We start from the raw sequence: 55024 nt of genomic DNA, 5'->3' as shown, positions 1-55024 counted from the left end.
AGCTGGTTGACGTCGCGGGTCAGCACCTCGACGTTGCCGAACCCGCGCGCCTCGCACTGCGCCAGGATATGGTCGCGCTGGCTATGCGAGTTGGACACGGCGGTGATGCGCGCGTTCGGGTAGCGTTCTGCCATCCACAGCGTCAGCGAGCCCCAGCCGCAGCCCAGTTCCAGGATGTGCTGGCCGTCGGCCAACCCGGCGCGCTGTCCGTACAGCTCCAGCATCGCATCCTCGGCCTGGTCCAGCGTCTCGCTGCCGGTGCGGTAATAGCAGCTGCTGTACTTCAGGCGATGCCCCAGGCAGCCCTGGAAGAAGGCGGCGGGAACCTCATAGTGTTGGCGGTTGGCCGCATCCACATGCAGGGCCAGCGGGCTGCTGGTCAGTTCGGCGATGCGGCGGCTGAAGCGCTGCGACTGCTCCTCCATGCTGCCGGCCGACTCTTCGGCCAGGCGTTGTGCGCACAGGCGACGGATGCCCGCGCGCAGGGCTGCATCAGGCAGCCAGCCACGCTCGGCCCAGCCGGTGAGTCCGCCCTCGGTATCGGCAACCGGAGCAAGGGACGGGGTGCTGTTCATCGCAATCACTCCTTGGGGCTGCGCGGAAACCAGGGGAAGAACATCGAGGTGCTGCGCTGGTAGTCGCGATAGTCGTCACCGCGACTGCGCAGCGCCTGTTTCTCGGTGAAGGGAACACCACTGAGGTAGCGCAGGAACACGTACATCAGCACTGGCCCGGTCCAGGCCAGCCACCACAGCGGCGACCCCGCTGCGAGCACTACATAGGTGAACCAGTGCAGCCACTCGAAGAAGTAGTTGGGGTGGCGCGTATACCGCCACAGCCCTTCGCGGCAGGTGCGGCCCTTGTTGGCCGGGTCGGCACGGAAACGAGCCAGCTGGCGGTCGGCGAGTGCTTCGCCACCTACACTGAGCAGCCACACCACGACCGCCGCTGCGATCCATGCAGACATGTCGCTGCGCGGGTTGCTGGCCACGGCCACGAACGGCAGCGCAAACATCACCACCAGCGCGGCCTGTGCCATGAAGAAGCCGAAGATCTTTCCTTGGTGCCCGTGCCAATGCTCGCGCAGGTAACGGTAGCGGCCGTCTTCCGCTTCGCTGCGCACGCGGCGCCACAGGTGCAGGGCAAGTCGACCTCCCCACAGGCCACCCAGCGCCGCCGCCGCGATGCGGGGCTGCAGCGCACCATCACCCAGCCATGCCAGCAGCAGTGCGCCTGCCGCCACACCCTTTGCCCACAGCACGTCGACGATGCCGATGTTCTGGTGCATGCGCTGCCATGCCCAGCCCCAGGCCATGATCAGCACGGCGTACAGCAGTACCCACCACAAGCTGCTCATCAAGTTGCTCCGATCAATGGGGTGTCCTGCTTGCCGGGCGTTCCGCGACGGGCCACCGCGCACAGCAGCGACAGCGCCACGCACCAGCCCAGCGCCAGTGTCGCCACGCCCTGCCAGGCCGGGGCAGTGAAGTTCACCGCCTGGAATCCGCGCGCCGCAGACAGATACGCCAGCGGCGCCAGCAGGCCGAGGGCCACCGGCAGCAACCAGTGCCGCTGCAGGAACGCCATCGATGCAGTCAGCGTCATCGCAAAAGCAGCCCACAGGGCGAAAATCCACGGAGGCGGCACCCAACCCAGAGGCGCAGCGGCGTAGTGCACGCCACCGCTGGCGGCCGCGCTGCCATCGACCAGCCAAGCACAGGCCAGCGCGAGCAGCAGCAAGCGCAGATCCAGACGGGGCCGCGATGAGGTGAGCAGCTGGCTGCCGATGTACACAGTGGCTGACAGCACCGCCGGCCATTGCCAGCCTCGGCCGGCGCCGGCAACGGCGCACAGCCATACCAGCTGGTTGCCGATTACGTTGACCCAGGTGCGGCGCATGTCAGCCGGTCCGCTCGCCATGGGCATCCGCTACGGGGCGGTAGCCAGGGCGTGCCAGCAGCAGATGGGAAACGCCGATGGAGCGCTCCAGGAAGCCACCTTCGCAGTAGGCCAGGTAGAACTCCCACAGCCTGCAGAAGCGCTCATCGAATCCTTGCGCGCGTACCGCCGGCAACTGCGCCAGGAAGCGCTGCCGCCAGGCGCGCAGGGTCAATGCATAGGAGTGGCCGAAGTCCTGCTGGGCGATCAGCTGCAGGTCACTGGCCCGGGTCTTGGCGGCCAGGATGGCATTGATCGAGGGAATGAAGCTGCCCGGAAACACGAAGCGCTTGATGTAGTCCACGCTGCGCCGCGCCTGTTCGTAGCGGTGGTCCTCGATGGTGATGGCCTGCAGCAGCGCCACCCCATCAGGCTTCAACAGCCGCTGCAGGGTGGCCATGTAGGTGTCCAGGTATTCGGCACCGATGGCCTCGATCATCTCGATGGACACCAGTTTGTCGAACCGTCCCTGCAGATCGCGATAGTCCTGCATCAGCAACGTCACCCGATCCTGCAGGCCCGCATCGGCCACCCGCTGTGCGGCCAAGGCATGCTGTTCGGCGGAGATGGTGGTGGTGGTGACATGGCAGCCGTAGTGCTGCGCGGCGTGCACGGCGAAGCCACCCCAGCCGGTGCCTATCTCGACCACGCGATCACCCGGCTGCAGTCGCAGCTGCTGGCAGATGCGGTCCAGCTTGCGTCGCGATGCGCTCTCCAGCGAGTCAGCGGCATCGGCGAACAGCGCCGAGGAGTACATCAGGTCCGGCGACAGGAACAGGGCGAAGAAATCATTGCCCAGGTCATAGTGGGCGGCGATGTTGCGACGGCTGCCTTCGCGGCTGTTGCGCCGCAGCCGGTTCCAGCCGCGCAGCAACCAGCCACCGATGCGCGCCGGCCCGCGTTCCATGCCATCCAGCAGGTCGCGGTTGCGTACCAGCAGCTGCACCAGCGCCACCAGGTCGTCGCAGCGCCAATCACCGTTGATGTAGCTCTCGCCGGCGCCAACGCTGCCGTTCGCCGCCACCTTGCGGTAGAACCCCGGGTCATCGATGGTCACGGTGACCTGAAGGTCGCTTCCTGCGTTGCCCAGCTGCACCTCGCCAAACGCATCACGCACGCACAGACGCCCGTTGTGCAGCGGCGCAAGCTGGGCCAGAAGGCGTCGGCGCAGGAACGCGTCCACGGTGCCGGGCTGGGGCAGGGTGGCCGAGGGGGTCATTTCGTTCATCGCGGTTTCTCGGCTAGGGAAGGATGGTCGTGCACTGGGTTGCGCTTGAGCCAGAGGCGCAATGCCTGCCAGTGGATGGCGGTGACCACCTGCGCGCTCATCAGCGGGTAGCAGGCCAATACCCGGGCAAGCCCACGGCTATCGATGGGCCGCCGCTGCATGCTCTGTGTGGCATCGAACTGGCGCTGGCCGTTGCGCCATACCTGCATGTGCACGCGCAGGTCGTCCGCGGGCGCGGTGAAGCGCCAGTCATACGCGCAATCCATGGGCATGAAGGGTGAAACGTGGAAGGTCTTGTCGAACTGCCAGCGCAGGGCGCGGCCCTGCCGTATCGCAGTTTCGACCGGAAGCACGTAGGCGTGTCGCTCCTTCCAGGGCGTATTGGTGATCTCGGCGACGATGCAGTCCAGGGTCTCCCGGTCAGCTTGGTAGCAGTAGTAGAAGCTGACCGGGTTGAACACGTGGCCACCGAAGCGCAGGTGGGTCAGCAGCCGCACCGGGCCGTCGGGGCGCCGCCCGAGCACCGTCGCGGCATGATCACGCACGGCGTCGGCCAGGGAGGTCGCGGGATCACCGAAGTAGTCGCTGCGGCGGAACTCTGCCAGGTTGCGGCGCCCGACCGACCACAGCCAGCGTCCGGCAAATACCTGGTCCAGCTCGTCCAGATCCAGCAGCAGCTGCGCGATCGGGTAGCGGAACGCGTGGGCATGCGGGTGGTGGCGACGATGCTCGACGTGGCCGAAGTAGATGGCGCTGGCGCTCACGCGGGCACCTCCGCTTGCTGCGCGCTGTGGCTGCGGAATGAGCGTGCCTGCAGCGCGTCGACCACGCGGCGGGCACTGCGGATGCCGTCCTCGTGGAAACCCCAGCCCCAGTACGCACCCGCGAACCAGGTATGGCGATGTCCCTGCACCTCGCCCCAGCGCTGTTGTGCCTGTACCGCAACATGGTCATGTATCGGATGTGCGTACTTCAGGCGGCGCAGCACCTTGGCCGGATCGATCGCCTCGCTGCGGTTTAGGGTCACCACCAACGGAGTGTCGCCGGGCAGGCCTTGCAGCAGGTTCATGCAGTAGCTGACCGTGCAGGGCGCGGAAGGATCGCGCGGCACATGCGCATTCCAGGCCGCCCAGGCCTTGCGGTTGGCAGGCAGCAGCGAGGCATCGGTGTGCAGCACGGCCTCGTTGGGCTGGTAGCGGATGGCACCCAGCACCGCCTGCTCAACCGGATCCGCGTCTGGCAGCAGGGCCAGGGCCTGGTCGCTGTGGCAGGCCAGGATCACTTCATCGAAGCCTTCAACGCCGGTCGCGGTGTGCACGCGCGCGCCCCAGGGCATGCGCTCGACCGCGTGCACTGGGCATTCCAGCCGCTCGTGTACCCGCCAGCGCGCACGAAGGGCATCCACATAGCGGGCCGAACCGCCCTTGACCACGCGCCAGGACGCACGCCCGGTCATCTGCAGCATCTGGTGGTTGGCCATGAACTGCACCAGGTAGCGCGCTGGGAAGTCCAGCACCTGTGCGGTCGGTGATGACCACAGTGCCGAGGCCATCGGCAGCAGATGCTCCTGCACGAACGCCTCGCCATAGTGCTGGCTGTGCAGGTATTGGCCCAGCGTAGGCCCCTTCTCCTCGCCGAGCAGCAGGGGGGCGTCACGATAGAAGCGCCGCAGGTCGGCCAGCATCCCCCAGAAGCGCGGTGAGAGCAGATTGCGGCGCTGACAGAAAAGTCCATCCAGCGACGTGGCGTTGTATTCCACGCCGCTGCGCTCGCTGTGCATCGAAAAACTCATCGTGGTCGGCTGCGAGGCCACGCCAAGTTCATCGAACAGGGCCGACAACAGCGGGTAGTGGTGCGGATTGAAGACGATGAACCCACTGTCGACCGCCATCCTGCGTCCGTCCACCGTCACGTCGTGGGTGTGGGTGTGGCCGCCCAGGTAGTCGTTGGCCTCGAACAGGGTGACGTCATGCTCGCCGTCCAGCCACCATGCGCTGGCCAGGCCGGCGATGCCGGAACCGATGATTGCGATGCGCATGTCAGTGCCTCGCCTTGGCCAGCACCCAGGCCGGGATCGGCTTGAGCCCCTTCACCAGGCCCAGCGCGGCCATGACGCGCAGGCCATACCAGCTGATGTCGATCTCCCACCAGTGGAAGCCCTGGCGCGCGGTGCCGGGGAAGAAATGATGGTTGTTGTGCCAGCCCTCGCCGAAGGTCAGCAGGGCAAGCCACAGGTTGTTGCGGCTGTCATCGCGGGTCTCGAAGCGGCGCCGGCCGAAGCGGTGCGCCAGCGAATTGATGGTGACCGTGGCATGGAACAGCACGACGGTGGAGATGAAGAAGCCCCACACCAATAGCTGCGGGCCGGAGGTATGCAAGGCCGGGGCCACGCGCTCGAGTACCGCACCGAGGCCGTACAGCGCAGCGGCCAGCAACACGGGCACCACGGTGTCGAACCGGTCCAGCCAGCGCAGCTCGGGGTACCGGGCCAGATCGGGAATGCGCTGCAGCTCGGTGGCAAAGGCACTGCGGGTCAGAAACCACCCCATGTGACTGCGCCAGAATCCACCCTGGCGCGGGGAGTGTGGGTCCTGCGGTTGATCCGCGTGGCGGTGGTGATGGCGGTGGTGGGCTGCCCACCAGAGGGGGCCACGCTGCACGCTGGCAGCACCGATGACCGCGAACACGAACTGCACGGTGCGCGATGCCTCGAAGGTGCGGTGAGAGAAGTAGCGGTGATAGAACGCAGTGATGGCGAACATCCTGATCGCGTACAGGAACACGGCGACTGCAACCGCCGTCCAGGACACGCCTACCCAGATCACCCCGAGGCAGGCCACATGCAACAGCGCGAAGGGCAGGGCGCGCAGCCAGTCGATGCGGTCACCCTGACCGCCGTCCGCCGCCGCTTCGCCTCCGGCATCGGTATCGAACCAGCGCTTGAAGGTGCGCAACAGGCGCGAACGTCTGCGGAGTGGAGGCGCTGCGGATGCCATGGACGGGAGCCCGAGGAAGTCGATTGCCTACCTCTACGTGTAGCAGTGCAGGTTGGATGCAGTGGATCGCATCCGTCTGTGTTTTCACTTGGTTGTAACAACGCAGCTCGATACCAGCGGTCGTTGCAGTTCATCGCGCCAGCGTTGCTCCGGTTGTTCCGTTGCGGGTGCCGAGAAGCGCACGGTCACCTGCGGATAATCGCCGCGCGCATCGCGCAGATTGCTGGTGCCGCGGAACTCCAGCAGACGGCGATCGGCGTCGGCGTAGACCAGCGAAAGACGCGGCGCCACCGCCCCGAACCAGGTATCAAGGCGGACCTCCATCGCATGGGCGGCAAGCCCTTGCCAGCGCACCGGGCCGCGGAACTGCACCTGCACGGGATAGAAGCGCTGCCGCCCGGGCACCAGAAAGGGCAGGCTGACCGGCGTACCACCCAACAGCGTCTGCCAGTGGGCCCGCACGGCGGCATCGAAACCGGCATCGATCACGGCATCCGCGGGTAGAGGCAGCTGCTTCGTTCGTGAAGGCGCGGACGTGTCTTCCTTCCAGTCGACCTGCACCCCGTCGCGGCCGACCACCACGCGGGCCGCTTGACCATTGCGGGCGTCCTGCAGCACATAGCCCCGCGCCTGGGCCCGCACGGCGGCGGGCATCTGCTTGCGGGCGAAAGGCTGCCCAGCAGGGCACAGGTATTCCACCCAGCGCTCGCTGCCATCACCGGCCCCGCGCCGCCAATGCACCTCGCGGTAGGCGGTGGTTCCATTGGGCAGGGTGGCAACGCCTTCCGAACGCAACAGCGGCGCGGCGCCGGCAGCGCAGGGGGTGAGAAGCAGCAACCAGACAAGGCGCATCGGGGCGATCCATGGGGGATTGCCCTGCTGTACGTACGTCGGTGCAGGCTGGATGCACGCTGGCGCCCATCCGGGGTGCATCCAACCGGCGCTGCTGTGCGTAGAGGGAAGGACTCCTCTTCACTCAACGGCTGCCCCCGCCGATGTACCGTCCTCCCGCCAGCCCCTCTCTTTCCTTTGACACCGCGCGGATCGTGTCCAGTTCACAGCAGCCCAGCAACGAGCCGACGAACTGGAACGGCGAGATGGACGGCGTCGCCCGGCTGCGCGACCGTGACTGCTTCATGCGCATCTACGACCATTTCATGCCGCGCCTGTGCATCTACCTGCGCGGCCTTGGCGCACCTGCGGCGGTGGCCGAAGAACTGGCCCAGGAGTGCCTGCTGCGCCTGTGGCTGCGCGCGGCCGAATTCGATCCTGCGCAGGGCGCGCTGAGCACTTGGCTGTATCGCATCGGCCGCAACCTGCACATCGACCGGGTGCGCCGTGAGCGCAGCTGGATGCAGGTGCAGGAAGCGGTTGAGGACGCTGCTGCCGGTGACATCAGCGAGCGCAGCAGCGCCGAGCAGTTTGCCGACCATGCCCGCCTGCGCCAACGCATCAACGAGCTGCCGGCCACGCAGGCGCGCCTGGTACGGATGTCCTACTTCGAGGCCAAGAGCCACAGCGAGATCGCGCAGGCGCTGGGCATGCCGCTGGGCACGGTCAAATCGCACCTGCGACGAGCGTTCCTGCAGTTGCAGTCGAAGGTCGGGGGTGCACCATGAATCCGCACCACCATCTGCATGAGTCGACGCTGATGAGCTACGCCGCCGGCGCCCTGCCGACGCCCCTGAGCATCGTCGCCGGCACCCATCTTGAACAGTGCCCGCACTGCCGCCAGCGCCTGCGCGAAGCCGAGGCCATCGGCGCCGCACTGCTGGAGCAGACCCAGCCGTCGGCGGCTGAGGCGCGGCGAGCGGGGCTGCGCGAGGCAATGCTTGCGCAGCTCGTTGAGGACCACGCCGGCATCGTGCCGAGCCCGCTGCGGTCGATGCCGCCGGAACGGCCCGAGGCCGACCCGGACCATCTGCCGAGGTCACTGCATCCTTACTTTGGTGATTCGCTGGGTCGGCTGCACTGGCGCTGGATGGCCCCTGGCGTGCATTGCATCCGCGCCGAGCAGATGCCATCGCTGATCATGCTGAAGATCGCGCCGGGCAAATGCCTGCCGATGCACAGCCATGGCCGCAGCGAACTGACCCAGATCCTGCGAGGCTCCTACAATGATGCGCTTGGGCTGTTCGCGCCGGGCGATGTTGCAGACCTGGACGAGGATGTCGAGCACCAGCCGGTAACGGCGCCTGGCGTACCGTGCATCTGCGTGTCCGCGCTGGACGCGCCGCTGGTGTTCAGTGGTTGGCTGGCACGGAAGATCCAGCGCTTCGTGAAACTCTAGGCTTCTTCAAGGTCAACGCATGCACCAGACACGTCCGCTGCGGATTCTTCTGACCGGTGCGACCGGATTGGTCGGGCAGGGCGTTGCCCGTGCCTGCCTCGCTTCGCCACAGGTGGTGCGGACCGCGGCCCTGGTCCGCAGCCAAGCCGGGCTGGACGCGCGGATCGAGCAGATCGTGCTGGCGGATTTTCAGCAGGCCCGCAACGTGAGCCCGCAGTTGGCCGGATTCGATGCCTGTTTCTACTGCGCCGGCGCGCCGCCGGTCGGCACCGCCGAGGATGAGTATCGGAAGGTCACGCTCGATGCCACCCTGGCTGTCGCTGCGGCATGGGCCGAGGCGAATCCAGACGGCCGGTTCCTGTATGTCTCCGGTGCCCACGCCAATCCACACAGCCGGATCATGCCGCTGCGCATCAAGGGTGAGACCGAGGCCGCGCTGGCGCAGCTCGCTATGCGTGCCGTCATGCTGCGTCCTGCCGGGGTGCGCCCCGTGGAGGGAACCGGCACCCGCCATGCGGCGCTGAAGCCGCTGTACCGCTTCGGTGGTCCCGTCATGGCCGCCGCCGGTCGCATCATGCCTTCACTGGTGACCAGCAACGAGGCCATCGGCCGCGCGATGATCGTGCTGGCGACGATGCCTGACCCACCGCAGGTGCTGGAATGCGCGCAGATCAATCGGCTGGGTGCAGCGTCCGCAGATTGAACAGCGTGGTGCACATCTGCTGCACATCGAGGCAACTACAGTCGAGGTTCCTTATTCTGTGATGCATCGACGTGAACCTGCAGCCATCGTCCTCTCCGCTTCGCCCGGCGCTCCCCGCACCTGACAACGGTCGTTTTGACCTGCTGAATGTCGATGCACTTCAGGATCCCGGCAGTGGCCGCATCGTCCATCTCTATTCTCTGGTGGCGCGCTGCCTGTCCTGCGAGCTGGTGTTCAAGGCGCAGGAAGGCGATGGGCTTGTGAGCACCTCTGCCGCACGGGTGCTGCGCTGCCCGACCGGCTGCGGTGAGCAGGCCTTCAGGGGCAGCGCGCTGCGTCAGTGGCGGCAGGCGCCACACGCTCTGTAAGCCGTGTCCGGCTAGAGCACAGTCGAGTTGGCCTGCCACACCGCGTAGTTGAGCGCGCTGGCGAAGGCCACCCATGCCAGGTAAGGCAGCAGCAGCCACGCCGCTGCCGGGCGCACGCGATGGAAGGCGACCACCGTGGCCACGATCAGCACCAGCAACAGCAGAATGTCAGCAAACGCCAGCGCCCCCTGTTTCCAGCCGAAGAACAGCCAGCTCCACAGCACATTGAGCGCCAACTGCAGCAGGTAGAGCACCAGCGCAGTCTTGGCCACACGCCATCCGCTCTGGCGCCAGACCAGCCACGCGGCCAATGCCATCAGCGCGTATAGCACCGTCCACACCGGGCCAAACACGCTGGCAGGCGGTGCCCATGCAGGCAAGGTGAGGCCTGCGTAGAAGTCGGCTGCCGAGATCGAGGCGCGGGCGCCCAGCGCAGCGGCGAGGAAAGTGATGAAGAACCAGCCGATAAGGCCAACTGCCTGCCTGCGGACATTCATGGTGTATCTCCTTCAGCACTGCCACCGGTTGTGACAGCGCGTTGTACGCAGATGCGTCTTGACTGGATGCAGGCGCCCGTTCAGTCGGCCGTGCCACCGGCGCTGGACTGCGCAGGGGCTGGCAACAACGCAGGCCGACCCTCGAACCACTCGCGCGCGCCGGCCAGATGCCATTGCCGGCGCTGGCCATCCAGCTCGATGCCGGCGCCCAGCAGGCCCCAGCGCAGGTAGAGGTCGCCACGCTTGCGCTGGTCCAGCAGATCCAGCCGCGCACGCAGCGAAAGACGCTCGTTTTCCGCTTGCAGCCCATCCAGCACCAGATGCCCGGCCCGCCAGCGCAGTCGGGTGTGCGCATCCACCTGGCCGGAATCGAGCAGGGACAATGCCCAGCGCGGATAATCGCTGCGCTCTGCAAACAGCGCCAGTAGTGGTCCGGCGTCGCGCATGGCGAGGTCCGCACGTGCGTCCACTTGGAACGGTGACTGCGCATCGATGTCGCCGCGGGCGATGGTGACCCGGCCCCACCACGGTTGTGGTCGCTGCTGGTCACCCACCTGCACATTGCGCAGCTCGATCACACTTCCGCCCAGATCGAACCGGCGCTGGCTGAAGTCGCCGCGCCGCAGCCTGCCATCCACGCGCGCATCGCCCTGCAGGTCGAGCCCGGCCACCTGAAGGCGTGCGCGTTGACTGCGCAGGCGGACACTGCCGTTGCCGACCCGGCCCTGGGTATCAAGCTGAGCATCGCCGCTCACCTGGCCGGCGCCTCCCAGCAGCCGCACTTGGCCGCTGCCCAGGTAGCGGTTGTAGGCGGTGAGGTCTGGAATGGTCGCGTCATCGAAGCGCAGCTGCGCACGCACACCCTTGCGCAGCTCGCGCAGGCGGCCGTCACCGGTCAGTGTCAGCGCCAGGTCGCGCCCATCGAACAGCGTGGCACCTTTGGCGTTGCCCGCACGGGCATTGAACGTGGGAAGCTTCACTGCCAGCACGGCGCGAGTCGGCGTGCCGGCCTGCAGTTGCCCATGCGCGCTGGCCGTTCCCTGCATGTGCACGCCGGCGACCTCGGCCACCGCCCGCGCCGCGGGAATATCGACTCTGCTGCCGGCGGCCAGCTCGCCGTTCTGCAGGCGCAGGTCCGCGCGCAGCACGCCGCCGCCCTGCAGCTGGAACCAGGGCTTCTGCACGAACAGTGCGGGAATCCAGTTGAGCGAGGTGAAGGTCCATTCGCCCTTGACCGTGCCGGAGGTGCGCCCCAGCACCTCGCTGGGATCGTCAAATGGAAGGTGTCGCCCGGCAATGATCAGATCCGCGTCCAGTGCAGCACCGGTGCCATCGCGCTGCGGCAATCGCGCCTGCAGACGGATATCGCGAGCGGCATCCAGCTGTATCGCCAGCGTTCCACGGTCCGGTGCGCCGGCCCCTACCTGCAACGGAACCCGCCAGACGGCATGGCTGCCCGGCTGCAGGGCGCCCTGGTCAAGGGTAAGCGAGGCCTGCAGCTGCCCCGGTACGGCGGCGCTGGCAACGGCGGGTCGTTGCGTGTCCGTATCCAGGCGCAACCCCTGGCTGCGCGCCTGTACCTCCAGCACTGCGTGCAGCAGGCCCAGCTTTTCCAGGCCCGGCGCTTGGTCACGGTAGTGCCGTGGATAGGAGAACTGCGACTTCAACTGCATGTCGCCGAGCAGCTGGGTGCCATCAATGCTCACATCGGCATCCGCGAAAGCCACCTCCGAGTCCAGCAGCTCCGATGGCCCGCCGCGCAGCTGCTTGACGAAGCCGACCGTACCGCTGCCTTCGCCGACGATCAACAATTTGCCGGCGCGGAAGCTGCGGATGCTGTCGCTGTGAATGGCATCGAATCGCAACGTCCAGCCGCGATCGCCGCGCGGAGGTGAGGGGATCGCCTCATCCACCCGCGCGATCTCGGCGGCTACGCCGGTCGCGTGCAGCGAGGGCACGCGCACCTCGCGCTGGAACAGTGGCAACAGCGCCAGACGCGCACTGGCCCGGTCTGCGCGCAGCACATACACCGTGTGATTGACGTGGCCGCGCATCTGCACGTTCCAGGCGATCACATGGCCCGGCAGCAGCGTGATCGCGGGCCCGGTGGTCATCACGAACTTGTGCGGCTTGCGATTGGTGACCTGATCGAACAGCGGCGTGTTGAGAAAGACATTGCCCGCGAGCAGGTACAGCAGATACAGGCCCAGCAGATAAGGCAGGAGCTTGCGGGCAGGGTGGAGCCATCGCTGCGGGCGGGCGAGGGAGCGGGGCATGGACCCTCGGCAGGGAATGGGATGGCCATCACCATTGTGGATGGTGCTGCGGCGTGATGTGAACGTGCTGCGCACGCTGCGCCCTATAATCAGCGCGTGTCTGTTCAAGGAGGTCACGGCATGAATGCCCAGACCAGCAAGGAAGGCGCAACCCCGGATGCGCCGCGCGATGCCGCCACGGCGTCGTTCGATCCGACCTATACCTCGGCCAACAGCGAGGTCCGGGCTGCTGCCGGCGGATACTCGGTCACGTTGAACGAAGGCGACGGCGCCTTGAAAGTGGGCGCCGAGCAGAAGCGCGCAGCGTCCGGTCTTGCATCGCAGTTCCAGGGCACGTCGCTGAACATGGCCGGCAGCCCGACACCCGATGGCGGCAGGGATTACCTGCTCACGATGGAGTCGGTGGTCGGTGCAAGCGTGAAGGGCGCCGGCTTCCAGGACACCAGCAGCACGGGCGTACGCGGGCGCTACAGGGTCAGCCTGCCCAGCGACGCCGTGGACCTCGATCCCACCCGCATCAATCCGTTTGATCCGCAGACCCTTCCCAAGGGGGGCAGCGTCACCCTGGATGGCCAGCAGTTCACCGGCACCGCACTGGAAGGTAGTTTCCGCAACATCGCCATGCAGAGCCAGACAACCGAGGCCAGCGGTGCCAGTTACCGCGTGGATCGCCTGGATGATGGCCGCGTGCGCGTCACCACCGGGCCGAATGAAGCGGTCGAAGCCTTCAACGGTATGGGATTCAATGCAGGCAGGTTCAGCGCGATTGCCGGCCGCCAGGACGCGCTCGGTCATTCGGCCGTCCGCACTGCGACCTTCGACATCGATCAACCCGAAGGTCGCCAGGCCTATGAACAGTTCATCGACAACGGCACGCTGAACAGCCAGACCCCGGGCGTGCAGGATCTGGCCACGGTCGAGCGGCTGGGCATGAGTTCGCAGGCGCGGCTGAAGGTCGGCTACGGCGACACGTTTGGCGTCGACCTGGCCGGTGCACGCAACAGCGGCGATGTGGTGCAGGTCAGTCGCGAAGATGGCAGCCGCACCGAGCTGCGCAGCGTGCAGTACAACGGCAACCTGCCGGCAACCCGGGTCAGCGCTTACGGCGCCGACGGACAGGAAGACATGGCGCAGCGCCGCTACGAATTCACCTTCGACCTGCGCGGGCATGCCCAGGGCGAACAGATTGCCGGGATGGTCAACGCGGCGTTGTCCGGCGACCCCACCGGCAATCGCGGGCCGATGAAGGCCGGCGAGCTGAACACGCTGAGCTTCAGCGAGGCCCAGATGCGCACGCTGATGGAGCGCACCCAGTCGATGGTCAAGCACAACCCGATGCTGGGGCCATCGTGGCAGGTGCTTGCAGAGGACGGCAGCGGCAAGCCGCAGCAGGATGTGGATGCTTTTGCCCTGGGGCTGGCGCGCAACCAGGGGCAATCCACCTACGGCATGGCCGAGCGCATGTTCCACATTGCCGCGGCCGGCGGCAAGGATCTGCAGAAGATCGACGCGGCGGTGCAGGGCGAGCACCTGCAGTCACCGGCGCCACCGACACCCCTGCTGCCGCGGCAGGATCCACGGCACACCGCCAGCCCGGACCATGGCCTGTGGTTGCAGAGCCAAGGGGCGGTGAGCAGCCTCGACCAGGCGATGGGGCGACAGCCGGATGAAATGAGCGAACGCCTTGGCATGGCACTGCTGGTAGCGGCCAAGGACAAGGGCATGCAGCGGATTGACCAGGCCGTGCTCAGTGACGACGGCAGGTATGCATTCGCGGTGCAGGGCCAGCCGCACGCTGCGGATCGACAGATCGCCCGCACCGAGACCGCGCAGGCGGTGGCGACGCCAGTCAGCGAGCACGTGCGGGAGCTGCAGCAGGGCGCAGCGCTGGCGGCAAGCTCAGAGCAGGTGAGCCAGCAGCAGGAGCGGGAGCAGACGTCCCAGGAACACGCTGCACGGGCCATGGCGCGTTGAGTCGGGCGCGCCAGCCCAACGGCTGGCGCAGCGGGTCAGGCACTCCAAAGCGCCCGGGCCTCATCGGCAAGCAGCGTAGGCTGTTCCTCCGGCCAGAACAGGCGTCCGCCATCCACCCAGCGGATGCCGCGTGACGCCGGCAGGGTCTGGTGCAGCCACTCGGCCCAGCGTCCCGGAAACAGCGTATCGGCCGTTCCCCACACCATTCGCGTGGGGATCATGCTTCGCTTCAGTGCAGCCTCGATGGCCAGCAGCGGATTCGGTTCAAAGGCTGCCAGATGGCGATTCAGCTGCTGCTGGCGCAGGGGCGATGACACCAGTGGCCGGAAGCTGTATTCGATGGCCTCATCGCTGAAATGTGCCGGATCGACATAGGCAGAGCCACCGATGCCTGCCGCTGACCGCGCATATTGACGATCCTGCAGATGCCGCGCGATCTTCAGGTGATAGGTGCCTGCACGTGCGGCGGCCAGTGAGTTCTTCATCTGCGGGGGTGGGCTGTTCTCGTGCACGTCGCAGTTGCTCAGCAGCATCGTGCGAACGCGCTGCGGGTGCTGCACGGCGAACAGCTGGGCCACGGTGCCGCCGCTGTCATTGGCGACCAGATCGACCACAGCAACTGACAGCGCATCAAGCAAAGCAGCGAGCATGTCGCTCTGCGCCTGCGGGGACAGGTCCTGTGTCGCGGCTACCTGGCTGTGGCCCAGTCCCATGAAATCCGGTGCAATGCAGCGGCGAGACGGGGATAGCTGCGCGATTGCATGCCGCCACTGGAAGCCACTCAACGGGAAGCCGTGCAGGAACAGTACGACGGGACCTTTCCCTTGTTGCACGCAGGCGATACGTCCGAACGGTGTGCGGATCCAACGCCGGCGGGCGGCGAACGCTGCGGCATCCATGGGGTCGGGCGAGTCTGCGTTGGCGCCCCGCGCGGTTGGCAGCCAGGCCGTGGCCAGCAACAGCCCAGCACCGATCAGCAGTGACCTGCGCGAAGGCGAAGGCGCAGCGTTTGGGGGACTTGTCATGGCGTCTCCGCGGTTCGACCAACGGCCACGTGCTTGAACAACCGCACGGGCTTGCCAGCGGCGCGTTCGATCACGCCCTTGGCTTCCAGATCCAGCTGCACCGCCTTCAGCCACCAGCCTGCCGTCGCACCACCGGGGAACAGGTCTGCAGGCAGCGCTGGCAGCAGTGACTGCTTGGCATCGGCAACAGAAACCCCGGGTGGCGTTCGCGGCAGTACGCCGAGCAGGGCCGTGCGCATGGCCCTGTACTTGGCCCGATCGACACGCTGGGTCTTGCCCGGCGAGGTGATGCTCTCGATCTCGATCTTGTCTGGCTCAGGCATGGATCTCTCCTTCGATGCGGATATCCGGGCTGCGCAGGCCCATCGCAATCCAGGCCTTCATCAACCGGGCGTGGAAGCGCAGCGAGTGTTGCTTGAGGTTGGGTACATCGGCGGGCAGCACGGAGGGATCGGGCAGATCGCCCACCATGGTGCGCATCTGCAGTGGCGGCCGCGCATCCTCCGGCCACAGCGCGCCATACAGGCTCAGCCAGTGGCCGCCCTTCAGTTCCAGAAACAGCGGCGTGTTGCAGCAGGTAGCCAGCACACGGCGGCTGCCTGCATCGGCGCAAAGGCGGAACGAGGCCAGACGCTCGAATCCCACCGGGAACTCGACACGGTCCTTGCGATACATGACGAACCGGGTGGTTGCATGCGGCCCAAGCAGCCGCTGCGCACCGGGCAGGCGCTGCAGGCGCAGGCCCGCAGCACGGCAGCTGTTGCAGCAGCAGTCGACGCAGGCGATGGGCGCGCCGGCCACGTTCAATCCCACTTCGCCACAGCGGCAGGCAATCTGTTGTGCGGAAGGCATGTGTAGGTTCTCTTCGGCGGCTTTTCCTATCGACGAACCGGGGGTCCGGGAATCGACAGGGCCGGCATTAATTGATAACGCACCCGGTACACGTCCAGCCCAGCCCCTTCCACGCGTCGCCCCGAGTAGGTCAGCGTGGCCGGGCGGGACCAGTCGAGCATCGCCCCGTAGCTGTCTCCCGAGGCATCGTTGAAGGGGGGTGGCAAGCGCGTACCGGCCTCGTAGCGGCCGCCGAAGGCGCGGGCTGCGAACTGCTCGACCCTGGCACTGCCGAAATCCTCCGCGCGCGCAAAGACGATCGTCCTGCCATCGGCCAGAAACGTGGCGTCGAACTCCTGCGCGCCCGTGTTGACCTCACCCGTCAGGGCGCGCGCAGGATGCAGTCCCTCATCGCCCATCGAGGCCGCATACAGATCGTGGCCGCCAGCCCCGCCTGCGCGGTCGCTGGAAAACAGCAGTCTGGTGCCATCCGCTGCGAGCATCGGCGCGAACTCATTGGCGGAACTGTTGACGGCGGACCCGAGATTCTCGGCGCCCCCGAACTGCAGACCCTGCACCGGCGCCCTGTACAGGTCATCGCCGCCCAACCCGCCCGGGCGATCAGAGCAGAACAGCACGAAGCGACCATCCGCAGTGAACGCCGGATCGAAGTCGCGACCGGGCGTATTGAAGGGCGCCGGCTGCGCCGCGCTCCAGCGCCCATGCTGCAGTCTCGAGATCCAGATGTCATATCCCCCAGCGCCACCTGGCCGGTCACGGCTGAACCACAGTGCGGTGCGCCCGTCCGGGCTCAGCGTCAGGCGAATTTCGCTGTATCGGGTGGATGCAATGCCGGGTGCGAAACGCTCGGCGCGGCCCTCGGCCGAAATCAGGGGGTGACCACCGTCGCCGGCCAGAAGGGCCGCCATCGCAAGTGATACCCGGATGAGGAATGGGTTCATGCCTGTCGCTCGAAATCGCTGATCCAGTTGGTCTCCCAGGTCGCTCCTCCATCTGCGGATGCCGCCTGTTCCCAGCGTGCGGAACGCGAGGTGATCCGCGACCAGATCACCCGCGTTCTGATCGGTTGTCCTCGCAGCTGGTCGTCGCCCATGAACGTGCCGATGCCATCGACAAAACCGCCGCAGACCGGCGCGCCGATCCGCGTGGGATCGCGGCCATCCAACCACCAGCTCGACCACTGGCCACTGCTGGCATCCCACGCGCGGATGCCCATGCCGCGTACGGTCGCAGCGGGGAAGTTCATGACGTTGTCGCCAACATTGCCGAAGCCGCCCAGCACCGGCCAATTGTGCAACGTGCCATCGAAGTGGTCCCAGCTGTTGCTGCCAGACAGGCGTTCGCGCAGTCGCCGGTGCTGCACGGTCCAACGGCCGACAAGAAAGTCGAAGTCGCGAGGCGCATCCGCCTGCAGTGGCAACGGCGAGGGTATCGCTGCCGTGCGGGTGAACCAGTTGCGCCAGTTCACCTCCCAATGCACGCCATCAGCGGAGAAGGCTTGTTCCCACCACGGCTGCGCAGCGTGGATGTCGTGCCAGCGGAACCGGACCTGGATGTGCTGGCCCTTGAAGGTATCCGTGCCGCGGAAGCTGCCGCCGGTGCCGGTGAAGCCGCCGCGCACCGGTGCTTCGAATCGGTTGGGAGCGCGGCCATCCAGCCACCAGATTGCCCAGGTACCGGAAGTCGGATCGAAGGCACGAACACCCAGGCCACGGTAGGGGCCGCCGGGCAGTTGCATCAGGTTGTCATCGATGGTGCCCAGCCCGCCCAGGGTCAGCCAGACCGCGCTGGTGCCGGCGAAGTCCTCCCAGCGCGTGTCGGCGGCCAACCGCTCCTTCAAGCGGCGATGACGCACGTCCCAGTTGCCCTCAAGCCAGCGCCAGTCGTCCGCGTGGCGCATGGAAGGGTGGGGCGGGGCGGCGCGCAACGGCAGCCCCAGGCCGAGGGCGCCGGCACCGTACACAGCGGCAAGCCCGCCCAGAAATCCACGTCGCTGCATGTCTGATCCCCCTGTCCGAGGTCCCCATCCTCCCTGCCGCGCGGGGGATTGACCACGCGGATATCCAGGCTCAGGCTAAGCCACACTTATGGTCGCCCACCGTCACCTGCCGTCGCTCGTTGCCATCCGTGCCTTCGAGGCCGCGGCGCGGCTGGGCAGCTTTGCGCGTGCAGCGGAAGAACTGGACACCACGGCGGCATCGGTCAGTTATCACGTCCGGCGCCTGGAGGAGCAGACCGGTGCACGGCTGTTCCTGCGCCACGCCCAGCACGTCGAACTGACCGAGGCCGGTGCCAGCGTCGCAAAGGAGGCTACCCGCGCCTTCGATGCCCTGCGTGCCAGCTTCATGCGTGCCGCCGACATGGATGCCACCCGCCTGCGCCTGACCGCGCTGCCCACGCTGGGCACCAGTTGGCTCACGCCGCGGCTGGGTGGCTTCCGGGCCCGCCATCCGCAGCAGGTGCTGGAGCTGGACCTTTCCGCAGAGCCGCAGGACCTGGCAGGCGGGCGCTTCGATGCGGCCATCCGCAACGGTCACGGCGACTGGCCGGGGCTGCACGCAGTGGAGCTGTTCCCCAGCGTGTTCACTCCGCTGTGCTCGCCCGCGTTGAGTGAGGCCGTCACCGGCCTGGGCGGTGCCCGGCTGCCGGACGTGCCATTGCTGGGTCGTCCGGACTGGTGGGCGCTATGGTTCCAGGCATTCGGGCAGATGCCGGCACCCGGCGCGGAGAGCTTCGCCACCAACTTCGCCGCCGAGCATCTGGACGTGGCCGCGGCGATCGCCGGCCAAGGCATCGCCATCGGCTCGCCGATCCTGTTCCAGGCCGAACTGGATGCGGGGCGTCTGGTGCAGGCCCATGAAGGCGTGGCCAGTGACGGTCGCAGCTTCTGGTTTGCCAGCCCGGCGGCACGCAGCAATGCCCCGAAAGTCGCGCACTTCCGTGAGTGGCTGTGCACCGAGGCGGACGCGGCCAGGCATGCTGCACGATCCTTGCTGCGCAGGGTGGCCACGCCATGACCCAGAGCCCGGAACTGCTGCGCCGCCTGCTGCGTGCAAAAGACCACATGGACCGGGCCAGCCATGAAGACTGGCCGGTGGCGCGGCTGGCCGGAATCTGTGCGGTTTCCGCGGCCCATTTCGCGCGCTCCTTCAAGGACGCCTTCGGGGTGCCGCCGCACCGCTATCTGCTCAGTCGCCGCATCGAGCGCGCTGTCGCTCTGCTGCGCGATACCGACCTGCCGATCACCGAGATCGCACTGCAGACTGGCTGGACCAGCCTGGGCACCTTCGGCCGCATCTTTCGTGACATCACCGGCGACAGCCCCGGCGTCCTCCGCGACCGCGAGCGGGCCGATGCCCCGGCGCAGGGCCCGGTGCCGGAGTGCCATGCGCGTGCCGCGCGGCGCCCGGACCTGAAGATCGCAGTTTTGGAGAAGCGCCGCCGCACCGGCCTTGATAGCGTAGATCCCAGCTAAGGGAGGATCCTATGACTGGCATGGTGAATGTGGTCGGCCTGTATGTGCACGACCAGGATGCGGCACTCGATTTCTACGTCAACACGCTCGGCTTCCAGGTGCACACCGATGTCGGCAACGGCGACTATCGCTGGCTCACGGTGCATTCGGGCGACGACGATGGCTTCCAGTTGGGGTTGTTCAAGCCGGGGCCGCCCGTGCATGACGCAGCCACCGCGCTGACCCTGCAGCAGATGGTGGCCAAGGGTGCGATGCCGCCGCTGGTGCTGGCGGTGGAAGATTGCCGTGCCAGCTACAGACAACTGCTGGCCCGTGGCGTGGAATTCACCCAGGAGCCAGTGGAGCGCTTCGGTGCGGTGGATGCCGGATTCCGTGATCCGTCCGGCAATGGCTGGAAGATGATCGAGCGCCGCGCGAGGAACGCATCGAGCAAGCCGCAATGAGCACCGGTGGCTGGGCACGTCCGGTACACCGCTGGACCTCGATCGTCTTCACGCTGACAGTGATCGCCAACTTCATGGCGCGCTGGCTGGGGCAGGGCGAGCCGCCGCTCTGGCTCACGTACTCGCCGCTGCCGCCGTTGTTCCTGCAGTTGTTCACCGGGCTGTATCTGTTTGCGTTGCATTACCGCCGCAGGCCTGGTGGCGCGCACGCCAGCGCTGCACCCTGATGCGGGCCGCCAGCGGCCAACCGGGCTGCGTTCCCAAGCAGTGCAGGCCCGGCGGAAAAACTCTGCCGGGCCATCCCGGGCGCTCAGCTCAGGTCGCAACCGCTGGGCAACGGCCAACTGGCGCTGGGCAGCATGTTCTTCAGCGACGCCGGCGCGTTGATCGCCACGTAGCTGGCACCCAGCAACTCTTCCAGATCCGCGATGGTGACCAGATAACTGTCCAGGCTGTCCAGGCCCGTTTCATTGGGAATGATCCAGCTGATGGCCTTGGCGGTGCCGGTGTTCGGATCCTTTGTGATGATCGTCTTCCAGAAGAATTCCGGGGTCGGAATGCCATGGCTGGCCAGGAAATGGTCATTGGACGCATCGCCATAGACGACGCCGCCATAGACATCCACCGGGGCGATGTCCCGATAGCATTCGGCCACGTTCTCGGCCTTGACCCAGATGCCCTGGTTGAAGCTGGAAACCTGCGGCACGATGTTGGTCATGTAGTTGGCGCGACGGATGTAAGTGGCGTCGTAGTCCATGTGATTGGACGTCACCAGATGGCCGCGGTCATAGCCGGACTGCACGCTGGCATAGGACGTCGTGCTGGTCTGGCCGAGGCAGCCTGCCGGCAGGTCCGGATCCCTGTAGAAGCTGGACGGGCGGGCGACTGAGCCGGTGTCCGCCACCAGCGTGTATTCGTATCGGGTCGCGCTGTGGATGCTGCAGTCATAGGTCAATACGAACCCGCTCTTGTTGAGGGTCACGACCTGGGCATGTGCGGCCGCGGCAAAGGTGCTCAATACAAGGGCAAGGAAGAACGTGGCAAGGCGCATTGCGGATCTCCATGGGTATGGGCAGGGCGCAGTCGTCCACCACGGCAGGCCAAGCCTTTCCGTGTGAAGGACGATGCGGTGACAGGTACTGGGGACGCGACCCGGCCATGGCCGGCATCGCACGGGATCTCGACCGCGCGCAGGCATTACGAAAGTAGTCGCGGTGTCGTTAGCGTCATTTTTTGTCGTCAACAGGTCAACGACCAAAGTGCCAAGGTGTGACTGCGCGCAAGCACTGGGCCTCTGTCAGATCAGGACAGCCCTGCATGAAAGGAAGAACTGCTAGTGGCGTGACCGCCGCTTGCACGTCGCCAAGCCAGGCGAGACCTGCACACAACGCCCATGGATTCTTGACGGCGCCTTGGCATCGGGCGTGGATACTTCCGCCGTCGTTTGCCAAGGAGGATTGACAATGGGTAACGCTGTGACCGTCAAGACGCCACGCATCCTGCGCGTGGAAGTGTTGCCGCTGGACTGTGGGGAAACCGCGGTGGTGATGGAGCTGGCATCGGCTCCGGCCAGGGCATGGGTGAAGGCACTGAAACGCGTGCTTTCCGAAACGGAGGGGCTCGAATCGGCGCAGTCACGCTGTGACGGCCGCTTTGTCTACATCATCGGCATCGAACCCGGTGGCCGTGGCATGATTCATCGGGTGAACCAGGTCCTGGCCGCCACCCACGATCGGGTTGCACCGCGCAACGGCCAACCGGTGCCGATGAGACAGCCGGCGGCAGGCGCCATGGTCACAGCCAGCCTCTGAGTGACCTGTGGGATCCCAGGCTCGCACGCCGTCGTCTGAAGTCGATGCCCGATGTCCTGCTCTGTGACGCTCTGCTGGATCAGAGGCTGTTCTCCGGCGTGGGCAACATCATCAAGAACGAGGTGCTGTTTCGCATCCGTGCCCATCCGGCCAACCACATTTGCGACCTTCCGCCGCGCAAGCTTACCGAACTGATCAAGCAGGCCCGTGAGTACAGTTTCGACTTCCTGCGCTGGAAGCGCGAGTCTGAACTGAAGAAACACTGGCTGGTACACACCCGGCGGACATGCCCCAGCTGTGGTGGTCCGGTCAGCAAGGTCTACATGGGCACCACGCATCGACGGACCTTCTTCTGCCCGGAGTGCCAGGTCGACTATCGGGTTGCGTCGGGGGCGCCGGGAACGAAGAAGCGCAACCGTCGCTGACGGGAGTGACCGGGGCATCCGGGGCGGGGCAGTTCTTCATGGTCGTGCTGCATGTACACCTCCATCTCGTGGCCCGCGTTGCGAAGGGCAGGCAACGGCAGGTACAACCGTGTGAGCAGCCCCATCCAGCCCGCGTTGACACGATGTCCATTCCTCACCCAGGTGGCGGCAAAGTCGCTGTGCGCTTGCGGCGCCATGCCAACAGCTGCCCGATCAGCGCTGTCACCAGCAACAGGAGGTTGGTAACCACGAACACCGTGGCACCCAGCAGTGCGCTGTAGATCGTAAACAGTGTCGAGGCCGTCATCTGCCCGATGAAGAGCCACCTGGAGACGGTTTCCGGGTGAGGCGACTGCCACTGCTTGATCATCTGCCGGACCAGGGTGGCCATCAGCACGGTGGTGGCGGCCCATCCGAGAGCATCAGGATGCACGGCTCACCCCTTCGAAGAAGCGCGCCGCCCCTGGGGAGCGGCGCGTGGGCCCGATATGGGATACACCCTCGCTTACGCGGCCTGGGCGGCCTTGGCGTTGCCGCCGCCCTTGGCCAGCAGGGTCAGCTTCTCGTCGGTGGCTTTTTCTTCTTCCAGCGTTTCCAGCAGCAATGGCAAGGCGTCCTTGTATCCCAGCTGCTTGGCCAGCGCGGCGATGGTGCCGTAGGAGGCGATTTCGTAGTGTTCAACCTTCTGCGCGCCGCCGATCAGTGCCGCATCGCGGACCGGGCCTTTCTCGATGCTGTCGATGACATCCTTGCCCTCTTCCACCAGACCTTCCATCGCCGCGCACTTGATTCGCTTGAGGCGGATGCCCAGCACATCGACGATCTGGTCGATGCGCTCGATCTGGCCTTGGGTCTCTTCCAGATGCGTCTCGAATGCAGTGGCGAGCTGCGGGTTTTCGGCAGCCCGGGCCAGACGCGGCAGTGCCTTGGTGAGCTGCTTCTCCGCGCTGTAGATGTCAGACAGTTCATGGATGAAGAGGTCTTCAGCGGTCTTGATGGCCATGATTCACTCCGGTTGGAACTGGAAAGGAGCGATGAGGCTATCCCGGTCGGTGTTGGGGTGCGGCGTAGACGCAGTGAACGGCGGATGCGCATCGGGCACGCAGATGCATGCATGTCCCTCACGTCACCCATGCCGCGCGCTCGGGGAGCCGGCTTCCGGGTTGTTTCGTCCGGGTCCATTTTTCACATTCCACTGAATCACTGTATTTCCAGCTGCCGCGACAGAGGCGCCTGAACCGGCCATCTAATACGGTCGTGCGCCCATACCAGGGAGGTCGAGCGTGCCCATCAGAACCGCCGTGTATACCAGCGAAGCCGCCGCTGACATCGCTGCCGGCCGGACCAGGCCGGGGGAAAGCCGTGCGAAATCGTCGATGACGCTTCGTTTCAACCGGAATGCTGGCGTTACCGGCGTACTGCTGTTCGATGGTGAGCGCTTTGTGCAATACATGGAAGGTCCGGACGATGGCCTTCGCGGGTACTGGGTGCCACCAGCCACTGCGGTCTGATTGAACTGCAGCGTGGCAGGGTCGGGCAGAGACGCATGCCTTCCTGGCCCATGCGTTGGCTGCAAATGGAACCGGCAGAGTTGAAGCGATTGGTCAGCGCGGACCGGACCGGTTTTACCCAGCGCGAGGACACCAGTGAGTCCACCGCTGCCACGGGCATGGATCTGCTGCGCGCGGCTGCGGAGCCCTATCGGCATGCTGTTCTTCGCCCGCTGCTGAAAACCGCACTCGGTGATTGCGGTCATTCGCCAGCACGGCTCTATCGACTTCACCCGCTATGAGATGGCCATGACACACGACAGTCCATAGCGAGCACCACCACTGGCTGGACGTTCTTGCCGGAGCGTGGGAGACGAGACGCCCCTCATCGCGCTGCAACCTGACGGCAGCAACAGGGGGCGTATCGTTTGCATCGGACATCTACACGTGGATGCCCAATAGTTACTCCCTGTCGGCGTTGACTGGATGCCCTTCGTCCGCATCGTGCTTGCCAGGGCCGGGCAGTTTCGATTGTTCAGCGGCGCCCCGATGGGAGGAGCACCCGGCAGGGCCTAGCGCTTCGGCGGTGGCTGTGGCGGCGCCTCTGTGCCGCTGGCAGTGCCTGCTCCCGAGCCCTGTTCTTCGGAGGCGGCAGTGCCACTTCCACCGCCGGGTACGTTGCGTGCCGGCTCGCCGGCCGCTGGCGGGGTTTGCCGAACCGTGTCGGCATGCTGTGCCTGATCGGCCCGTTCGCTTTGGTCGCAGGCTGACAGCGCCAGCGCTCCCACGGCACAGAGCAGCAATACCCGCATGGCCAACCTCCAGAGTGGAATTCCCCTTGTTTCTAACGCTGAGCGCGTCTGCCAAGCGTGACGAAAGGGCGGCGCAAGCGGCTGCGACATCTCGCCCGCACCCTGAAAAGCCGCACTGATGCAGCTACCGGCGGCCGCTTTCGCTCACCCCGCGACGACGAGCAGGTGCGTTAAAGTTGCCCCTGTAGGTGCCCCCCGCGTCGCGGTCAGGGGCAGCCGAAGAAGTGACGCATCAGGAGTCCACATCATGAGTTTTCCCGAGGGATTGGAAGGGGGTGGGCACGGCCTGACGCGCAGAACGTTCCTGCTGGCTGTCGGCTCTGCTTCGCTGCTGGTGGCCTGCAACGGCAAGGCGCCTGCAACCGCTGCCAGCGCCGCGCCTGTGGAGCGGGGGGATGGGCGCTTTCTGCAGCTCTCGCAGGCGCTGACGGGCAAGGCCGATCTCGATCCGGCGACCGCCGGGCGCATCGAAGCCGCATTCGCCAAACTGCATCCCGAGATGCACGCCCAGTTCCCGGCACTCGCGGCGAAGGCGCAACAGGTACAAGGCCCTGAAGCACTGCTGGCGTCGGCAGGCGATGCACGCCCGACAGCACTGGCCATCATCACCGCTTGGTACACCGGCAGCGTCGGCAAGGGTCCGCAGGCCATCACCGTTTCCTATCGCGACGCGCTGATGCAGCGCCCCGTGGACGATGGGCTGTTCCCGCCGACCTACGCACAAGGCGGCCCTGCGTGGTGGACGGCCGATCCACCGTCAGCGGTACGTGCGCACGGCTGAGCCTGCGCTTCCACCTTTTTCCTGCAATTGATATGGATTCCCCTCATGAAAGCTCCGGTTTTCCGTGATGGCGATGCCGATGCCGATGTTGTGATCGTCGGTTCGGGCGTCGTCGGCGCATTGATCGCCCACCAGTTGGTTCGTGCCGGAAAATCGGTTCTGGTCCTTGAGGCCGGCCCCCGCCTGCATCGATCCGACGTCGTCGAAAACTGGCGCAACGTCAGCTTCGAGCGACGCATCGGCAGCGATTTCCAGGGACCGTATCCGCAGTCACCGCTCGCCACCGCGCCGCTGTACTTCCCGGCCAACGACTACGTCGGCCTGACCGGCCCCGATGCCAACAGCTTCCATCAAGGCTTCATCAAGGCCGTGGGCGGTACCACCTGGCACTGGGCCGCCTCCTGCTGGCGCCACCTGCCGGTGGATTTCAAGATGCAGTCCACCTATGGGGTAGGGCGCGACTGGCCGATCAGCTACGACGACATCGAGCCCTACTACTGCCGCGCGGAAGAGGCCATGGGCGTCTCCGGGCCGAACGACCCGGGCAAGCAGAGCCCCGCCGAGCGATCCAAACCCTACCTGGCCGACATGATCCCCTGGGGGAACGGTGACAAGGTGTTCGCCGAGGTGGTCAATCCGCACGGCTACAACCTGGTGCCCATTCCGCAGGGTCGCATGGTCACGCCGTGGAATGATCGGCCGGCCTGCTGCGGCAACAACAACTGCCAGCCGATCTGCCCGATCGGCGCGATGTACAACGGCATCCACACCATCGAAGCGGCCGAGAAACTGGGTGCGCAGGTGCTGGCCGAAGCGGTGGCCTACAAGATCGACACCGACGCGCAGAACCGGGTGACGGCCATCCACTGGTACGACAACAACAAAGTCAGCCACAAGGCCACCGGCCGCAGTTTCGTGATCGCCTGCAACGCGCTGGAGACGCCACGCCTGCTGCTGCTTGCCGCCAACGAGCAGAACCCCAACGGCATCGCCAACAGTTCCGACCAGGTGGGGCGCAACATGCTCGACCATTCCGGCTTCCACTGCTCGTTCATCGCCGATCGCCCGATCTGGCTGGGACGCGGACCGGCACAGTCCAGCTGCATGGTCGGTCCGCGTGACGGCGCCTTCCGCTCGCAGTACTCGGCCACCAAGATCATCCTCAACAACATCAGCCGGGTGGCGGTCGCCACCGACCAGGCCCTGAAGAAGGGCCTGGTCGGCGACGCGCTGGATGCGGAGATCCGCCGCCGCGCGATCTTCGGTGTCGATCTTTCGATCAGCCTGGAGCCGCTGCCGGACCCGAGCAATCGACTGACGCTGTCGAAGACACGGGTCGATGGCCATGGTCTGGCCTGCCCGGATATCCACTACTCACTGGGCGACTACGCCCGCAAGGGCTATGACGAGTCCTGCAAACAGCTGCGCCACATCGGCTCGCTGTTCAACGCCGAGGAATTCGTCATCACCACTGCGCTCAACGCCAACAACCACATCATGGGCTCGACCATCATGGGCGCGGACCCGCGCGATTCGGTGGTCAATGGCGATTGTCGCGCGCACGATCACCCGAACCTGTGGCTTCCCGGCGGCGGCCCGATGGTGTCGGCCAGCGTGGTCAACAGCACCCTGACCATGGCCGCACTGGCATTGCGCGCTGCAGATGCCATCGAGCGTGCCGCATGAAGACCTTGGCCGCGGTCCTCCTGGTGATGCTGGCGGCAGTCAGCCAGTCCGTGCACGCGGACGAGGTCGTCGAACGCGGGCGTTACCTTTCTGTCGCCGCCGATTGCGTGGCATGCCACACCAGCCCCAGGCAGGGAAAGCCCTATGCCGGCGGCTACGCGATTGCGTCCCCGCTGGGTGAGATCTGGGCCAGCAACATCACGCCCTCCAAGAGCCATGGCATCGGCCTCTACAGCGAAGTTGACTTCGCCAAAGCAGTGCGCGCAGGCGTGCGCAAGGATGGCGCCCACCTGTATCCGGCGATGCCCTATACCTCGTATGCCAAGCTGACCGACGAGGACATCCACGCGCTGTATACCTACTTCATGAAGGGCGTGGCGCCGGTCGACGAGGAAGCACACGCGACCGAGCTGCCGTTCCCCTTCAGCATCCGCCAGTCCATGGCGGTGTGGAACCTGCTGTTCCTGGACAAGGAAACGTTCAAGCCCGATGCGGGCAGGAGCGCGCAATGGAATCGCGGCGCCTATCTGGTGGAAGGCCTGGCGCATTGCTCCAGCTGCCACAGCCCGCGCGGGCTGATGATGCAGGAAGTGGGCGGCAAGGCGTTTGCGGGCGGTTCGCTGGGTGACTGGTACGCGCCCAACATCACCTCCCATCCCATCAGCGGTATCGGTGGATGGAGCGATGCCGAGCTGGCCCAGTACCTGAAGACCGGCCGCGTCGCCGGCAAGGCGCAGGCCGGTGGCGGCATGGCCGAAGCGGTGAGCAACAGCCTGTCCAAGCTGCAGGACGAGGACATCGCCGCCATCGTCGCCTATCTGCGCACGGTACCAGCCGTGGCCGACCCTGACGCCACGCGGGCCGCCTTCGCCTGGGGCGATGCAGCCGCGACGCCGGGGGAGCAACCGGTACGCGGCACGGATGCGGCACTGGCATCGGGCGGGGTGCTGTATTCGGGCCTGTGCGCTAGCTGCCATGGATCGCGGGGCGAGGGCAGCAAAGATGGGTACTACCCCTCCCTGGTGCACAACACCACCGTCGGCATGACCCGCCCGCAGAACCTGATCGCCACCATCATCGGCGGCATCGACCGCGATGTGCATGGCGACCATGCGTTGATGCCGCATTTCTCGCAGGGCTCGTTCGTGCAGGACCTGAGTGACGCCGATATCGCAGCGGTGGCGAGCTACGTCCGCACGCAGTTCGGGCCGGGTGACCAGGTCACCGAGGCCCAGGTGGCGCTGACCCGCGCCGGCGGCGAGAAGCCGCTGCTGGCAAAGATCGCGCGACTGTGGCTGCCGATGCTGATCGTTGCCGTGCTGGCACTGGTCGGCGTCGTGCTGCTGGTGCGGCGCGCCTGGAAGAAGCGCAGGAACAGGAGGGCTGCGGCATGAAGCTGCTCTCCTTGAACGGCATCGGGCTGCTCCTGCTCGCGGTCAGCGGGACGGTCTCGGCCGCCGAATCGAGCACCGCTGGCAAACCCAAGCCGGTCGACAGCATCGTACAGACGCCGCTGAGTGCCGATTGGGCCGCGCGCCTCTGGCTGCAGGACCGTGGTGTAACCCCCAGCGCACGCATCGTGATCGGCAGCGGCGTCAACAGCGACGGTTACAAGGGCAGTGGTTGGTCCACCGCCGAACACATCGACCTGGGCGCGACGATCGATACCGGCAAGGCTTTCGGCTTTGACGGCACGCTGCGCGTGGTGTTCTCCGACCGCTTCGGCAACGCCATCAACGAGCGGTCCACCGGTTCCTATATCCAGAATCAAGCCTTCTATGGCCAGGGCCAGAACCTGCGCTTCAACGAGCTTTCCTACGAGCGGCTGCTGCTGGACAAGCGGCTGAGCCTGAAGGGGGGCTTCTACTCGATGGGCAACGATTTCGGCGGCTTGCCCTACACCTGCAACTTCAACAACAACGGCCAATGCGGGCATCCGCTGGGCCCGATCTACAGCTCCGGGTGGCTGGACAACCCGACGGGGCAGTGGGGCCTGCGGGTGAAGTGGAACGATCCTTCAGGCTGGTACGCGCAGACCGGCATCTACGACGTCAACCCGACACGCAAGCAGGCCAACAGTGGCTTCCGTGTTTCGACAAAGGGAAAGACCGGCCTGTTCCTGCCCGTGGAAGTGGGCTACAGCCATGGCAAGTCCGGAGAGGACTATGGCGGTACCTACAAGGTCGGCTACTACCTGGACACCTCCAACGCCGATGATATTGGTGATCCGGCCGCGCCTCGCGCCTCCCATCGCAGCGGTTCGTACGTGCAGGCCGCGCAGCGGGTGTGGAAGCCCGAGGGCGAGACGGTGCGCGGCATCTCGGTGTTCGGCGTGGCCACCCGTGCCGACGCAAAAACAGGGCTGATGCGCTACTCGTGGGAAGCTGGCCTGAGCTGGCGTGGCGTGATCGCGTCGCGCGAGGATGATGTGCTCAGCCTGGCCTGGAACCGGCTGGACATCTCCGACCGGCTCGCCCGCCATCAGCAGCTGACCGGAAAGGATGTGCAGAGCAACGAGCAGTTCGTCGAGCTGAACTACGGCGTGCAGGTCGCCCCGTGGCTGGTGCTGCGGCCGGCGGTGCAGTACGTGGCACGACCCGGCGCCTATGCCAGCCGACCCGACAGCTGGGTGTTCACCCTGCAGGCGCAGGCAACGCTGTAGGCGCATTCAGGCCCGCGGCGTAAGGTGGCAGGCCCGCCGCCCCATGCTGCGGCGCAAGGTGTCAGCCACCATTCGCACTGGTACGGTCCACCCCGTTGCACCACCAACGACGGGGAGAGACGACGATGCGCAAGGTATTGCTGCTGTTGATCCTGCTGACCGGACTGGCGCCCACCGCTTGGGCTGCCACGGTCAAGACCACCCACCGCACCCTTCCCAGTTGGGACGGCACACCCCTCGGGGTCTTTGTCATCGAGCCCCAGGATGCGGGTAGCGGCAAGTTCCCGCTGCTGGTGATGCCCAGCAGCTGGGCCGTTCCCAGCGTGGAGTACGTAGGGGTGGCACAGTCGCTGGCCAAGCGCGGCTATGTGGTCATCAGCTACAGCTCGCGCGGCTTCTGGGAATCTGGCGGGGCCATCGATATCGCCGGGCCGGCCACGGTCGAGGATGTCAGCGCATTGATCGACTGGGCGCTGGAAAACACCCAGGCCGACCCGGCGCGGATCGGCGTCTCGGGCATTTCCTACGGCGCCGGCACCAGCCTGCTGGCGGCGGCACGCGATCCGCGCATCAAGGCAGTGGCCGCCCTCAGCGGATGGGCCGATCTGCAGGCGTCGCTGTATTCCAACGACACACCCAGTGCACAGGGAATCGCGCTGCTGGTGGCCGCCGGCCTGGTCACCGGCCGCCCGGGGTCCGAGTTGGCCACGATCAACCGCAACGTCGTGGTCGGCAACTACCAGAGTGCAGTGGAATCGCTGCTGCCGGTGGCCGCGATCCGCAGCCCCGCTGCGAGTATCAGCGAGATCAACGCCAACCAGCCGGCTGTGTTCCTGGCCAACGCCTTCAACGACAGCCTGTTCCCGCCGGGCCAGCTGGTGGACTTCTTCAACCAGCTGAAAGGCCCCAAGCAGCTGCAGCTTCGCCACGGCGACCATGCCCTCAACGAGGCGCTGGGCGCACTGGGCATTCCCAACGAGGTCTACGACTCGGTGGGCGACTGGTTCGACCATTACCTCAAGGGCGTGGCCAATGGCATCGACCGCGAACCGGCGGTGCAGCTGAAGTCACAGAAGGGCAGCTGGAACACCTACCCGAACTGGCAGGCTACCAACAGTGGTGCGGTCAGCTACGCGTTGACCGCACCCGGCGGCCTGCTTCTGCCCACCGGAGGCCTGGCTGAAAACGGGCGCAGCAATGGCTGGAACTACCGGATCGGCAGCGGCCTGCCTACCGCCGCCAATTCCGGCGTGGCGATGGTGGCCGGCTCACTGCAGATGATCAACCTGCCGCCGGGTGCATACGTGCCTTTCATCGGGCGCAACGCCGCCGGTGTCTGGCAGGGCCCGGTCTACTGGAACGCACGCCGTCTGGACGGTGCTCCAGAAGTGCGCGTGACCGTCACTCCCAGCCGCGCCAACACCACGCTGTATGCCTACCTGTACGCGGAAGATGTGCTGGGCAATGGCCAGCTGATCAGCCACAAACCGTACACCCTGCGCGGCGTTGCACCGGGTCAGGCGACCACCTTGGACCTGCGGCTGGAAGCGAGCAGCTGGAACATTCCAGCGGGCAGCCGCCTGACGCTGGTGGTCGATACGGTGGACCTGCGCTATGCAGGCATCAGCCAGTTGGGCGGGGCGGTGACTTTCAGTTCGCCCGCGACCGCGCCATCGATGTTGAAGGTGCCGTTGCATTGAATCCATGCCGCGCCCGTCGTTGCGGGCGCGGAGGCTCGTGGGTCTTCATGGAAGCGGATGGGAACGCCACAACATGGCCCTCCAAAAGTAGCCCCCGCAGCCTGGTATCCATGAAGACACTGGCCTTGATCGCACTTTCCCTCTCGATCTGTATCAACCTTACCGGCCGCATCTCGCCGTTTCGCGTCAAGGCGCGCGAGTATGCGACCGCTGACAAACTCCCGCAGAGGAGCGCGATACCCCTGTTCTGTCAGCGCCACGACGGTGACATGACAAGAGGCGCCGGACAGAACGTGCGTGTTCCATCGCGCTGTCCGGTTATACCCCATCGGCCGGCATCGTCCGCGCCGCCGACGAGGATTTGAACCCTTCTTGCGTTGACGGCATCCAGCAGGTTTCACCGCAATTCCGCCCAACGGATGGGAGCCATCCACAGCCTCTTGTGAAAGACGAGCGCTGGCAGCAAACTCCTCGCCAGCCATTCCTTTCAAGAGACGCACATGGCCCTTCGCATTACCTGCCTGTGCGGCGCAAATACCGTGGAACTGCACGGCGCTCCCGCTGCGCAGGCCAACTGCCACTGCGCCACCCGCAGGAATTTCTACGGCGTGGCGATGTTCTCGGCCACCGCATGGGTGGCCGAATCGGTGAGCGTTTCAGGGGCGAAGAATGCGCGTTTCCAGCACCAGGCCAAGCAGCTTTCCAAGACGTTCTGCCTGAACTGCGGGGACGTGTTGTTTGGCACCAATCGCCTGGGCATGCGCGTGGTTCCCAACGCCCTGGTCGCTCGAACTGCTGATGGCGTGCTGGATGCAGCGTTTGCGCCGACAATGCACCTGTTCTACAGGGAGCGTGTCATCGACGTTGCAGATGCGCTGCCGAAGTACCTCGATGGCTGGGACGGTCCACTTCATGTGAGCCCGGGCCATCAGCAACCGCCTCTGGATCATGCAGCCCACGCAGCTTCTTCTTGTTGATCTTGCCCACGCTGGTGCGTTCCAGCGAGTCGACGAAGCTGACGCGGTCGGGGATCGCGTAGCGGGAGATATCACCGGAGCGGCTGCGTGCTGCGACCAGCTCGATGATCTCCGCCTCGGTCACATCGCTGCCGTCCTGCCTGACCACCAACGGTAGCGGTCGCTCACCCCATTTCGCATCGCTGATGCCGATCACCGCGACCTCGTTGACCGCCGGATGCAGGGCGATGATGTCCTCCAGGGCGAGCGAGGAGATCCACTCGCCACCGGTCTTGATCACATCCTTGATGCGGTCGGTCACGCGCAGGTAGCCGCCGCCATCGATGTTGCCGATGTCCCCGGTATGCAGGTAACCGCCGGCCCACAAGGCCGTCGAAGCATCCGGGTTGTGCAGATAGCCCTGGGTGAGCCAGGGCGTGCGTACCACCACTTCTCCGGTAGCGACGCCATCGTGGGCAACGTCGTTCATGTCTTCGTCCACGATGCGCAGGTCCACCAATGGCACCGGGATGCCGGCCTTGGTGCGCAGTGACAGCTCCTCATCCGGGTCATCCAGGGCGCGGGCATCGATCTGCGCGACGGTGAGCAGGGGGCAGGTCTCGGACATGCCGTAGCCGCCGAAGATGTCGATGCCACGGGCCAGTGCCTGCTGCGCCAATGCCCGCGGCAGTGCCGCACCGCCGATGATCACCTTCCAGCTGCGCAGGTCGGTATCGGCGGCAGTGGGATGGCCCAGCAGCATATGCAGGATGGTCGGCACGCAGTGCGAGAACGTCACCTTCTCGCGCGCGATCAACGCCAGCAACGTGCCCGGCAGATACCGTCCGGGGTAGACCTGCTTGATGCCCAGCAGCGTGGCCACGTACGGCATGCCCCAGGCGTGCACATGGAACATCGGCGTGATCGGCATGTAGACGTCGTCGCGGTGCAGGCGGCCCTGGCTGGACGCACTGCCGAGCGCGGCCATCGCCGCAAGCGAGTGCAGCACCAGTTGCCGATGGCTGAAGTACACGCCTTTGGGCAGGCCCGTGGTGCCGGTCGTATAGAAGGTCGTGGCGCGGGTGTTCTCGTCGAAGTCCGGGAAGCTGATGATGGGCGTGGCCTCGCGCAGCCCGGCTTCATACTCGGTCACGAAGCCCGCTGGCAGCGGCCCATCCCCATCATCCAGCAGAACGCGTGTGCGCAGATCCGGCAGCTGTTCGTCGATGGCTTCCAGCACCGGCAGGAACTCGCGGTTGGCCAGGATCACCCGCGCACCGCTGTGATTGAGCGTATAGGCAATCTGCTCAGGCGCCAGGCGGATGTTCACCATCATCAGCACCGCTCCGATCATCGGCACGGCGAAGTAGCTCTCCAGGTAGCGGTTGCTGTCCCAGTCCATCACGGCCACGATATCGCCGCGCTTTACCCCCAGCGAGGTCAGCAGCCCGGCCAACTGGCCGATGCGCGCCTGCAGGGTGCGGTAGTCGAAGCGGACCGTGTCGCCGTAGACGATTTCCTGCTGTGGACGCACTGCCAGGGGCGTCAGCAGCAGCTGCTTGATCAGCAGGGGGTAGGCATGAGGCTCGGCGGCGGGCGCGTCTGCGGCGGTGGCGAATGACATGTGGGGGCTTCCTGGTGGGCGGTGTGTCAGCGACTCGGGATGGCCTGGACCGCGGGAATGGACAACTGCTCGCGCCGCAGCGGCGCTTCCGCGCGCGGTGTCGGCTGGATGAGCGCATCCTGCGGCAGTGTGTGCGCTGGATCTTCAAGGTGATCCCACACCTGGTCCATCGCCGCGAACATGTAGGGCAGCAGCGGCACGTAGCGCTTGCGGTAATCCGGGAAGGCCAGCAGTGAGTCGAAGTGCTGTGCGTTGTTCACCCGCCAATAGGCGATCTGTGCCCCCGTCTTGCGCGCACGTGGCACATAGCGATCACTGGTCATGCTGATCGGCACCAATCCGTCCTCCAGGCCATGGATCACCACGATCGGCAGGCCGCGCCGTGGGGCCTTGGCGGTGGCCGCGGCGATGCCGGCGCGTACCCGCCGCGCATCGGCGCTATCGCCATTGCCGAGTGCACGCAGGCAGTTCAGGCCGCGCAGTGGATCAGCTTCCGCCCCGGCTGCATTGCCATCCGCCAGCACCACGCCATTGCCCGGCGGAATGCCGCTGCCCTCACTCCACCAGGTTGCGCGAGCCTCGGCGGTGGCCGCGCCGGGCCTGCCGTCTGCCCCAGCGGCGGAGAAGCTGTACGCGCAGGGATGTTCGCCGGCGCCGTAGCGTCCATAGGCTGACGAATAAGTGACCGCGATGGCGCGCCACAGATCGAACCCGGTCGAGAACGCGCCGGCACGAAGTGCGTCGGCACTCAAGCCAGCGTCGAGCAGCTGCTGCCGTGCCGACCGTGCCTGTGCCGCGGTGTCATCGCCTTGCACCAACCCGGCGGATTTCAGCGTGGCACATCGATGGGTCCACATCGGCACGGCCTGCGCCCGCATCGGCGGCTGCGGCAGATCGTCCTCTGCCAGCAGTGCACAGGGCATCAGCAGCGCGGCCTGGGTCACGAAGTCATACAGCGCTGGTGCGCCGGCCACCGACACATTCGGTTCGCCGGCCACCATCGCATCGAACCAGTCGCCTTCGATCTCCGCCGCGCGCAGCACGGCGCCACCGCCATTGGATACACCCACGCCCAGCGTGCGCGTGTTGGCCGCCGTGAATGGAGCGGATTCGGGGTAGGCGCGGTCGAGTGCCTGCAGGCCGAACTGCAGCGCCTGCAGCAGATGCCGGCCCCAGTTTGCTTCCGGGTTGTCGCCCGAATGGGCATGTTTGAAGGCCATTCCCTGTGTGGCTGCCGCACCCGCAGGAATGAAGGCCAACGCGCCTTGTGAGGCGGGCGTGCCGTCTGCCTGGAAGCCGGCCCTGGCGTCCAGATCGTAGTAGTCACTGCCGGCGCCCTTGTCGGTATAGGCGACCGCGCAGCCGTGGGCCAGGCCCCAGCTGCCGGCTACCGCGATCGCGCCATAGATGCCACGCGAGCCGGATGACGCAGCGACGACCAGGCAGCGTCGCGAGGCGTCGAAGCTGTCGGGCACCTGCACCAGTACGCGGTGGGGCTGGCGCGCGCCAGGAATGCGCGCATAAGCCGAGAATTCTCGGCCGGGCACCGCCTGCAGGCTGCCGTAGACATCGCCGAAGCCACCACCGGGAGCCAGGTCGGCGATGCCGCGCCAGCTGCTCCAGATCGCACGACGCCGGGCCTCCTCTGCCGTGGGCTGGGCCAGGTTGCTGAAGGCTGGCGCGGTGGCCGAGCGCAGGGCATCGATGCCCAGTCCCGCGGTGAGCAGTTCATCGTTGCCGCGATGCAGGGTTTCCCGCCACTGCTCGAACACCGGAGCAGCGGCAGTGGGGCGTGGCGTGGCGGCCTCGGCGACGGAGATGCCGCCCGGCAACAGGGCCAGCGCGGCGCACAGCGGAGCAAGGGAGCGATGGATGTTCATTGCTCCACCCTAACCATCCGGGCGGCACACGCCAGCGTACCTTGGTACCCGTGCCCAGGTGCAGGCGATTTGCTAACCTCGGCTGGACATGCCGACCCTGCTCATCGCCGATGACCACCCCTTGTTCCGCGCGGCGCTGCATCGCGCGGCCGAAGAGGCGGTGGCTGACCTGCAGATCAGTGAGGCCGATTCGCTGCACAGCGTGCTCGAAGCGATCGAGAGCCAGCAGATCGACCTGATGCTGCTGGACCTGCATATGCCAGGCAATCACGGTCTTGCCGGGCTGGCGACCATACGTGCACTGCAACCGGGACTGGCGATCATCATCGTTTCGGCCAATGAAGAGCCGCACGTGATCCGCCGCGCCATCGATCTGGGCGCAGCCGGCTATCTGCCCAAGAGTTCAGGGCTGACCGATCTGCAGTCGGCGCTGCAGACCGTGCTTGAGGGTGAGCGCTGGATTCCGGCGCTGCTGCGCGAGCCGGTGGCGCGGGTGGCGCCCTTCAACAAGGACGCCGATCTTGCCGCGCGCTTGTCCAGCCTGTCCGCGCATCAGTACAAGGTGCTGAGCCTGGTGGCCGAAGGGCTGCTCAACAAGCAGATTGCCGACCGGCTGGGTGTGCAGTTGCGCACGGTCAAGGCGCACATGACCCGGATCATGGGACGGCTGGGCGTACGCAATCGTGCGCAGGCCATCCGTGTGCTGCACGAGATGGGGCTGTCCGATCCCTCGCGGCAGATCGAAGAAGCGCAGGACGCCTGACGCTTGGTCAGGCCTTTGCCGTAGCGGCCGTTGCCAGCAGATGGTTGATCGCCCAGCGCAGCGCCAGCGGCTTGAACGGCTTGTTGAGCAGCGACAGGCCCACACTGCGTACCGTCTCGCGCGTGTCATTGCCGGTATCGGCGCTGAGGATCACCGTCGGCCGCGCGCCATGCGCGGCGACGAGGCGCTTCCACAGTGCGACGCCGGTATCGCCCTCATCAAGGTGGTAGTCGAACAGCCACAGTGCCGCCTCATGTGCTGAAGCACCCAGCGCATTGACATCGCGCGCCGCGATGACATCACAGCCCCAGGCAAGCAGCATCTGTCGCAGTGCCTCCAGCGCCTCCGCATCATTGTCGACCACCAGCACGCGGATACCCTTGATGCTGCTGTTGCCAGCGGCGGGTTCAGTGCGTGGGGCCTCAGGCGGTGCTGCACGCGGCACGGTGATGGAGAAGGCCGAGCCGCGATCCAGTTCGCTTTGCAGTTCCAACGGTGCATGCAGCAGGTCGGCAATGCGGCGCGCGATGGTCAGGCCCAGACCAAGGCCCTGGCCGTTGCTGCGATCACCTCGATGGAATTCCTCGAACACCACTGCTTGTTGCTCCGGCGCGATGCCGGGGCCGCTGTCATGCACGCCGATCGACAGTGCCTTGCCGTGCCGGCGAACGCCCAGCAGCACGCCACCGCTGCGGGTGTAGCGGATGGCATTGGCCAGGAAGTTCTGCAGCACCCGGCGCAGCAGCAGCGGGTCGCTGTGCACCCACGCGCGGGTCGGCACATGGCGGAACTGCAGGCCGCGCGCCGCTGCAAGTACAGCGAACTCCTGCGCAAGCGGATCCAGCACGCTCGACAGCGCGAACGGGCGTGGATCGGCCACCAGTCCACCGGCTTCCAGCCGCGAGATATCCAGCAGGCCCGACAGCAGATCGTCGGTGGAATCCAGCGCACCACGAATCTGGCGCAGGAAGCTGTCCAGGAACTCCGATTCGATGTGCTGCGACATGGCGTCGGTCAACAGCTGCGCCGCATGCAGGGGCTGGATCAGGTCATGGCCGACGGCGGTGAGGAAGCGTGTCTTGGCGACGTTGGCCCGCTCGGCTTCATGCACGGCCTGCTCCAGCCGCGCGGTGCGGTCCTGCACGCGACGCTCCAGGGTTTCGTTGCTGCGCTTGAGCGCGTCCTCTGCCCGCCGGAAAGCGGTGACATCGGTGAAGGTGGCCACGTAACCGCCACCGGGCATCGGGTTGCCGCGGATTTCAACGATGGTGTTGTCCGGGAAGGTCCGCTCGGACAGATGCGGAGTGCCGCGCCGCATGTGCACCACCCGCCGCTGCAGTGCTTTGTCGCGCGAGTCGCCGGCGGTGTCGCCGATCTTCAGCTGTCCCAACGCCCACGCCGTCAGGTTCGACACCGGCTGCCCCACCTGCAGCAGCTCCGGCGGGAATTTGAACAGCGCGGCATAACGGCTGTTCCAGGCCACCAGTTGCAACTGCGCATCGACCACGCTGATGCCCTGGCTCATGTTCTCGAGGGCCGCCTCCAGCAGGCGCTGGTTGAAGCGCAGTACCTGGGTGGCTTCACCGACCGCGCGGGTAACAGCGTCCAGCGGCGCAGCGCCACCATCGCGTGCGGCCTCCACCAGCAGGCGTGCCATGCCCGCGCCGACCACGGCGGTCAGCTCACGCTCGATGGCGGTCACCCGGTCGTCATCCAGCATCTGCCCGGCGTGACCGTCCATCAGCTGGCGTGCCCGTTCCTGGCCGAGGAAGCGCCCCGCCGTCTTGCGCAACGACGCCGCCGCCACCGCGTCGCGCTGGCGTGGCACAGAGGGACGCACCGCACGCGACACCAGCACAACGGTCGCCAGGTTGACCGCCAGGCTGGCGCCCATGCTGATGGCGATATGGCCCGGCTGCATGCGCAGCGAGAACATCGCCAGCCAGTGCAGCCCGTCGCGGCTGGTCGACGGCGGCGGAGCCGGGATCACCATCGGCAGCAGCACCAGCCACAGCCAGACCAGCGAGCCCAGCACGATGCCGGCAATGATGGCCGGGGAGGGCGTGCGCGGACGGTACACCGCCAGCAGCACCGCTGGTGCCAGCTGCGAGAGCGCGGTGAACGACATCAGGCCAAAATCGCTGAGTGCCTCGGTGCCGCTCATCGCGCGGCTGTACAGCCACGACATCAGGAACACGGCGAGGATGCCGGCCCGCCGGAAGGCCAGCACCCGCGGTCGCAGATCGGCGCCGCTGTTGAAGCCGTTGACGCCGCTCAGCAGGCGCGAGCCCACACCGTGGTTGCCGAGCATGATCGACAGGGTCAGCCCGGACAGGATCATCATGCCGGTGGCCGCACTCAGGCTGCCCAGGTACGCCAGCAGCGCCAGCAGGTGATGGCCGCGATCCTGCGGCAGGGCCAGGACATACAGGTCGGGCGACACCGAAGATGGCAACTGTGCGGCACCGGCCAGTGCCATCGGCACCGATGGCAGGCCGATCAACAGCAGGTACACCGGGAACAGCCAGCGCGCCGTCTTCAGGTCCGATGACTGGCGCAGCTCGACCACGCCCACATGGAACTGATGGGGCAGGGTGAACGCGGCCATCGCACCGAGCGCCACCATGGTCAGGTAATCCGGCACGACTGCCGGCGGCGGCAGGTGCGCCATCTTTTCAAGCAGCGGCGCGCCAGCCTTGTGCACCGAGAGCGCGGCATACAGGCCGATGGCCAGCAGTGCCGTCAGCTTCAACAGCGATTCCAGGCCCAGCGCGACCACGATGCCTCGGTTGTGTTCGGTGGCCGACGCCTTGCGTGCGCCGAACAACGTGGTGAACGCCGCCATCGTCAGCGCGAACCAGAACGACACGTCCAGCTGCCAGCCAACGGGCGCGAACTGATCGCCAAGCAAGGCGGCAAGACCCTGGCTGACCGCTTTCAGCTGCAGCGCAATGTAGGGAATGATGCCGAACAGCGCGACCAGGGTGATGGTGATGCCCAGCCCCTGGTCGGCACGCAGCCGTGCGACCACCAGGTCGGCGATGGTGGCACTGTTGTGCTGCTTGGCCAGGCGCCCCAGCCGCACCAGGAACGGCAGGCCGAGGGCAAATATGAGCGCCATGCCGATCAGTGTCGGCGGGATCGGGAAGCCCCATTGCACGCCCTGCGAGGCGGCCCCGTAATAGGTCCATGCCGTGCAGTGCACGCCCAGCGACAGCGCGTAGATGGCCGGCCAGACCTTCGACAGCCGATGCCCCTGGCGTTCCCCCCAGAGGGCGACGCCAAACAGCAGCACGGTCCACGCGATGCAGGCGAACAGGACGATGGAAGGCGTCAACATCGCTCCAGTGTAGAGAGAACCGCGGCCGACGGGCAGCGGGCCGGTGCTGCACTGCGGGGGTAGGGCGGCGCTAGTCGGCGAGCACGATCAGCGACAGCTGTTCGGCGACCACGGCCACCTCACCGGTGGGGATCACTTCCACCGTCTTCTGCTGGGCCAGCAGCCACTGCCCGGGCCTGCGTGCCTCCAGTGATAGCAGCTGCGAGCGCACCCGCACCTCGGAACCGCTGGGCACCGGCGCCAGGAAGCGGACCTTGTTCAACCCGTAGTTGAGTACGTGGGCGATGCCGGGAAAACCGGCCAGGGCCGCCACATCGTCCTCGACGGTAAGCGAGAGCAGGAGGAAACCATGCGCGATGGTCTGCCCACCCGGCAGGCCGGTCTGTGCGCGGACCGGATCGGTGTGGATCCAGTTGTGGTCACCGGTGGCGTCGGCGAAAGCATCGATGCGCGACTGCGTGATGCGCGTGTTGGCGCTCAGCCGCTCGCTTGCCGCCCATTGCCGCAGTGCCTGTAGCGCAGTAGGCAACTCATCCGTTGAAACGTCGGCAGTCATCGCACGCGCTCCAGCAACGCCAGGATCGCATCACGCGCCTCGGGCTCGGACAACATCGGGGCATGGCCCACCTCCGGCACTTCAACGAGGCGGGCGTTGGGCGAGGTGGCGGTCATCTGCCGCGCGACATCGGCAGGCAGGATGTCCGACAACGCCCCACGAACGACCAGCACTGGCACGCGTGCAGTCAGGCCACGCACCGCGCGCCACAGCACCGGGCGCAGCAGCCACAGCACCCACGGACGGGTTGTGCGGATCACCGCCGGATCGTAGTCCAGTTCCAGCAGGCCATCGCTGCGTTGGCGGAAGGTGCGTACGGCCATCGCCCGCCAATCGTCGGTGGTAAAGCGCGGGAACGCAGCCTTGCCGATGGACTCCACATAGGTCGTGGCCTGTGCCAGGTCCATCGGTGGCACGGGCTTGCCGGCGTACTTGCCGATCCGCGCCAGGGCTTCGCGCGGCACCTTGGGGCCTGCATCGTTCAGCACCGCAGCGGCGATCAGTCCGGGCGCACGCGAAGCGAGGGTAATGGTGACCAGCACCCCCAGCGAGGTGCCGACGAACACCGCCTTGTCGATGTTCTGTGATCGCAGCAGCGCCACCATGTCGTCGGCATACGCGCGCGGGTTGTAGCTGGACGGGTCCGGCGCACGTTCCGAGCCTGCGCGCCCGCGCAGGTCAACGGCGATCACCCGCCAGCCGACGGCGGTCAGCGACTGTGCAAGGGCATCGAAGTCGGCGCCATTGCGGGTCAATCCCGGGATGCAGACCACCGTGCCACGGGGCGGTTGCCCCGCACCCGGCGCATGGTCGCGCGCATGGAGGCGCAGGCCATCGTCACTGTTCCAGTACAGATCATCGTAAGACGGTGTCATGCAGGAGCTTCCTAGAAATCGTAACGGACGCTGAGGCTATATTGGCGCGGCGGCCCATAGAAACCAATCAGCGTGCCGACCGCCGGAATGTTGTAACCGGTGGTGCGGTATTCCTTGTCGGCCAGGTTGGTGCCCTGCAGCGAGAACGTCCATGCGTCATCAAGCTTCCAGACCACGCCGGCATTGACCAGCCCATAGCCATCCTGGCGGATCACCGGGCTCAGGTCGGTGGTCGGCCACACTTCGCTCTGGTAGCTGTAGCTCACCCGGGCGGACAAGTTGCCCGCATTGGCCAGGTCGGTGCGGTACTCCACGTTCAACGCGCCCGAGAAGTCCGGTGCGTTGGTGAACTTCATCTGCTTGGCCACGTTGACGCCACGATCCATGTACTCGTCATACTTGGCGTCCAGCCACGCCAGGTTGCCGGAGATCAGCCAGTGCTGGCTGGGCAGGTACTGGTACTCGATTTCCAGGCCGTTGATGGTGCCGGCGCCGGCATTGGTGAAATCGCCGAAGAAGGCATCGTCGACACCGTCGCCATTGGTATCGATGCCGGTGAACACCGACAGCTGGATATCCTTGTACTTGTTGTGGAACGCCGACAGGTTCAGGAACAGGCGCTGGTCGAGGAAGGCCATCTTGCTGCCGATCTCGAAGCTGTCCACGGTCTCGTCATCGAACGGCTCGGCTGAGCGGGGTACGGCCACGGCGTTGGCGCGGATGTTGTATCCGCCGGACTTGAAGCCACGCGTGGCCAGGCCGTAGACCATGATGTCCGGGGTGATCTGGTAGTCCAGCGACACCTTGGGCGAGACGTTCTTGAAGTTGGTCTTCTTGTCGAAATCCGCTGCCACCGCGATGGGTCTGCTGAAGGTCGCGTCGGCGTAGAAGCGGTTCAACACGATCGCGCGCTTGTCCTCGTCGGTGTAGCGGGCGCCGACGTCCAGCTTCAGCTTGCTGGTCAGGTCGAAGGTCCAATCGGCATACAGCGCGACGCTGTCGGTCAGCACCTTGCCGCGGGTATCGCCGAACTGCAGGTTGAAGAAGTTGTTGCGGATCTGGCCGCCGGCTTCGCCACTGAACTGGTACAGGCCGACCACGCCGCGCACGCGGCCGCCGGCATCGTAGTTCAGCTGCACCTCGTTGCTGATCTGATCGTCGTGGTAAGTGCCACCCACATCGGCCAGTTTGACCGGCGTGCTGTCGAAGTCGATGTTCGCATCGCTGTCCGATTCGCGCTTGGCCACCACGTACTTCAGTGCAACATCCTCGCTGGGCCGCCAGTTCACCGCGGCCGAGGCGCCCTTGGTCTCCACGCTATTGAGGTTGCGCATGCCAGAGCGGATATCGTAGCGGTCATCCATCGGCGGGTAAGCGCGCACGAACGGGTTGGGCGCCAGCATCTTCGAACCGCGCATGCCGGACTGGTCATCGATCCAGTCCAAGGCGAACTGCACGTCGAGATCATCGCCTGCATAGGCACCCAGGTTGAAGCGTGCCGCATTGATCTGCTTGTCACTCACCGGCTGGTTGGTGAACGTGTTCTCACCGAAGCCGTCACGATTCATGCTGGCCACCGCCACGCGCGCGCGCAGACCGCTGTCGGCGCCGCCGATCGGGCCGCCGATCGCCGCCTTGGCGTCGAGCTGGCTGTAGTTGCCCACGGTGATCTGGGCGAAGCCTTCGGTCTGGGTCGGCAGGCCGCGCGAGATGTACTTGATCGCACCGCCGATGGTGTTCTTGCCGTACAGCGTGCCCTGCGGGCCGCGCAGAACTTCGATGCGCGAGACGTCGAACACGTCCAGCAACGCCCCCTGCGGGCGCGCGATGTAGACGTCGTCCAGGTAGATGCCCACGCCGGGGTCAGCGCCCCAGGTGGGATCGGACTGGCCGACGCCGCGGATGTAGGCCGTGACCGTGCTGCTGGCTCCGCGCGCCGCGTAGATGGTCAGGTTGGGTACCTGTCCATCCAGGTCGCTGATGTCCTGGACGTTCATCTTGTCCAGGGCTTCGGAGGTAAAGGCAGTGATCGCAACGGGCACCTCCTGCAGGGTTTCCTCGCGCTTGCGCGCGGTCACCGTGATGCTGTCCAGGTTGGTGGCAGAAGCGGTCCTGCCCGCCGCTGGCGTGTCCTGCGGTGCGTCCTGCGCCAGGACCGGCCCGGTGGCCAACAGCGTGCCGATCATCAGGCTCAAGCAATTCCGTTTCATTCGGTCCTCCCCCAAGGCAGATGGCCCATTGCCACCCATGCTGCCCAGGCTAGCGGCGCCGTGGCACGCCGGCGAGTGGACCTAGGTCCAGTCGGCAGCGGTCGCCAGATCCGGATACTGGGCGCGTCCCCACCCGGAAGCGCCGTATGTCGTTACTGATCGTACTTGCAGCGCTGGCCTTCCTCATCCTGGTGGCCTACCGCGGCTACAGCGTGATCCTGTTCGCGCCCATCGCCGCACTGGGCGCCGTGCTGCTGACCGATCCCTCGCTGGTGGCACCGATGTTCACCGGCTTGTTCATGGACAAGATGGTCGGCTTCCTCAAGCTCTACTTCCCGGTGTTCCTGCTGGGCGCGGTGTTCGGCAAGCTGATCGAACTGTCCGGCTTCTCCCGCTCGATCGTGGGTGCGGCGATCCGCTTGTTCGGACCGCAGCGGGCGATGCTGTCGATCGTGCTGGTGTCGGGCCTGCTCACCTACGGCGGCGTGTCATTGTTCGTGGTGGTGTTCGCGGTCTATCCGTTCGCGGCCGAGATGTTCCGCCAGAGCAACATTCCCAAGCGCCTGATTCCGGCCACGCTGGGGGTGGGCGGCTTCAGCTTCACCATGGACGCATTGCCTGGCACGCCGCAGATCCAGAACATCATCCCGACCACGTTCTTCGGCACCGATACCTGGGCCGCTCCGGTGCTGGGTACGCTGGGCAGTGTGTTCGTTCTTGCGGTGGGCATGGCCTACCTGGAGTGGCGTCGTCGCGCGGCGGTGCGCAGTGGCGAGGGCTACGGTGACCCGGCCACCCTGGTGAACGAGCCCACACCGTTCGCTGGCACTCATCTGGCACATGCGGGCATTGCCGTGCTGCCGCTGCTGCTGGTGTTCGTGTCCAACAAGCTGTTCACCCTGGGCTTGCCGCACTGGTACGGCGCCGAGCACAGCTTCGTACCGTCGATCATGGGCAGCACCGCGCCGGTGGTGCAGAACGTGGCGAAGATCACCGCAATCTGGGCTGTGCTGGGTGCGCTGCTGGTTGGCATCCTGTCGGTGCTGGCGCTGGCCTGGCGCCCGGTGGTGACCCGGTTTGCCGAGGGCACCAAGGCAGCGATCAGTGGTGCAGTGCTGGCAGCCATGAACACCGCTTCGGAATATGGCTTCGGCGCGGTCATCGCCGCGTTGCCGGGCTTCATGGTAGTGGCCAATGCGCTGGGTGCCATCAAGGATCCCCTGCTGCACGAAGCGGTCACCGTAACCGGCCTGGCTGGCGTCACCGGCTCTGCATCGGGCGGCATGAGCATCGCCCTGGCGGCAATGTCGGAGACCTTCATCGCCAATGCGCAGGCCGCCGGCATCCCGATGGAGGTGCTGCATCGTGTTGCCGCGATGGCCTCCGGTGGCATGGACAGCCTGCCGCACAACGGCGCTGTCATCACCCTGCTGATGGTGACCGGGCTGACCCATCGGCAAGCCTACAAGGACATTTTCGCAGTGACCGTCATCAAGACCCTCGCGGTGTTCGTGGTGATCGGCATCTACTACGCCACCGGCTGGGTTTGACAGCGGCGTCGCAGCACCCTCTGGAAGGTCGGTCCACGAGGATTTCCGGTACCACTTCATCCACGACTCACGCATGAGGATCTGGTCATGAAATCTGGAAGCGATTCAATCAAGGCGTTGATGCTGCTGCTGTGCACCTGGCTGGCCACGACGGGCACCGCATTTGCGGCAGACCTACCCGGGCATTGGGATGTCGGCCTGTACGGCAATCTGTTCGGCGCCCGCGAGTACCAGGTATGGGTGCCCGCAGGCTACGACCAAACGCAGCCGCTGCCCCTGTTGCTGGTGCTGCACGGCTGCGTGACCGGGCCGAACCTGATGGGCGAGGCCTCCGGTTTCAACGAGGTGGCCGACACTGAAGGCTTCATCGTGGTCTACCCGCGGCAGAACGTAACCTCCAATCCGGCACGCTGCTGGAACTGGCAGTTGCCGATCAACCAGGCGCGCGACAGTGGCGAGGCCTCGATCCTGGCGGGCATCGTGGACAAGGTAAAAGCGGGTTACAGCATCGATCCGCATCGGGTCTACGTCACTGGCATTTCCGCTGGGGGGGCGATGACCTCGATCATGCTGGCCTGCTATTCGGATGTGTTCGCTGCGGGCGCGATCCACTCCGGCGGCATGTACAAGGGCGCGACCACGATCTCCGGCAGTGCCTACGCGCTGTTGGCCGGTAGCATCTACTCACCGGACAGCAACGGGCGGCTGGCTTGGCAGTGCTCGGGTTCGCCGTCACCGCGACCGCTGCCGGTGCTGGTGTTCCATGGCACCGCCGACGCCACGGTGAACCCGGTGAACGGGCAGCAGGCCGTGCGCCAGTTCCTGCAGACCAATGATCTGGCCGACGATGGCCTGGACAACGGCTCGGTGAAGTATGTGCCGACCAACACCTTCCACGGCCAGGTGCCGGATGGGCGCGCCTATACGGTCGATACCTACACCTACGGCGGCAGGACGCTGGTCCAGCATTACGTGGTGCAGGGGATGGGGCATGCCTGGAGCGGCAGCCAGACCGGGCTGCCGTTCACCGACCCCAAGGGGCCGGATGCCACGTTGATTACGTGGCTGTTCCTGAAGGATCAGCAGCGCTGAGTGTGGGGCGCAGGAGCAGGGGGGCGGCGCCAGTGCGGGAGTGGAGGGCTCCGGCACTGGCGCGCGGCCCCGTCCCGCTCAGCCCTGTGCCAGAAGCTCCTCGCGGATGATCTGTGCGCCCGCGCTGAGCGCGCGCAGCTTGCCTCTTGCCACATCACGCGACAACGGCGCCATGCCGCAGTTGGTGCTGGGGTAGAGCTTGTCGGCATCCACGAACTGCAGCGCCTTGCGCAGGGTGTTGGCCACGTCTTCCGGTGTCTCCACTACGCTGGAGGCCACATCGATGGCACCGACCATCACCTTCTTGCCGCGCACCAGCTCGATCAGGTCAATCGGTACGTGCGAGTTGTGGCATTCCAGCGAGATGATGTCGATGCTGGACGTCTGCAGCTTCGGGAACGACTCTTCATACTGGCGCCATTCCGAACCCAGCGTCTGCTTCCAGTCGGTGTTGGCCTTGATGCCATAGCCATAGCAGATATGCACCGCCGTTTCGCACTTGAGCCCTTCGACCGCACGCTCCAGCGCGGCCACGCCCCAGTCGTTCACTTCGTCGAAGAACACATTGAACGCAGGTTCGTCGAACTGGATGATGTCCACGCCAGCCGCCTCCAGCTCCTTGGCTTCCTCATTGAGGATCTTCGCGAACTCCCAAGCCAGCTTCTCGCGGCTCTTGTAGTGCGCGTCATACAGGGTGTCGATCATGGTCATCGGACCCGGCAGCGCCCATTTGATCGGCTGCGTGGTCTGCCTACGCAGGAACTTCGCATCTTCCACAAACACGGGCTTCGGGCGGCTGACAGCGCTCACCACGGTGGGCACGCTGGCGTCGTAGCGGTCGCGGATACGGACGGTTTCACGCTTCTCGAAATCGACGCCGCTGAGGTGTTCGATGAAGGTGGTGACGAAGTGCTGTCGCGTCTGTTCGCCGTCACTGACAATGTCGATGCCGGCGTGCTGCTGTTCCTGCAGGGACAAGCGAAGGGCGTCCTGCTTGCCCTCCAGCAGCGCTTCATCCTGCAGCTTCCAGGGCGACCAGAGCGTTTCAGGCTGTGCAAGCCAGGACGGCTTGGGCAGGCTGCCAGCAGTAGAGGTGGGGAGCAGATTCTTCGTCGACATTGCGTCTTGTGTCCTGGGGGGCAAATGGAAAATCGATGGATCAGCGGGCGGCCCACTGCTCAAGCACGGCGCGATACGGCTTGATGAAGTGTTCTTCAGTGAACCGGCCTTGCTTGACCGCCAGTTGGCTGCGTTCTTCGCGGTCGTAGACGATGCGGGTGGACGAATAGTCCTGGTGCTTCAGGCTGGGCTGGTAGACCTTGCCCGCTACGGAATTGGCGTTGTAGATCTCGGGGCGGTAGATCTTCTGGAAGGCCTCCATGGTGCTGATGGTGCCGATCAGTTCCAGGTTCGAATAGTCGCCCAGCAGGTCGCCCTGGAAGTAGAACGCCAGCGGCGCAACGCTGCCAGGCGGCATGAAGTAGCGCACCTGCAGCCCCATCTTGTCGAAGTACTGGTCGGTCGGCGAAAACTCGCCTTGCCGGTACTCGACGCCCAGGATGGGGTGATGGTTCTCGGTGCGGTGGTAGGTCTTGCTGCTGGAGACGCTGATGCAGATGACAGGCGCCTTGCTGAAGTTCGCACGGTAGGCCTCCGACTCCAGGAAGTGCTGGAACAGCTTGCCGTGCAGATCGCCAAAGCCGTCGGGAATGCCGAAGGTGGCCTTGCCCTCGTTGCTGGCGGGCAGTACCACGCTGAAATCGTAGTCGCGCACGTAGGAAGAGAAATTGTTGCCGACAATGCCTTCGGTGCGCGTACCGGTGAGGGTGTCGACGATGGTCGGCCGCAGCACCTCGATCAACGGGAACGTATCGCTGCCGTTGCTGCCATCGATGTGCATCTCCACGGAGATGATGTCCAGCTCGACGACATAGCGGTCCGCGCTCGGATTGTCCCAGTGCGCGAGATCATTGAAGCGGTTGTTGATCATGCCGAGCGTGTTGCGCAGGTTTTCCTGGCGGGATTCGCCGCGGGCCAGGTTGGCGAAGTTGGTAGTGATGCGCGTGCCGTCAGCGGGCTGGTAATCCTCGTTGAAAGGAATACGGGTGATGCTGAAGGTGAAGTTGTTGCTCGTCATGGGCGGCGTTCCGGTTTGCGGGGGTAACATCCGAATGCAGGTCGATGGCAGTCGGCGTTCAGAGAGCGGCAGCGGCCACAAGGGGAACAGGTGCTGCGCGATGGGAGAGGGCAAGCAACGGCATGGCCCGCTGTACCGCCAGGCGCGCCCGCTGCATCAGCGCTTCGTCGTGTACGCGGCCGTTGGCGAAATCGCGGTCGGTCGCGTAGACGCCCAAGGGCAGGGTGCGGGCCTGGAAGAAGCTGAAGAGCGGCCGCAGTTGATGGTCGATCACCAGCGCATGGCGCTCGCTGCCGCCTGTCGCGGCCAGCAGGATGGGCGTGTCGATCAGCGCGTCCTGGTCGATGAAATCGAAAAAGTGCTTGAACAGGCCGGTGTACGAGCCGCGGTAGACCGGCGTGGCCACCACCAGCCCATCGGCCTGCTCGACAGCGGCCAACTGCCGCTCCACGGTTTCGGGCAACTGCGAGCGCCGGAGCGCACCGGCCAACTGCGGCGCCAGCTCACCCAGTTCAATCAGATGCTGATCGCAGGGGGCGCCTTCGCCGATCAGGTCCAGCAGGTGCTCGGCCAGGGTCGCGGCCCTAGAGGGGCGCTGCAGACCGCCGGAAACGGCGACGATACGGAGGGGGCGGGTCATCTCTTCGCTTTCAGCTGGGGAGGGGCTCCTTCGGGATGATCTGCAGGGGCGCAGTGCTGCAGGCCGGCGAGGAGACCGGGCTGGCAGGTAGCCGAAGGCATGAGCCGATGCTAGCCAGCCCTTCCCATGACGTAAAATGGTATTACTTCACCAATCCATGAGTGAGATTCATCGTCATGTTGGAGCGGATCCATCTCAGCATCGTGCAGCAGGTCGAACAGCAAGGCTCTCTGACCGCTGCCGCAGGCGTGCTGAACCTGACCCAGTCGGCCCTGAGCCACAGCATGAAGAAGCTGGAGCAGCAGTTGGGCACCAATGTCTGGCTGCGCGAAGGCCGCAGCCTGCGCCTGACCCAGGCCGGCCAGTACCTGCTGGCGGTGGCCAACCGGGTGCTGCCGCAGCTGGACCTGGCCGAGGAACGGCTGGGCCAGTTCGCACAGGGCGAGCGCGGTGCGCTGCGCATCGGCATGGAATGCCACCCCTGCTATCAGTGGCTGCTGAAGGTCGTCTCGCCCTATCTGGCCGCCTGGCCCGACGTCGATGTGGACGTCAAGCAGAAGTTCCAGTTCGGCGGCATCGGTGCGCTGTTCGGCTACGAGATCGACCTGCTGGTCACGCCCGACCCGCTGCTGAAGCCGGGCCTGAAGTTCGTCCCTGTCTTCGATTACGAGCAGGTGCTGGTCGTGGCCAAGGGCCACGCGCTGGCCAAGGTGGACCACGTAAAGCCGCGCCAGCTCAGCCAGGAAGTGCTGATCAGCTACCCGGTGCCGTTCGAGCGCCTGGACATCTACAACCAGTTCCTGCTGCCGGCCGGGATCACGCCGCGGCGGCACAAGGCCATTGAAACCACCGACATCATGATGCAGATGGTGGCCAGTGGCCGTGGCGTGGCCGCCATGCCGCGCTGGCTGGTGGAGGAGTACGCCGCCCGCATGGACGTGGTGCCGGTGCGGCTGGGTGCGCGAGGCATTCCAAAGCAGATCTACCTGGGCGCGCGCGAGGCGGATACCGGCATCGATTACCTTCAGGCGTTTGTCGAGCTGGCGCGGCACAGCTCCGCCAGCGCCGGCAACCTGCGCGGAGCTGGATGATGTCACGTGGCATCGACCATTTGGGGCCGACGTTGAAGGACTCTGCTGCCCGCGCGCAGCGGGCGCAGGCCTTCATCAGCGCCGTTTCATTGGAAGTGAGCGCCAAGGCCATGCCTGCGCTGCGTGCCGAGGCCGCCCGCATCGCACGGGGGACGACGATCTCCATTCCTTACCTGCCGAGCGAGAACGACACTGCGCGACTGGCCGCAGCGCGCACAGTGCGCGAACTGGGGTTCGAGCCGATGCCACACCTGTCCGCACGCCGGATCGGCTCCCGTGCGGCGCTTGAGCACTTCATCGACCGTGCCGTGATCGACGCTGGCGTCGAGCGCTGTCTGGTGATTGCGGGGGATCTCTCCACACCTGCCGGGCCGTTCGCCGACAGTGAATCGATCATCGAGAGCGGTGTCCTCGAGCGCGCCGGCATCAAGGTTGTGGGGGTGGGCGGGCATCCGCAAGGTCATCCGGTGATGACCAGCGCCGATCGGTGGCGCGTGCTTGAACGCAAGTGCCAGCGCATTGAAGCGCGAGGCATGGCACCGCTTGTGATCACCCAGTTCGCATTCGATGCGGATGTCGTGCTGGCCTGGTTGAATGAACTGCGCGCCCGTGGCATCACCCATCCGGTGCTGGTCGGCGTTCCCGGGCCCGCCAGCATCGCGCGGCTTGTACGCTATGCGGCGATGTGCGGCGTAGCTGCAAGCACCTCGATGCTGTCGCGGTACGGCATCTCCATCGGCCGCCTGCTGGGTAGGGCTGGGCCGGATGTGTTCGTGAATCGCCTGGTGGACGGGTTGACCGAAGCCCATGGGCAGGTCAGCCCGCATCTGTTTCCCTTCGGTGGCATCGCACAATCCATGGAATGGGTGGAGCACTACCGGATGCGTGCGGGTGATGAGTGCTTGGCTCAAATGTCAGTGCAATTGGTGCAGACCCCGGATCTTCCGCTGCGCTGTCCGTGCTGCGGCCACAGGACACTCGACGAGCGCGGGACGTTCAGAATATGTGCTGTCTGTTTCTGGGAAGACGATGGACAGGACGACTACGACGCGGACGTCGTACGCGACGGCCCAAACGGAAGTCTCAGCCTGACGCAGGGGCGCGCCAACTACAAAGCGTTCGGCGCGTCGCAGATGAAGGATCTTCCCTATGTTCGCCTGCCTTTTCCCCACGAACTACCGTAAGACGCGTGGGCACTGCCGTGGCCGATCACTCCACTATTATTCTTCAGCCAGCCATTTGCAGAACGCCTTCACCTCGGGGCGATCCTGAGCAACTTCCCGGCAGATCAACCAGAATGCGTAACGGTTCTCCAGCTCCAGGCTGAAGGGTTTCACCAGCCTGCCTTGTCGAAGATCATCTTCCACCAGCGGCGCTACGCCGAGCGCCACGCCGTGGCCCGCCACCGCTGCTTCCTGTGCAAGATAGATGCTGGGAAAAACGGGCCCCGCGCTGGCATTGACGTTGGTAGCGCCCGCAGCCATCAGCCAGTGCGACCATGCGGGCACGCCAGGGCGGCCCGTAGCACTTTCATCGTGCAGCAATGTGTAGTGGTGCAGATCATCTGGCTGCTGCAGCCTGCGCGCAGTGTCAGCCAACAGCGTTGGCGAGCACACCGGAAACACTGGCGCCTTCATCAGCAGTTCTGCGTGTACGCCGGTGTAGCTGCCCGCGCCGTAGCGGATGCCTACATCGAAGCCTCCGCGCAGGAAGTCAGCATGTTCATTGCCGGTGTCGATGCGCACCCGGACGTTGGGGTGCGCATGGTGAAACAGGTGCAGCCTTGCGGCCAGCCATTTCGCGGCAAACGATTCCATGGTTGTCACCCGCAGTTCGTGCGGTGCGCGCGTCCTGGCGCGGTCCAGTGCCAGGTCCAACTGTCCAAGCAGCTCGCCGACCGTTGTTGCCAGTGCCGCCCCCTCTGAAGTGAGTGCGACGGCGCGGTGAGTGCGCTGGAACAGGCTTGCACCCAGATAGGCCTCGAGATGTTTGACCTGGTGGCTGACCGCAGCCGGGGTGACGAACAGCTCGCGCGCCGCTTGATTGAAGCTGAGGTGGCGGGCAGCCGCTTCGAACGTGCGAAGCGCATTCAGTGGGGCAGTGGGGCGGGCTTTCACGGGCGCCTTCCAAACCAAGGGCGTCGCCATCGTATCGCATGAATATTTCTAATGCGAAGCGCAGAACTACTCGTTTGTCGGGCGCTGCATGGGCTGGCGATGATGCACATCCTCCCACCAGGAAAGCCCACCGTGCGTATTCAGGAGCTCGCCCCAGATGTGCTGATGTTCGTCGGTGACCAGGTTGAATCGGTCGCTACCGCATTCGTCAACGGTGACCAGGTGCTGCTGGTGGACGCGTTGGGCAGCGAGGAGGATGCCGCCTGGTTGCGGGAGGTGCTGCAGGGGCAGATGGGCAAAAGGGTCCGGCTGGTTGCCGCCACCCATTTCATGAGCGACCACATCTGCGGCATGACGCTCTTTCCGGAGGCGCTGACCCTGGCGCACCGCCATCACCGGCACGCCTTTCTTTCGCAGAACCGGCCGGTGGCATCGTTCTACCGCGATCCGGATATCGTGTTCGACAACCTCGCCATGCGCTGGGGGCAGCACCAGCTGCGCTTCCTGTACAACCCAGGCAAAACGATGGACCACATGAGCGTGGATGTACCGACTGCCGATCTGGTCTGCGTTGGCGACAACATCGTCGGCAACATCGTCTATCTCTCACGATCGGACCCGGCGCTGCAGCGCGCCGCCATCGGCCGTATCCAGCAGTTCGGGCGTAGCAGGGTGGTCGGTGGGCATATCGGGGTCTTCGATGCGCCGGTGCTGGGCAATGCACTTCACTACCTGCGGCGAATCCAGGAGATCGTCGTGGACATCCGGCTGCGCGCCGCGCCAGCGGACACCACACCATTGATAGCTACCATCAGACTGGAGGATTGCATCGCGCCGGCGGTCGTGCCGACGGCATTCGAGCGACAATGGCATGGACACAATCTCACGGCGATCGTCGCGCAGTCGATCTTCTCCCTGGATGCCGCGCTGGCAGCAAGGGAGCAGGCTGCATGAAGAACGATTCGTTCAACGCGCCGGCCCCGGGTAGCCGCAGACGTTTTCTTGCCAGTTGCGCCGGTGTGGCCGCCGCGGCGCTGGTCCCTGTCGGTGCCGCTGCATCACCGGCGGCGCTGCGCAGCCTGCGCGCTCAGCGACTGGCGTGGGCCGGGGTGCGGCTGCAGTTGCCGGAAGGTACGCTGCTGATTGATCCGCTGGTAAATCCCGCAACATGGGGCAAGGCGCTGCCGGACCGGCTGGTACCGGTGAACGATGTACTGGGCGAAAGCCATGTATTGATTACCCACATCCACTCGGACCACTTCGATGCAGGCGCGGTCGCGGCGGCGCTCGGCAAAGGGGGATCACTCGCATATCCAGCTGGCCTGCAGCCCATGCCGCTACCCGCAGCCGCACGTGCACGGCCGAGCGCGCTGTGGGAGCCCCAGCTGCTGGGCGACTTCACTGCAACGCCGGTACCGGCATCGGATGGCTACGGCGATACGCAGGTGTCCTGGGTGGTAACAGCGGGTGGCCGACGCATCTTCCATGGCGGCGACACCCAATGGCACGGCCACTGGTGGCGCATAGGTCGCCAGTTCGGACCGTTCGATGCGGCCTTCCTCCCCATCAATGGCGCCACGTTCGGCTGGCGCGAACCCGTAAGTGGACAGCCTGGGGTACTGACGCCGGAGCAGGCGGTGGCTGCGGCGGCAATCCTCGGCGCGCGCACGCTGGTGCCCATTCACTATGGCATCAACGGAATGGACAAGTATGTGGAAGTGGACGACCCGCTTGGGCGGCTTCGCCACGCTGCCCGTGACCGCACCGTCGCCGTGCAGGTGGTGGAGCCGGGCGCGTGGCTGACCTGGCCAACGTAGCCCCGCACCCACGCATGAATCATTCCTGGCCCTGGGAGACCCCATGAATCGAGCAAGCTGCATTGCGACCGCCATCGCGTTCTCTTCCCTTTCCGTGACCGCCCTTGCAGCGGAAACGACCCGCCCCAAACGCCCGTCGGTCGAGCAGCTGCAGAAGCTGATCGTCAGCAGCACGCCGCGGACCCGCATGGATGCTACTGACAAGGAGCGCATCACGGCGCGGCGGATCGATATCGTCGACGAGAACGGGGTGATCCGGATGACGCTCTCGGGCCAGACGCCACCGCCCATCATCGATGGCATCCAGTACAAGCGAGCCTTCAATGTGGCGGGCATGGTGCTGTACGACCACAAGGGCAGCGAGCGTGGTGGCTTCGGAACCGCAGACGTGGAGGGCGGCATGGCCGTGCTGGCGCTTGACCACCCGGCCATGGATGCAATCGGCTGGCGTGTGTCGCCCGACGGGGACGTGCGGTTCTCGATCAACCAGGCGCCGCCGCTGATTCGTGAGCCGCGGCTGGACAATCGGCTGATTCCCGGCGTGCAGACCCCGACCCGCATCGAGATGGCCGTGGCTGCCGATGGCACCCCCGCGATTGCGCTGAACGATCAACAGAACCGCGCCAGGCTGCGCCTGACCGTGACGCCGGAAGGCTACGGGGCCATCGAGTTCCTGGATGCGCAGGGCAGGGTGATCCATACCCTGGCGCCCGAAGCCCATCAAGAGTGATGATAGGTTCTCACTGGCGCAGCAATCGCTATGGAGCCCGCATGGACACCGAAATACGGCAACTCGAAGAAGCGCTACGCATCGCGATGCTCACCAGCGACGTGGAAGCGCTGGACGCCTTGATTGCAGACGCCCTGATCTTTGTGGGGCCCTCGGGCGAGGCCTTTGGCAAGCAGGACGATCTGGCGCTGCATCGTTCCGGTCGCCAGAAATT

At 65.7% G+C, this 55024-nt stretch carries 54 protein-coding genes and 3 pseudogenes (2 of these 57 cut by a window edge); 29 read left to right on the top strand and 28 right to left on the bottom strand.

All coding sequences use genetic code 11. From position 1 onward, the window contains the following. From ACEF39_RS10880 to ACEF39_RS10845, 8 genes are all read right to left on the bottom strand, one after another. Window positions 1-575: the 5' portion of an SAM-dependent methyltransferase gene (locus ACEF39_RS10880; protein ID WP_500285020.1), read on the bottom strand. It extends 502 nt beyond the left edge of the window; only the first 575 of its 1077 coding nucleotides appear in the window; it begins with the start codon at window positions 573-575; its stop codon lies beyond the left edge, outside the window. A 5-nt stretch (window positions 576-580) separates the two neighbouring features. Continuing rightward, the gene (locus ACEF39_RS10875; protein ID WP_500285019.1) at window positions 581-1357 is read right to left on the bottom strand and encodes a DUF1295 domain-containing protein; all 777 of its coding nucleotides are present in this window, start codon (window positions 1355-1357) and stop codon (window positions 581-583) included. Further along, complete coding sequence (locus ACEF39_RS10870) at window positions 1357-1899, bottom strand: DUF2878 domain-containing protein (RefSeq protein WP_500285018.1); 543 nt, start codon at window positions 1897-1899, stop codon at window positions 1357-1359. The genes ACEF39_RS10875 and ACEF39_RS10870 overlap by 1 nt, the downstream gene beginning before the upstream one ends. A 1-nt stretch (window position 1900) precedes the next feature. Next, window positions 1901-3166, bottom strand: coding sequence for a class I SAM-dependent methyltransferase (locus tag ACEF39_RS10865; RefSeq protein WP_500285017.1), 1266 nt, complete (start codon window positions 3164-3166; stop codon window positions 1901-1903). Beyond that, entirely contained in the window at window positions 3163-3930 is a 768-nt protein-coding gene (locus tag ACEF39_RS10860; protein WP_500285016.1) for a DUF1365 domain-containing protein, read from the bottom strand. Before ACEF39_RS10860 ends, ACEF39_RS10865 begins: the two co-directional genes overlap by 4 nt. Further along, window positions 3927-5204, bottom strand: coding sequence for an NAD(P)/FAD-dependent oxidoreductase (locus tag ACEF39_RS10855; RefSeq protein ID WP_500285015.1), 1278 nt, complete (start codon window positions 5202-5204; stop codon window positions 3927-3929). The genes ACEF39_RS10860 and ACEF39_RS10855 overlap by 4 nt, the downstream gene beginning before the upstream one ends. 1 nt (window position 5205) lies before the next feature. Next, window positions 5206-6162 carry an acyl-CoA desaturase gene (locus ACEF39_RS10850; protein WP_500285014.1) on the bottom strand — a complete coding sequence of 319 codons (957 nt, stop codon included), beginning with the start codon at window positions 6160-6162 and terminating at the stop codon, window positions 5206-5208. An 84-nt stretch (window positions 6163-6246) separates the two neighbouring features. After that, complete coding sequence (locus ACEF39_RS10845; RefSeq protein WP_500285013.1) at window positions 6247-7014, bottom strand: hypothetical protein; 768 nt, start codon at window positions 7012-7014, stop codon at window positions 6247-6249. Window positions 7015-7157: 143 nt separating this feature from the next. Here ACEF39_RS10845 and ACEF39_RS10840 point away from each other — a divergent pair, with 143 nt between their 5' ends. From ACEF39_RS10840 to ACEF39_RS10825, 4 genes are all read left to right on the top strand, one after another. Beyond that, window positions 7158-7781: a sigma-70 family RNA polymerase sigma factor gene (locus ACEF39_RS10840; RefSeq protein WP_500285012.1), complete on the top strand. Its 624-nt coding sequence runs from the start codon at window positions 7158-7160 to the stop codon at window positions 7779-7781. Next, window positions 7778-8452 (top strand): ChrR family anti-sigma-E factor, encoded by a 675-nt coding sequence (locus ACEF39_RS10835; RefSeq protein WP_500285011.1) that lies wholly within the window; start codon window positions 7778-7780, stop codon window positions 8450-8452. The genes ACEF39_RS10840 and ACEF39_RS10835 overlap by 4 nt, the downstream gene beginning before the upstream one ends. A gap of 19 nt (window positions 8453-8471) precedes the next feature. Then, window positions 8472-9155: an NAD(P)H-binding protein gene (locus ACEF39_RS10830; protein WP_500285010.1), complete on the top strand. Its 684-nt coding sequence runs from the start codon at window positions 8472-8474 to the stop codon at window positions 9153-9155. Between the two features lie 71 nt (window positions 9156-9226). Beyond that, on the top strand, window positions 9227-9523 hold the full coding sequence (locus ACEF39_RS10825; protein ID WP_500285009.1) for a hypothetical protein: 297 nt from the start codon (window positions 9227-9229) through the stop codon (window positions 9521-9523). 11 nt (window positions 9524-9534) lie between these two features. Here the strand turns inward: ACEF39_RS10825 and ACEF39_RS10820 are convergent, their stop codons facing one another. Together ACEF39_RS10820 and ACEF39_RS10815 are read right to left on the bottom strand one after the other, a co-directional pair. After that, entirely contained in the window at window positions 9535-10020 is a 486-nt protein-coding gene (locus ACEF39_RS10820; protein WP_500285008.1) for a TspO/MBR family protein, read from the bottom strand. A gap of 80 nt (window positions 10021-10100) precedes the next feature. Further along, on the bottom strand, window positions 10101-12296 hold the full coding sequence (locus tag ACEF39_RS10815) for an AsmA family protein (protein WP_500285007.1): 2196 nt from the start codon (window positions 12294-12296) through the stop codon (window positions 10101-10103). Window positions 12297-12416: 120 nt separating this feature from the next. Here ACEF39_RS10815 and ACEF39_RS10810 point away from each other — a divergent pair, with 120 nt between their 5' ends. Then, a complete protein-coding gene (locus ACEF39_RS10810) occupies window positions 12417-14270 on the top strand; it encodes an XVIPCD domain-containing protein (protein ID WP_500285006.1) in 1854 nt (617 codons plus the stop codon). Window positions 14271-14305: 35 nt separating this feature from the next. Here the strand turns inward: ACEF39_RS10810 and ACEF39_RS10805 are convergent, their stop codons facing one another. From ACEF39_RS10805 to ACEF39_RS10785, 5 genes are read right to left on the bottom strand one after another with little or no spacing between them, the layout of a single operon-like run. Continuing rightward, window positions 14306-15295, bottom strand: coding sequence for an alpha/beta fold hydrolase (locus ACEF39_RS10805; RefSeq protein WP_500285005.1), 990 nt, complete (start codon window positions 15293-15295; stop codon window positions 14306-14308). Next, window positions 15292-15618 carry a DUF6958 family protein gene (locus tag ACEF39_RS10800; RefSeq protein ID WP_500285004.1) on the bottom strand — a complete coding sequence of 109 codons (327 nt, stop codon included), beginning with the start codon at window positions 15616-15618 and terminating at the stop codon, window positions 15292-15294. Before ACEF39_RS10800 ends, ACEF39_RS10805 begins: the two co-directional genes overlap by 4 nt. After that, entirely contained in the window at window positions 15611-16147 is a 537-nt protein-coding gene (locus ACEF39_RS10795) for a GFA family protein (RefSeq protein ID WP_500285003.1), read from the bottom strand. Before ACEF39_RS10795 ends, ACEF39_RS10800 begins: the two co-directional genes overlap by 8 nt. A 26-nt stretch (window positions 16148-16173) precedes the next feature. After that, window positions 16174-17055 carry a TolB family protein gene (locus ACEF39_RS10790; RefSeq protein ID WP_500288008.1) on the bottom strand — a complete coding sequence of 294 codons (882 nt, stop codon included), beginning with the start codon at window positions 17053-17055 and terminating at the stop codon, window positions 16174-16176. Between the two features lie 29 nt (window positions 17056-17084). Next, complete coding sequence (locus tag ACEF39_RS10785) at window positions 17085-18146, bottom strand: hypothetical protein (protein ID WP_500285002.1); 1062 nt, start codon at window positions 18144-18146, stop codon at window positions 17085-17087. Window positions 18147-18234: 88 nt separating this feature from the next. Here ACEF39_RS10785 and ACEF39_RS10780 point away from each other — a divergent pair, with 88 nt between their 5' ends. The 4 genes from ACEF39_RS10780 to ACEF39_RS10765 are packed head-to-tail and all read left to right on the top strand — an operon-like array spanning window position 18235 to window position 20292. Beyond that, entirely contained in the window at window positions 18235-19164 is a 930-nt protein-coding gene (locus tag ACEF39_RS10780) for a LysR substrate-binding domain-containing protein (protein WP_500285001.1), read from the top strand. Continuing rightward, window positions 19161-19622 (top strand): helix-turn-helix domain-containing protein, encoded by a 462-nt coding sequence (locus tag ACEF39_RS10775; RefSeq protein WP_500285000.1) that lies wholly within the window; start codon window positions 19161-19163, stop codon window positions 19620-19622. The genes ACEF39_RS10780 and ACEF39_RS10775 overlap by 4 nt, the downstream gene beginning before the upstream one ends. Before the next feature lie 11 nt (window positions 19623-19633). Further along, the gene (locus tag ACEF39_RS10770) at window positions 19634-20065 is read left to right on the top strand and encodes a VOC family protein (protein WP_500284999.1); all 432 of its coding nucleotides are present in this window, start codon (window positions 19634-19636) and stop codon (window positions 20063-20065) included. Continuing rightward, the gene (locus ACEF39_RS10765; RefSeq protein WP_500284998.1) at window positions 20062-20292 is read left to right on the top strand and encodes a hypothetical protein; all 231 of its coding nucleotides are present in this window, start codon (window positions 20062-20064) and stop codon (window positions 20290-20292) included. The genes ACEF39_RS10770 and ACEF39_RS10765 overlap by 4 nt, the downstream gene beginning before the upstream one ends. Window positions 20293-20375: 83 nt before the next feature. Here ACEF39_RS10765 and ACEF39_RS10760 read toward each other — a convergent pair whose 3' ends face one another. Next, on the bottom strand, window positions 20376-21116 hold the full coding sequence (locus ACEF39_RS10760; protein WP_500284997.1) for a DNA/RNA non-specific endonuclease: 741 nt from the start codon (window positions 21114-21116) through the stop codon (window positions 20376-20378). Between the two features lie 373 nt (window positions 21117-21489). Between ACEF39_RS10760 and ACEF39_RS10755 the strand changes: the two genes are divergently transcribed. After that, on the top strand, window positions 21490-21876 hold the full coding sequence (locus tag ACEF39_RS10755) for a hypothetical protein (protein ID WP_500284996.1): 387 nt from the start codon (window positions 21490-21492) through the stop codon (window positions 21874-21876). Further along, a pseudogene (locus ACEF39_RS10750) lies at window positions 21873-22301 on the top strand (Fpg/Nei family DNA glycosylase); the annotation flags it as partial. The gene ACEF39_RS10755 and the pseudogene ACEF39_RS10750, both read left to right, overlap by 4 nt. A 154-nt stretch (window positions 22302-22455) precedes the next feature. On the opposite strand, the gene ACEF39_RS10745 reads toward ACEF39_RS10750, so the two are convergent. Continuing rightward, entirely contained in the window at window positions 22456-22734 is a 279-nt protein-coding gene (locus ACEF39_RS10745; RefSeq protein ID WP_500284995.1) for a hypothetical protein, read from the bottom strand. 72 nt (window positions 22735-22806) lie between these two features. Beyond that, entirely contained in the window at window positions 22807-23304 is a 498-nt protein-coding gene (locus ACEF39_RS10740) for a YciE/YciF ferroxidase family protein (protein WP_500284994.1), read from the bottom strand. 298 nt (window positions 23305-23602) lie between these two features. Between ACEF39_RS10740 and ACEF39_RS10735 the strand changes: the two genes are divergently transcribed. The 8 genes and pseudogenes from ACEF39_RS10735 to ACEF39_RS10700 all read left to right on the top strand — a co-directional run. Further along, entirely contained in the window at window positions 23603-23812 is a 210-nt protein-coding gene (locus ACEF39_RS10735) for a BLUF domain-containing protein (protein WP_500284993.1), read from the top strand. A gap of 80 nt (window positions 23813-23892) precedes the next feature. Further along, on the top strand, window positions 23893-24093 hold the full coding sequence (locus tag ACEF39_RS10730) for a hypothetical protein (RefSeq protein WP_500284992.1): 201 nt from the start codon (window positions 23893-23895) through the stop codon (window positions 24091-24093). Between the two features lie 757 nt (window positions 24094-24850). Then, on the top strand, window positions 24851-25384 hold the full coding sequence (locus tag ACEF39_RS10725; RefSeq protein WP_500284991.1) for a sugar dehydrogenase complex small subunit: 534 nt from the start codon (window positions 24851-24853) through the stop codon (window positions 25382-25384). A gap of 45 nt (window positions 25385-25429) precedes the next feature. Then, window positions 25430-27070 (top strand): GMC family oxidoreductase, encoded by a 1641-nt coding sequence (locus ACEF39_RS10720; protein WP_500284990.1) that lies wholly within the window; start codon window positions 25430-25432, stop codon window positions 27068-27070. Beyond that, the gene (locus ACEF39_RS10715) at window positions 27067-28464 is read left to right on the top strand and encodes a c-type cytochrome (protein ID WP_500284989.1); all 1398 of its coding nucleotides are present in this window, start codon (window positions 27067-27069) and stop codon (window positions 28462-28464) included. Before ACEF39_RS10720 ends, ACEF39_RS10715 begins: the two co-directional genes overlap by 4 nt. After that, a complete protein-coding gene (locus ACEF39_RS10710) occupies window positions 28461-29732 on the top strand; it encodes a carbohydrate porin (protein WP_500284988.1) in 1272 nt (423 codons plus the stop codon). Before ACEF39_RS10715 ends, ACEF39_RS10710 begins: the two co-directional genes overlap by 4 nt. A 125-nt stretch (window positions 29733-29857) precedes the next feature. Continuing rightward, complete coding sequence (locus ACEF39_RS10705; RefSeq protein ID WP_500284987.1) at window positions 29858-31432, top strand: alpha/beta fold hydrolase; 1575 nt, start codon at window positions 29858-29860, stop codon at window positions 31430-31432. 500 nt (window positions 31433-31932) lie between these two features. Beyond that, window positions 31933-32220, top strand: a pseudogene (locus ACEF39_RS10700) (GFA family protein); the annotation flags it as partial. A 67-nt stretch (window positions 32221-32287) separates the two neighbouring features. Here ACEF39_RS10700 and ACEF39_RS10695 read toward each other — a convergent pair. Together ACEF39_RS10695 and ACEF39_RS10690 are read right to left on the bottom strand one after the other, a co-directional pair. Next, a complete protein-coding gene (locus ACEF39_RS10695) occupies window positions 32288-34012 on the bottom strand; it encodes a fatty acid--CoA ligase (RefSeq protein WP_500284986.1) in 1725 nt (574 codons plus the stop codon). 26 nt (window positions 34013-34038) lie between these two features. Continuing rightward, window positions 34039-35892 (bottom strand): 3-hydroxybutyrate oligomer hydrolase family protein, encoded by a 1854-nt coding sequence (locus ACEF39_RS10690; protein ID WP_500287945.1) that lies wholly within the window; start codon window positions 35890-35892, stop codon window positions 34039-34041. Between the two features lie 88 nt (window positions 35893-35980). Here ACEF39_RS10690 and ACEF39_RS10685 point away from each other — a divergent pair, with 88 nt between their 5' ends. After that, window positions 35981-36655, top strand: coding sequence for a response regulator transcription factor (locus tag ACEF39_RS10685; RefSeq protein ID WP_500287944.1), 675 nt, complete (start codon window positions 35981-35983; stop codon window positions 36653-36655). 7 nt (window positions 36656-36662) lie between these two features. On the opposite strand, the gene ACEF39_RS10680 is transcribed toward ACEF39_RS10685, so the two are convergent. The 4 genes from ACEF39_RS10680 to ACEF39_RS10665 form a co-directional block, all read right to left on the bottom strand. Further along, complete coding sequence (locus tag ACEF39_RS10680) at window positions 36663-39995, bottom strand: hybrid sensor histidine kinase/response regulator (protein ID WP_500287943.1); 3333 nt, start codon at window positions 39993-39995, stop codon at window positions 36663-36665. A gap of 70 nt (window positions 39996-40065) precedes the next feature. Continuing rightward, on the bottom strand, window positions 40066-40551 hold the full coding sequence (locus ACEF39_RS10675) for a MaoC family dehydratase (protein ID WP_500287942.1): 486 nt from the start codon (window positions 40549-40551) through the stop codon (window positions 40066-40068). Next, a complete protein-coding gene (locus ACEF39_RS10670) occupies window positions 40548-41426 on the bottom strand; it encodes an alpha/beta fold hydrolase (protein WP_500287941.1) in 879 nt (292 codons plus the stop codon). Before ACEF39_RS10670 ends, ACEF39_RS10675 begins: the two co-directional genes overlap by 4 nt. A gap of 11 nt (window positions 41427-41437) precedes the next feature. Further along, the gene (locus tag ACEF39_RS10665) at window positions 41438-43636 is read right to left on the bottom strand and encodes a TonB-dependent receptor (RefSeq protein ID WP_500287940.1); all 2199 of its coding nucleotides are present in this window, start codon (window positions 43634-43636) and stop codon (window positions 41438-41440) included. Between the two features lie 146 nt (window positions 43637-43782). On the opposite strand from ACEF39_RS10665, the gene ACEF39_RS10660 reads away from it, so the two are divergent. Then, on the top strand, window positions 43783-45186 hold the full coding sequence (locus ACEF39_RS10660) for a GntP family permease (RefSeq protein WP_500287939.1): 1404 nt from the start codon (window positions 43783-43785) through the stop codon (window positions 45184-45186). Between the two features lie 87 nt (window positions 45187-45273). Next, on the top strand, window positions 45274-46278 hold the full coding sequence (locus tag ACEF39_RS10655) for an extracellular catalytic domain type 1 short-chain-length polyhydroxyalkanoate depolymerase (RefSeq protein ID WP_500287938.1): 1005 nt from the start codon (window positions 45274-45276) through the stop codon (window positions 46276-46278). Window positions 46279-46356: 78 nt separating this feature from the next. On the opposite strand, the gene ACEF39_RS10650 is transcribed toward ACEF39_RS10655, so the two are convergent. From ACEF39_RS10650 to msuE, 3 genes are read right to left on the bottom strand one after another with little or no spacing between them, the layout of a single operon-like run. Beyond that, window positions 46357-47397 carry a methionine synthase gene (locus ACEF39_RS10650; protein WP_500287937.1) on the bottom strand — a complete coding sequence of 347 codons (1041 nt, stop codon included), beginning with the start codon at window positions 47395-47397 and terminating at the stop codon, window positions 46357-46359. 40 nt (window positions 47398-47437) lie between these two features. Then, complete coding sequence (locus ACEF39_RS10645; protein WP_500287936.1) at window positions 47438-48415, bottom strand: DUF1852 domain-containing protein; 978 nt, start codon at window positions 48413-48415, stop codon at window positions 47438-47440. Between the two features lie 58 nt (window positions 48416-48473). Beyond that, window positions 48474-49055, bottom strand: a complete 582-nt coding sequence (gene msuE, locus ACEF39_RS10640; RefSeq protein ID WP_500287935.1) for an FMN reductase — start codon at window positions 49053-49055, stop codon at window positions 48474-48476. A gap of 176 nt (window positions 49056-49231) precedes the next feature. On the opposite strand from msuE, the gene ACEF39_RS10635 reads away from it, so the two are divergent. The 3 genes and pseudogenes from ACEF39_RS10635 (at window position 49232) to ACEF39_RS10625 (ending at window position 51330) form a co-directional block, all read left to right on the top strand. After that, window positions 49232-50146 carry a LysR family transcriptional regulator gene (locus ACEF39_RS10635; protein WP_500287934.1) on the top strand — a complete coding sequence of 305 codons (915 nt, stop codon included), beginning with the start codon at window positions 49232-49234 and terminating at the stop codon, window positions 50144-50146. Further along, window positions 50143-51033, top strand: a pseudogene (locus ACEF39_RS10630) (methylenetetrahydrofolate reductase); the annotation flags it as partial. The gene ACEF39_RS10635 and the pseudogene ACEF39_RS10630, both read left to right, overlap by 4 nt. Next, window positions 51028-51330: a CPCC family cysteine-rich protein gene (locus ACEF39_RS10625; RefSeq protein ID WP_500288007.1), complete on the top strand. Its 303-nt coding sequence runs from the start codon at window positions 51028-51030 to the stop codon at window positions 51328-51330. The pseudogene ACEF39_RS10630 and the gene ACEF39_RS10625, both read left to right, overlap by 6 nt. 36 nt (window positions 51331-51366) lie before the next feature. Here ACEF39_RS10625 and gcvA read toward each other — a convergent pair whose 3' ends face one another. Further along, the gene (gcvA, locus tag ACEF39_RS10620; protein WP_500287933.1) at window positions 51367-52263 is read right to left on the bottom strand and encodes a transcriptional regulator GcvA; all 897 of its coding nucleotides are present in this window, start codon (window positions 52261-52263) and stop codon (window positions 51367-51369) included. Window positions 52264-52395: 132 nt separating this feature from the next. Here gcvA and ACEF39_RS10615 point away from each other — a divergent pair, with 132 nt between their 5' ends. The 4 genes in view from ACEF39_RS10615 to ACEF39_RS10600 are tightly spaced (at most 43 nt apart) and all read left to right on the top strand, a layout consistent with a single transcriptional unit that may run on beyond the window. Continuing rightward, the gene (locus ACEF39_RS10615; protein WP_500287932.1) at window positions 52396-53217 is read left to right on the top strand and encodes an MBL fold metallo-hydrolase; all 822 of its coding nucleotides are present in this window, start codon (window positions 52396-52398) and stop codon (window positions 53215-53217) included. After that, the gene (locus tag ACEF39_RS10610; protein WP_500287931.1) at window positions 53214-54080 is read left to right on the top strand and encodes an MBL fold metallo-hydrolase; all 867 of its coding nucleotides are present in this window, start codon (window positions 53214-53216) and stop codon (window positions 54078-54080) included. Before ACEF39_RS10615 ends, ACEF39_RS10610 begins: the two co-directional genes overlap by 4 nt. A 43-nt stretch (window positions 54081-54123) precedes the next feature. Further along, complete coding sequence (locus tag ACEF39_RS10605) at window positions 54124-54810, top strand: hypothetical protein (protein ID WP_500287930.1); 687 nt, start codon at window positions 54124-54126, stop codon at window positions 54808-54810. 41 nt (window positions 54811-54851) lie between these two features. Then, window positions 54852-55024: the start of a nuclear transport factor 2 family protein gene (locus ACEF39_RS10600; RefSeq protein ID WP_500287929.1), read on the top strand. The gene runs 211 nt beyond the window's last position; only the first 173 of its 384 coding nucleotides appear in the window; the start codon lies at window positions 54852-54854; the stop codon falls past the right edge of the window.

Source organism: Stenotrophomonas indicatrix, assembly GCA_041545745.1.
GTDB classification, from domain to species: Bacteria; Pseudomonadota; Gammaproteobacteria; order Xanthomonadales; family Xanthomonadaceae; genus Stenotrophomonas; species Stenotrophomonas indicatrix_A.
This window is presented reverse-complemented; position numbering and strand designations above follow the sequence as displayed.

What these genes read in the sequence shown, in the direction of transcription:
- ACEF39_RS10725 (WP_500284991.1), top strand. Translation starts at nt 24,851, where the DNA reads ATGAGTTTTCCCGAGGGATTGGAAGGGGGTGGGCACGGCCTGACGCGC.
- ACEF39_RS10665 (WP_500287940.1), bottom strand. Translation starts at nt 43,636, where the DNA reads ATGAAACGGAATTGCTTGAGCCTGATGATCGGCACGCTGTTGGCCACC.
- ACEF39_RS10675 (WP_500287942.1), bottom strand. Translation starts at nt 40,551, where the DNA reads ATGACTGCCGACGTTTCAACGGATGAGTTGCCTACTGCGCTACAGGCA.
- ACEF39_RS10820 (WP_500285008.1), bottom strand. Translation starts at nt 10,020, where the DNA reads ATGAATGTCCGCAGGCAGGCAGTTGGCCTTATCGGCTGGTTCTTCATC.
- ACEF39_RS10680 (WP_500287943.1), bottom strand. Translation starts at nt 39,995, where the DNA reads ATGTTGACGCCTTCCATCGTCCTGTTCGCCTGCATCGCGTGGACCGTG.
- ACEF39_RS10720 (WP_500284990.1), top strand. Translation starts at nt 25,430, where the DNA reads ATGAAAGCTCCGGTTTTCCGTGATGGCGATGCCGATGCCGATGTTGTG.
- ACEF39_RS10645 (WP_500287936.1), bottom strand. Translation starts at nt 48,415, where the DNA reads ATGACGAGCAACAACTTCACCTTCAGCATCACCCGTATTCCTTTCAAC.
- ACEF39_RS10845 (WP_500285013.1), bottom strand. Translation starts at nt 7,014, where the DNA reads ATGCGCCTTGTCTGGTTGCTGCTTCTCACCCCCTGCGCTGCCGGCGCC.
- msuE (WP_500287935.1), bottom strand. Translation starts at nt 49,055, where the DNA reads ATGACCCGCCCCCTCCGTATCGTCGCCGTTTCCGGCGGTCTGCAGCGC.
- ACEF39_RS10840 (WP_500285012.1), top strand. Translation starts at nt 7,158, where the DNA reads ATGTACCGTCCTCCCGCCAGCCCCTCTCTTTCCTTTGACACCGCGCGG.
- ACEF39_RS10670 (WP_500287941.1), bottom strand. Translation starts at nt 41,426, where the DNA reads ATGACACCGTCTTACGATGATCTGTACTGGAACAGTGACGATGGCCTG.
- ACEF39_RS10765 (WP_500284998.1), top strand. Translation starts at nt 20,062, where the DNA reads ATGAGCACCGGTGGCTGGGCACGTCCGGTACACCGCTGGACCTCGATC.
- ACEF39_RS10780 (WP_500285001.1), top strand. Translation starts at nt 18,235, where the DNA reads ATGGTCGCCCACCGTCACCTGCCGTCGCTCGTTGCCATCCGTGCCTTC.
- ACEF39_RS10770 (WP_500284999.1), top strand. Translation starts at nt 19,634, where the DNA reads ATGACTGGCATGGTGAATGTGGTCGGCCTGTATGTGCACGACCAGGAT.
- ACEF39_RS10870 (WP_500285018.1), bottom strand. Translation starts at nt 1,899, where the DNA reads ATGCGCCGCACCTGGGTCAACGTAATCGGCAACCAGCTGGTATGGCTG.
- ACEF39_RS10690 (WP_500287945.1), bottom strand. Translation starts at nt 35,892, where the DNA reads ATGAACATCCATCGCTCCCTTGCTCCGCTGTGCGCCGCGCTGGCCCTG.
- ACEF39_RS10865 (WP_500285017.1), bottom strand. Translation starts at nt 3,166, where the DNA reads ATGAACGAAATGACCCCCTCGGCCACCCTGCCCCAGCCCGGCACCGTG.
- ACEF39_RS10625 (WP_500288007.1), top strand. Translation starts at nt 51,028, where the DNA reads ATGCGTGCGGGTGATGAGTGCTTGGCTCAAATGTCAGTGCAATTGGTG.
- ACEF39_RS10605 (WP_500287930.1), top strand. Translation starts at nt 54,124, where the DNA reads ATGAATCGAGCAAGCTGCATTGCGACCGCCATCGCGTTCTCTTCCCTT.
- ACEF39_RS10810 (WP_500285006.1), top strand. Translation starts at nt 12,417, where the DNA reads ATGAATGCCCAGACCAGCAAGGAAGGCGCAACCCCGGATGCGCCGCGC.
- ACEF39_RS10785 (WP_500285002.1), bottom strand. Translation starts at nt 18,146, where the DNA reads ATGCAGCGACGTGGATTTCTGGGCGGGCTTGCCGCTGTGTACGGTGCC.
- ACEF39_RS10775 (WP_500285000.1), top strand. Translation starts at nt 19,161, where the DNA reads ATGACCCAGAGCCCGGAACTGCTGCGCCGCCTGCTGCGTGCAAAAGAC.
- ACEF39_RS10740 (WP_500284994.1), bottom strand. Translation starts at nt 23,304, where the DNA reads ATGGCCATCAAGACCGCTGAAGACCTCTTCATCCATGAACTGTCTGAC.
- ACEF39_RS10830 (WP_500285010.1), top strand. Translation starts at nt 8,472, where the DNA reads ATGCACCAGACACGTCCGCTGCGGATTCTTCTGACCGGTGCGACCGGA.
- ACEF39_RS10685 (WP_500287944.1), top strand. Translation starts at nt 35,981, where the DNA reads ATGCCGACCCTGCTCATCGCCGATGACCACCCCTTGTTCCGCGCGGCG.
- ACEF39_RS10610 (WP_500287931.1), top strand. Translation starts at nt 53,214, where the DNA reads ATGAAGAACGATTCGTTCAACGCGCCGGCCCCGGGTAGCCGCAGACGT.
- ACEF39_RS10660 (WP_500287939.1), top strand. Translation starts at nt 43,783, where the DNA reads ATGTCGTTACTGATCGTACTTGCAGCGCTGGCCTTCCTCATCCTGGTG.
- ACEF39_RS10805 (WP_500285005.1), bottom strand. Translation starts at nt 15,295, where the DNA reads ATGACAAGTCCCCCAAACGCTGCGCCTTCGCCTTCGCGCAGGTCACTG.
- ACEF39_RS10855 (WP_500285015.1), bottom strand. Translation starts at nt 5,204, where the DNA reads ATGCGCATCGCAATCATCGGTTCCGGCATCGCCGGCCTGGCCAGCGCA.
- ACEF39_RS10760 (WP_500284997.1), bottom strand. Translation starts at nt 21,116, where the DNA reads ATGCGCCTTGCCACGTTCTTCCTTGCCCTTGTATTGAGCACCTTTGCC.
- ACEF39_RS10695 (WP_500284986.1), bottom strand. Translation starts at nt 34,012, where the DNA reads ATGTCATTCGCCACCGCCGCAGACGCGCCCGCCGCCGAGCCTCATGCC.
- ACEF39_RS10790 (WP_500288008.1), bottom strand. Translation starts at nt 17,055, where the DNA reads ATGGCGGCCCTTCTGGCCGGCGACGGTGGTCACCCCCTGATTTCGGCC.
- ACEF39_RS10655 (WP_500287938.1), top strand. Translation starts at nt 45,274, where the DNA reads ATGAAATCTGGAAGCGATTCAATCAAGGCGTTGATGCTGCTGCTGTGC.
- ACEF39_RS10795 (WP_500285003.1), bottom strand. Translation starts at nt 16,147, where the DNA reads ATGCCTTCCGCACAACAGATTGCCTGCCGCTGTGGCGAAGTGGGATTG.
- ACEF39_RS10850 (WP_500285014.1), bottom strand. Translation starts at nt 6,162, where the DNA reads ATGGCATCCGCAGCGCCTCCACTCCGCAGACGTTCGCGCCTGTTGCGC.
- ACEF39_RS10875 (WP_500285019.1), bottom strand. Translation starts at nt 1,357, where the DNA reads ATGAGCAGCTTGTGGTGGGTACTGCTGTACGCCGTGCTGATCATGGCC.
- ACEF39_RS10710 (WP_500284988.1), top strand. Translation starts at nt 28,461, where the DNA reads ATGAAGCTGCTCTCCTTGAACGGCATCGGGCTGCTCCTGCTCGCGGTC.
- ACEF39_RS10835 (WP_500285011.1), top strand. Translation starts at nt 7,778, where the DNA reads ATGAATCCGCACCACCATCTGCATGAGTCGACGCTGATGAGCTACGCC.
- ACEF39_RS10715 (WP_500284989.1), top strand. Translation starts at nt 27,067, where the DNA reads ATGAAGACCTTGGCCGCGGTCCTCCTGGTGATGCTGGCGGCAGTCAGC.
- ACEF39_RS10815 (WP_500285007.1), bottom strand. Translation starts at nt 12,296, where the DNA reads ATGCCCCGCTCCCTCGCCCGCCCGCAGCGATGGCTCCACCCTGCCCGC.
- ACEF39_RS10635 (WP_500287934.1), top strand. Translation starts at nt 49,232, where the DNA reads ATGTTGGAGCGGATCCATCTCAGCATCGTGCAGCAGGTCGAACAGCAA.
- ACEF39_RS10650 (WP_500287937.1), bottom strand. Translation starts at nt 47,397, where the DNA reads ATGTCGACGAAGAATCTGCTCCCCACCTCTACTGCTGGCAGCCTGCCC.
- ACEF39_RS10800 (WP_500285004.1), bottom strand. Translation starts at nt 15,618, where the DNA reads ATGCCTGAGCCAGACAAGATCGAGATCGAGAGCATCACCTCGCCGGGC.
- ACEF39_RS10705 (WP_500284987.1), top strand. Translation starts at nt 29,858, where the DNA reads ATGCGCAAGGTATTGCTGCTGTTGATCCTGCTGACCGGACTGGCGCCC.